The sequence below is a fragment of the Kitasatospora sp. NPDC059577 genome, assembly GCF_042735475.1.
Classification (GTDB): domain Bacteria; phylum Actinomycetota; class Actinomycetes; order Streptomycetales; family Streptomycetaceae; genus Kitasatospora.
Map to the genome: position 1 here is coordinate 92,632 of NZ_JBHWBZ010000011.1, position 41,452 is coordinate 134,083.

The window sequence follows — 41,452 nt, forward strand, 5'->3', positions numbered from 1 at the left end:
GGTGTGCGCCTGGCAGCAGGCACAGCGGATCGCCTGCTCGGGCTGACACCGCCCCGGTCGAGCCGCCCCTGGTCGAGTCGCCCCTGGTCGAGCCACGCGCGTTACGCGTCCTCCCGCCCGGCCAGGGCCAGCGTCGAGCCGCGCCGCCCCTTGCGGACCAGCAGTTGGGCCGGGATGCGGCTGCGCAGATCGGCGACGTGACTGACGATGCCGACCGCGCGGTCCCGTTCGCGCAGGCCGTCGAGGACGTCCATCACCTCCTCCAGCGACTGCTCGTCGAGCGTGCCGAAGCCCTCGTCGATGAACAGGGTGTCCAGCGGCATGCCGCCCGCCTCGTCGGTCACCACGTCGGCCAGGCCCAGGGCGAGGGAGAGCGAGGCGAAGAAGCTCTCGCCGCCGGACAGGGTCGCGGTGTCCCGCTCGGTGCCCGTCCAGGCGTCCACCACCCGCAGGGCCAGGCCCGAGCGCCTGGTGCCGGTGCCCCGGTCGTCACTGTGGACCAGGGTGTAGCGCCCGCCGGACATCCGGACCAGCCGGTCGCTGGCCGCCGCCGCGACCTGCTCCAGCCGGGCCGCCAGCACGTACGACTCCAGGCGCATCCGCAGCCGGTTCTCGGCGGAGGTGCCGGCGGCCAGCGTGGCGAGCCGGTTGATCCGCCCGTACCGGTCCAGCGCCGGGGCCAGCTCGGCGGCGAGCCCGGCCAGCTGCCGCCCGATCTCGGCCAGTGCGCCGCAGCGTTCGCGGGCCGCGGCCTGAGCGGCGTGCGCCTGCCCGAGCCGGTCGGTCGCGGCGCGGAGCGCGGCCCCGGCGGCGGGCAGGTCGACCGGCGGACGGGTCGCGGCCTCGGCCAGCTCCGGGAGGTCCAGTTCGTGCCGGACGGCGGCGGTCTCGGCGCGGTGCCGCTCCAGCCGGTCCTCCAGCCGGTCGCGTTCCTCGCGCGGCAGCAGCACCGCCAGCGCGGCCGCGGCGTCCGGGAAACCCGCTGCGGCGGCGGTCTTGCCCAGTTCGCCCTCGGCTTCGTCGAGTCGGCCCGCCGCCTCGGTGTGGGCCCGTGCGGCCGTTGCCGCGGCGGCGACCTGCTCGGCGAGCCGGGTGAGGGCCGCAGCCCGGTCGGCGACCGAGGCCGCCTCCCCCCGGGCGGCCGCCACCCGGGCGGTCAGTGCCTCCTGTTCGGTGCCGAGCTTCAGCAGCCGGTCGGTGAGGACGGCGGCGCGCTCCCTGGCCTCGTGCAGTTCGTCGCCCCGGCGGGTGCGGTCCCGCGACAGCCGGGCGATCTCCTGCTCCACCCGGCCGAGCGCCTCCGCCGTGTGCCTGGCCCCGCGGTGCTCGTGCTCCAGCTCGGTGAGGGCCCGAGCGAGCGCCTCGGCGCCGTCCGGCCCGGCCGCGCCGGCGGCCGCGGCCTCGCGCACCCGCAGGGCGGTGAGCGCCTGGTCGGCCTCCGTCCAGGCCTGGTCGGCGACGGCCTGGGCGCGACGGGCCCGCTCCTCGTCCTCGGCGCCGACCCGGCTGCCGGGCGCCGCTTCGGCGGGGGCCGGGTGCTCGGGCGAGCCGCAGACCCGGCAGGCCTCGCCGGTCAGCAGCTGTTCGGCCAGTTCGGCGGCCATGCCCGCCAGTCGCCGGTCCCGCAGGTCCAGACCGTGCTCGCGGGCGTCCAGCGCGGCGGCACGCAGCCCGACGACCCGCGGTTCGGCCGCCGCGATCTCGGCGCGCAGGCCGTCGCGCTCCCGCGCCGCGTCCAGGCGGGTGGTCAACTCGGCACGCTGCCCGTCCAGTTGCTCGACCCTGGCGGTCGCGGCCCGGGCCCGGGAGTGTTCCTCCTCCAGGCGGTGCAGCTCGCCCTCGAACTCGGCCAGCCAGTCCTCGGCCTCCTCGGCCAGCGCCTCGGCGGAACTCCGGTCCACCGTCAGGGAGCGCTGCTCCCGGGCGAGTTCGGCGCAGCGCCGCTCCTCCGTGCGGGCCGCCTCCAGCCGGACCACCTCGGCCCGCAGCCGCAGCTCGGCCTCGGCCAGCTCGGCCGCGCCGGCCCCGTGGAGCCGCCGGCCCTCCTCGCCGGGCGCGGCGGCCAACGCCTCGCGGTGTCGCTGCTCCGCCGTCCGCGCGCGCCGGAGCGCCTCGGTCGCGCCGTCCCGCAGCCGCAGTGCGGACTCCACCCCGACGGCCCCCTGTGCGGCGGCCAGCCGCTGCCGGTCCCGCGCCGCGGCGGGCTCGAAACCGGCGAGCCGCTCGGCCTCGGCCAGCGCCGCGCGGTACCGGCGCTGCCGCCCGGCCAGCTCCTCGGCCTCCTCGCGGCGCCGCTGGGACGCACCGTGCGCGTCCCCGGCGCCCGCGAGCGCCGACTCCGCCACGGCGAGCTGCTCGGCCGCGCCGCTGCGCAGGACCGCGGCCCAGCCGAGCACCCCGGCGGTCAGCCCGGCGGAGGCGTCCTCGGCCGGGACCCAGCCCTCGGCGGGCTCGGCGTCCGGGCCGGCCGCCTGCTCGGCCTTGCTGGCGAGATCGCGCAGTCGGCGCCGACCCGCCTGGACCGCTGCCTCCTGGGTGCGCCGCTGCTCGGCCAGCCAGTCCTCGACGAGCCGGTACCGCTCGGTGTCGAACAGTCGCCGCAGCAGCTTGCCGCGCTCCTCCGAGTCGGCCTTGAGGAAGTGGGCGAAGTCGCCCTGCGGCAGCAGCACCACCTGGCAGAACTGCTCCCGGTTCATGCCGATCAGCCGGAGGACCTCCTCCCCGACCTCCTGGTGCGACTTGCTGAGCCCCCGCCAGCCCGGCGAGCCGTCGCCGGAGTCGGCGACCCATTCGCGCAGCAGGGTCTGCGCCCGCTCGACCGTCGTCCCGCTGCCCACCTTCTTCGGCCGGCGCTGCTCCGGCAGGCGGGTGATCTGCAGCCGCCGTCCGCCGAGGGTCAGCTCCAGCCGGACCTCGGTCAGCCGTGCCGGGTCGGCGTGGTCGCTGCGCAGCCGCACGGCCCGGCGGGCGCCCGGCGTCTCCCCGTACAGGGCGAAGCAGACCGCGTCCAGCACGCTGCTCTTGCCGGCACCCGTCGGGCCGCGCAGCAGGAACAGCCCGCCGGAGGCGAGCGCGTCGAAGTCGACCGTCTCGGAGCCCGCGAACGGGCCGAAGGCGGTGACGGTGAGCCGGTGCAGCCTCATCGGGGCAGGTCCGCCTTCCGGTCGGTGGTCTCCCGGACGCGCTCGAAGCCCTCGCGCAGCCAGCCGAGCTCGTCTGGCTCCGGCTCGGCGCCGGGGCGGACGTGCCGCAGGAAGCCCTCGGCGATCTCCAGGTCGTCCCGGCCGCTCACCCGCGCGGCGTACGACGAGGAGGGCTCGGTGTCCGACTCCTCGGGGTCGAAGAGCAGCTGCAGGGTGTGCGGGAAGCGGCGGCGCAGCTTCTCCATCGGCTCGCCCGGCCGGGCGGCGTCGGTGAGCGTGGCCTGCACCCAGGACTGCTCGTGCTCGGTGTACGCCTCGTCGGTGAGCAGGGCCTGGAGGGTGTCGCGCAGGGTGGCCAGGGGGCGCGGCTCGGGGCAGGGGACGCGCTCGGCGGTCACCGATCCGTCGGCCGCGAGGTCGACCAGCCACATGCTCTTGCGCTGGCGCACTTCGGAGAAGGAGTAGGCGAGCGGGGAGCCGCTGTAGCGCAGGTGCGGGGCGAGCGTCTGGCAGCCGTGCAGGTGGCCGAGCGCGACGTAGTGCACCCCGTCGAAGACCGAGGCGGGCACGGCGGCGACGCCGCCGACCGCGATGTCCCGCTCGCTGTCGCTCGGTGCTCCGCCGGTGACGAAGGCGTGCGCCAGCACCACCGCGCGGGTGCCGGCCGGGCGCGCCGCCAGGTCGGCCCGGACCTCCGCCATGGCGGCCCCGAGCACCGCGGCGTGCCCGCCCTTCGACAGCCCGAACCGCTCGCGCACCAGCGTCGGCTCCAGGTACGGCAGGCCGTACACCGCGACCGGCCCGTGCTCGTCCGCCAGCACCACCGGGCTGGCGCACTCGCCGGGATCCGTCCGCAGGTGGATCCCCGCGCGGCCGATCAGGCCCGCCCCGACCCCGAGGCGGCGGGCCGAGTCGTGGTTGCCGCTGATGAACACCGTCGGCACGCCGAGGTCCGCCAGCCGGTGCAGGACGTCGTCGAACATCGCGACCGCCTCCAGCCCCGGCAGGGCCCGGTCGTACACGTCCCCGGCGACGAGCACGGCGTCCACGCGCTCGGCCCGGACCACGTCCACCAGGTGGTCCAGGAAGGCCCGTTGGGCGTCGTGCAGGCTCTCCCGGTGGAACGAACGCCCGAGGTGCCAGTCGGAGGTATGCAGCAGTCGCATGGTCCCCGACCCTAACGCGCGGCACTGACAATCCCGCCCGGATCCGCGGAGGCATGCGTCTCACCCGTACCGGGGTCGGCGGTCCGCCGACCGGTCCGCCGTCGTGCCGGGGACCCGTCCGACCGGCCGCCCGGGGGGCGTTCCCGACCCGGCGTTCGATTACCAGGGGTGCATTGTCAGTGGCTCTGTGTATGTTCCTCGACGTCGGCGGCCCGTCGTCCGGGGCGGTCGGCGCCGTCGGGTGTCGGACGAGCGAGAAGCAGGAGGAGCCATGGCTGCGGTGCGGGAGCTGGTGTGCGGGGTGGTGCGCGAGGTGGTGTGCGCTGCGGGCGCGCGGACGTCGCGGGGGCGCCGACGGGTGTTGGTGCTGGCCGGCGGCAAGCGGGGGAGCGGGGTCGGCGGGGCGCCGGGCGGCGGGCCCGGCGGGGCCGCGCCGCCCGGGGGCGGGCGGCCGCCCGGCGGGCACACGGGAGGGGGTGGTGCGCGGGCACGGCGCGGCGGGCCGGCCCGGGGCGCGCCGCCGCAGCCGGTCGCGGTGGCGCTGGCCGTCGCGGCCGGGGACTTCGCCGGGCTCGCGCGGTACGGGCTGTTCGGCGGGCTCGGCCACCAGGAGTACCTGCGGCGGGCGGAGGAGCAGCTGACGGCCCTGCACCGGCAGGGCCTGGAGGTGCACCTGCGGGTCCTGGAGGCGAACGACTTCGAGGACTACTGCGAGGCGCTCGGCCTCGACCCGCGGATGCCCGCGGCCCGGGTCGCCTACGCCGGTGATCCCGAGTTGGCCGGGGAGCCGTTCGTCTACGCGGGGGAGCGGCTGGTCGAGCTGCTGCCCGTGCTGATGGACGACCACCGGGCGCGGGTGCGGATGTCCGTGGCCTGCGCGGCCCTGCTGGACGCGGTCGGGGACGACCCGGCCGGGCAGCGCCGGATGGCGGCGGTGATGCGGTACGTGACGTCGGTCTACCTGGCCCTGGCCGAGGGGGCCGGGGAGGGCTGCCACCTGCTGACGTTGCGCTGCCACGGTCCCGAGGACGGCGAGGAGCTCACCTCGGCGGTGGACGTGTACGTGGAGGAGGGGCAGCTGTACCCCGCGGGGCGGGACACCGAGGCGTTCTGCGTCACGCTGGCGGCGGGCGTGGCCTCCGGCGGGGCAGGGGCGCTGCTGCTGCACGGCGATCCGTCGTCGGGCGGCCGGGCCGGCGCGCAGCTCGGTGGGCCGGAGGGCGGTCCGGACGGTGACGCGCCGGTCCGGCCGCCGGTGCGCGGGTGGGCGTTGGTCGACGGGCGGTTGCGGCCGATGACCGCGCACGAGGTGTTCGACGAACTCGCCGACGATGCCGCGCGCGGGCTGCCGTTCCCGCCGGGCGTCGACCCGCGGCCCGGGTTTCCGCTGCCCCCCTTCCCGGGGCCCCGGGAAGGGGGTGGGCCGCTGGGATGATCGCGGCGTCCACCGCCTCCGCATCCACCATGCGGCGCTGGGGACTGTTCATCGACCGCCTGTTCGGGGAAGATTCGGAGAAGATCAACAGCAGGAGCGCGCGGTACCCCACGCCGCCGCTCCGGCCGCTCAGCTCCGTACCGCGCCCCGCAGGTCCCCTCCGCGCACCGCCGGTCCGGCGAGCCCGACAGCGAGAGGGGGACGCATGAGCGAGCGGAGCGAGCCCGGTGCCGGGGGGTGCGCGCAGGCGGACGCCACGGTCGAGGCCTGCGCGGGCTTCTCCGCCGATGCCCCCGCCGGACCGACCGGCGCCTTCACGTGGGCGACCGGCGGTTCCTCCCGGTCGACCGGCGCCTCCTCCCTGCCGACCGGCGGTTCCACCGGCCCGGTCGAGGGCCCCGCCGAGCGCCGCGAGGCGAGAGCATGAGTCCGATCGAGTACAGCGCGGAGATCGCCGACCTGCTCGGGAAGGTACGGCGGCGTCCGACGGCGGGCTGGCCGTGGCGGCCGGGCGAGCAGGTGCCGGACGGGCTGCCGGTCAAGCAGTCCTGGGGGTGGCTGTTCGCCCCCGACGGGCGGGTGCTGACCCTGGTGAACCCCAGGGACGGGATCTGCTCGCTGCCCGGCGGCTCGCTGGAGCCGGAGGACGCCGGCGACCCTGCGGCGGCCCTGGCCAGGGAGGCCGCCGAGGAGGCGCAGGCGGCGATCGGCCGGCCGTACTACCTCGGCTACCTCTACGACCGGGTCGGTTCGGCGAACGGCGGGCACGAGTGCGCGCGCGTCCGGATGGCGGCGGTGCTGCGGGCGGTCGGGCCGAGCGCGGCCGACCCGGCCTCGGGCCGGCACTACCGGCGGCTGCTGGTCGCGCCGGGGCTCGCCGTCGAGCTGCTGGGCTGGGGCGCGCCAGGGCTGCGCCAGGCCCGGGCGGCGGTCGCCACCGCCGTCCGCTGGCTCGGCGTGCCCGCCGCCGCGAACGAGGCGATCGAGGAACTGCCTGTCGAGGGCTGCACGGTCTCGCCGGGCACCGTGTACCCGGGCGGCGGTCACTCGGGCGCGCGGGGCTGACCGGACCGGGTCCGGGAGGCGACCGGCCGTTCCCGAGTCCTCGGTGATGCCGATGTCCTGACGGTTCGTGTCCTCCGCGTGCTCCGCGCGTTCAGTGTTCCGTGCGTTCCGTGCCTTCCGCTGGTTCGGGGCATTTCGCGCGTTCGGCGCCGGGGGAGGCTCGCGCCGGCGCCCGGCCGTGTCCGGTCGCACCTGTGCGCGCTCGCGGCGGCCCTTTCGCGCCCGCCGCGGTCTCCTCGTGCCCGTCGCCGCGCCCTCGCCTCGACGGCCGACCGCTGTCGAAACTGACTCAACGATGGTCGGACAACGACTCCAGGTTTACCCCTGCCTTAACGGACGCAAGTTGCCGGTCTACGCGCGCAGTACTACGCGCGTCAAAGCGCACCCCCATTGACCAGTGTGAACTCACTTACCGTCGGCGGCAGTTCACCTCTCTGCTATCAGACGATCCGTCAATTGCCTTGGCATGAGCGCTTCCGGGTTCCCCTACCGCCTGGTATCACTTCTGTGACCCACGCCACGACCCCCCACTCCCCCCCACCCTGGAGGTGTCATGCTCCGCCCCGCCCGTGCCCTGTCCATCGCCGCGATTGCGGCAGGCCTCACCATGACGACGCTCTTCGCCGCCTCGTCCGCCAATGCGGCCGGCGTCAACTACGTGGCCCTCGGCGACTCGTACTCCGCCGGTGTCGGCGCCGGCAGCTACCTGAGCGACAGCGGCAGCTGCAAGCGCAGCACCAACGCGTACGCGTACCTGTGGAAGAACGCGCACTCGCCGTCCTCCTTCAAGTTCGTCGCCTGTTCGGGCGCCCGCACCGGCGACATCCTGAACAGCCAGATCTCCGCCCTGGACTCCGGCACCACGCTGGTCAGCATCTCGGTCGGCGGCAACGACGCCGGTTTCGCCGACACCATGCAGACCTGTGTCCTGGGCTCCGACAGCGCGTGCCTCAACGCCGTCAACACGGCCAAGAACTACGCGCTCAACACCCTGCCCGCCCAGCTGGACCAGGTGTACTCCGCCATCAAGTCCAAGTCGCCGAACGCCCACGTCGTGGTCATGGGCTACCCGCACATCTACAAGGTCGGCGGTGACTGCGTCTTCGGCATCGGCGACACCAAGCGCGCCGCCATCAACGGTGCCGCCGACACCCTGGACGGCGTCCTCGCCAAGCGCGCCGCCAACGCCGGCTTCACCTTCGGCGACGTCCGCAGCATCTTCACCGGCCACGAGATCTGCGGCAGCCTCACCACCTGGCTGAACAGCACCACCCTGCCGATCGACGAGAGCTACCACCCGAAGGCCTCCGGCCAGGCGGGCGGCTACCTCCCGGTCTTCTCGCAGTCCTGACGGGTCGCGTCGGTCTCCGACGCCGTCCTGCCGCGGGTGCCGCCGCCCCCTCCAGAGGCACGGGGAGGGGACGGCGGCAACGCCGTTTCCGGCAACCGGTCGGGCGGGCCCGGTCGTCCCCGGCCGCCCAGGCCGGCCTACGCCCTGTCCGGCCGATCCTGCTGGGCCCGCGACGCCAAGATCGGCCGGACAGGACCTGGCTCCGCCCGGTCGGCGGGAAGGGGATGCCGGCGAGGACCGGCAACAACTCCGCCTCCTCCAGATCGAGGTGCGCCTCCAGTTCGGCCGACATCATCCGGTTCGGCTCCGCGTGGAGCCGCTCGGGTTCGGTGACCTCGATGCCGGCGAGCAGGGCCACCAGCTCCTCCTTGATCCGTCCGATGGCCCGATGCTGTTCGTCGAGCCGGGCGAGCACGTCGCCCAGGTCGGGGTGGTTGCGTGCGAGGGCCGGGAAGGTGGCGGTGTCCTCGCCGGTGTGGTGGTGGGTCGGCCCGTCGCAGAACGCCAGGCAGTGGTGCCGAAGCTGCGGTCCGAGCCCGGCCGGTCGGCCGGGGAGGTGGGCGTGCGCCTGCTCCCGGATGTGGCGCAGCTGCGCGCGCAGCCAGGTGTGCGCCTCCGGCAGCTTGTCGGCGAGGGTGCGCACCGCCGGTGCTCCGCCGTGGGGCGTTGCCGGAGGTGCCCCGGGATGTTTTCCCTCCAGGACGACGACCGGCAACTCGCGTTCGGTGTGCGCCTGGTAGTCGCCGTACCCCGGGGCCTTCCGGGCGACGGCGGCGAACGGCCGTTGTCGGCGCTCGCCCTCGGCGGGTACGGCGATCGCGTCGAAGGTGTCGGTGCCGAGTTCGCCCCGGACCACCGGGTGGGTCGGCAGGTTGCGGTACCACTGCGGGTGCGCCGGCGCCCCGGCGGTCGAGGCGACGAGCAGGAGCAGCCCATTCGCCCGGACGTAGCCGAGCGGCACGGTGTGCGGCCGCCCGGACCGGGCGCCGGTGGTGGTCAGCAGCAGGTCGCCGCCCTCGAACGGGCCGCCGACCCGTCCGCTGTTGGTGCGGAACTCCTCGATGACGTTCAGGTCGAAGGACGGGGCATGGGTGTGTGGTGGGTCTCCGTAGGCAGGGGGAGGCGCGGCCACACGCGGTGACGTTCGGGGTCGGCGCGTCGTGCTCGCGGACACCGCGGGTGACCGCCCGGCGTCAGATCAGGGCGGCGAGAGGGTGCTCATCGCGCATCGTCCCTTCGGAAGGGTGTTCGCTCGGCCACCGGCCGGCCCACTTCTCTGTGGCCGGCGCCGCGCTGCACCGCCTCATGAGAGCGATGCGGCGGGCGGACCGTCAACGAGCGGGATCGCTCAGGACGATGCCGAGTGACTGCCCGAGCGGGACGGTCGAGTGAGGGCCCGCCGGGGACGGCCGGGCGACCGCCCGGCAGGGGCGGTCGCGGACGGGCGTGCGAGGGCCTCAACGCAGGTAGTCGACCAGGCCGGCGGGCCTGAGGCCGGCGGCGTCGGCGGCGGCCAGGGCGCGCTGCAGGTCGGTGGCCAGGGTGTCGGTCCAGTGCATGATGATGACGTCGCCCGGCTGCAGCGGGCCCGGGTGCCAGATGTCGGCGGCGCCCCAGCTGAAGTCGGCGTCGGCGGTGAGCACGGTGCGGATGCCGCAGTTGGCGGCGGCCTGCAGGGTGTCGGCGTTCGAGGCGAAGTACGGCGGGCGGACGACCGCCGGTGTGGTGCCGAAGAGGCGGGTCATGGCGTCGCGGGCGTCGCAGATCTCGACCTGCTGCTGGTCCAGGGGGAGCTTGCTGAGGTCGGAGTGGGAGACCGTGTGGTCCTGGACGGAGGAGCCGGGCACGGCGGTGACCCGCCGGAAGAAGGCCGGGTCGGTGCCCGCCGGCATCGGCAGCGGGAAGGCGGTGACGGGCAGGTGGTGGTCGGCGATGAACTGTTCCGCCTCCGGGGTGCGCTGCCAGCCGTCGTCCACGGTGAAGAAGACGACCTTGTCGGTGGTGGGGATCGAGCCCGTCGCCACTGCCGGGGCGGGCGCGGGGCCGTCGACCCGGACGTCGTCGACCGAGAACGGGCCCTGCTGGTACCAGCCGTGCACGTACAGCCGGATGGTGCGCGCGGTGGGGCCGGTGGTGAAGCGGGTGGTCAGCCGTTGCCAGCCGCCGCCGGTGCTTTCCGTCCAGGCGGGCGGGAGGTCGTTGCCGGTGCCGGTGGCGCCCAGGTGGACGAAGGCGCCGCGGACCCAGGCGGAGGCGGTGTAGGTGGTGCCGGGCTGGACGGCGACGGTCTGGGTGCACTCGCCGGTGGAGTCGGCGGTCGCGGGGGTGACGGTCAGGGCGGAGGTGCCGGAGTGCGGGGCGGTGGTGGTGAGGGCGGCCTCGGCCGGACCGCCGGTGCAGGTCCAACCGGGGATGCTGCCCCAGTCGGCGAGGCTCGGCGCGGGCACCTCGAACCCGGGGTTGGTCGCCAGGTTGACGGTCGCGGCAGGGGTCGTGGCCGCCGGGGCGGGCGCGGCGGCGGACGTGCTCACGGCGGACGTGCTCGCGGCTGACGGTGCCGTGCGGGCGGAGGCCGCCGGGACGGCGAAGGCGGTGAGCAGTGCGACGGAGGCGGCCAGTGCGGACAGGCGCGTGGACATCGACACGTGAGGACTCCAGCGTGTGGGGGTGACGCCCGTGGGGAGGGCGTGAGCGGAATCGGGTGACAGGGTCGGAACCGTGGTGGCCCGGGCGGTCCCGGAGGGACGGGAGGGCGGAGGGCGGGGGTGAAGGAGGCGTGTGAGCAGAGGGGGTGGCGGTGCGCCGCACGCGGACCGAAGAGAAACAATGGACTGGACCAATCGGCCCGTCAAGGGAACGGCAGGTGAACCGGACGGCGGTCGAGCCCGCGCCGCACCGAACGGGACGATCCGTCAGAACGCCTGCGGTGCATGCCGATCAGGTGAGGTACAGCTCCTCGATGTCCTCCGCGTAGTACTCCGCGATGGCCGTTCGGCGCAGCTTGAGCGAGGGCGTCAGCAGTCCCTGCTCCTGGCTGAACTCCCGCGGCAGCAGCCGGAACGCGCGGATCGACTCGGCCCGGGAGACCGCCGTGTTCGCCGCCGCCACGGCGCGCTGGATCTCGGTGTGCAGGTCCTCGTCCGCGAGCACCGCCCAGGCGTCCAGCTGCTCCCGTCCGCGGGTCTTCAGCCAGTGCGACAGCGCCGGTTGGTCGAGCGTGATCAGTGCGGCCACGTACGGGCGGTCGTCGCCCACCACCAGGCACTGGGAGACCAGCGGGTGCGCCGCGACCCGGTCCTCCAGGCCCGACGGCGCGAGGTTCTTGCCGCTGCTGGTGACGATCAGGTCCTTCTTGCGGCCGGTGATGGTGAGGTAGCCGTCCTCGTCCAGCCGGCCCAGGTCGCCCGTCGCGAACCAGCCGTCGACCAGCGACTCGGCGGTGCACCGCGGGTGGTTGAGGTAGCCGCCGAAGACCGAGCCGCCGCACACCCACACCTCGCCGTCGTCGGCGATCGCCACCGACGCGCCCGGCACCGGCTGCCCGACCGTGCCGAGCTTCTGCCGCCCGGTCGGGTTGGCCGTGATCGCCGCGGAGGTCTCGGTGAGCCCGTACCCCTCGAACAGCTGCAGCCCGGCGCCGGTGAAGAACTGGCCCAGTTCGCGCCGGAGCGAGGAGCCCCCGCACATCACGCTGCGGACCCGGCCGCCGAGCACCGCGCGCAGCTTCGGGTAGACGGTCCGCTCGTACGCGAGGTGGCGCAGCCGGAGCGCGGCGCCCGGTCCGGGGCCGCGCCCGAAGGCCTTCTGTTCCCGGGCGGCGGCCCAGTCGACCGCCACCTGCCGGGCCTGCTCGAAGAGTTCGCCGCGTCCGGAGTCCTCGGCGGCGCGCCGGGCCTGCTGGAAGATCTTCTCGAAGACGTACGGGACGGCGTGCAGGAAGGTCGGCCGGAAGGTCTCCAGGGCGGGCAGCAGCGCGTCGGTGGAGACCTCGGGGACGTGGCCGATCCGGAAGCCGGCGCGGATCGCCGCGATCTGCACCGCCCGCCCGTAGACGTGGGCGAGCGGCAGGAACAGCAGGGTGCCGGGCTGGCTGCCGCCGGTGTCGCGCAGGACGTCGCCCCAGCCGGCGAGCAGTGAGTCGGCCTCGGAGGCCAGGTTGGCGTGGGTGAGGAGGCAGCCCTTGGGGCGGCCGGTGGTGCCCGAGGTGTAGACGACGGTGGCGATGTTCTCGGCGGCGACGCCGAGGCGCTGGCGGTGCACCAGGGAGTCGGGTACGCCCCGACCGTCCTCGGTGATCGCGGCGACGCAGTCGCGGTCCAGCTGCCAGATGCCGGTGAGGTCGGGCAGCGCGTCGCAGACCGCGCCGACGGTCATCGCGGCGTCCTCGTCCTCGACCAGGCAGGCCACCGCCTGGGTCTCGGCGAGGATCCAGCGCACCTGCTCGGCGGCGGCCGTGGGGTAGACCGGGACGGTGATCGCGCCGATGGACCAGAGCGCGTAGTCGAAGAGCGTCCACTCGTAGCGGGTCCGGGACATCAGGGCGACCCGGTCGCCGTAGCGGACGCCGTGGGTGAGCAGGCCCTTCGCGAGGGCGAGCACCTGGTCCCGGAACTCCCGGGCGGTGACGTCCTGCCACCGGCCGTCGGCGGTCCGCCAGGACAGCTGGACCAGGTCGGGGGCGCGCTCGGCGGTGTCGTAGAGGGAGTCGGCGAGTCCTCCGGTGGCCTCCGGAACGGCCGGCGCGGGGGTGGTGAACTCGCGCACGTTCCTCCCCAGTTCGCGTCTCCCCGGCGCTTCCGCCGGCCCGGCCCGCCGTCCGGCCGCCGGGGCGGCGGCGCCCGGTTGTGCGGGTGGAGCGAAACTATCGGATCGCCCGGTCACTTCCCAGGGTTGTGACGGTGACGCGACGAGATCGGCACGGGTCCGGTCGGAGGGTGTCGCGATCGGGGAGGCGCGGGGGAGGCGGGGGGAGGCGGGGGGAGGCGGGACGGCGTCGGCGAGGGGCGGAAGGGAAGCGGGGGAGCGACGGGGGAGCGACGGTGGCGGGTCGGGGTCGGGGTCGGGGTCGGGGTGTGCCGCGAGGGGAGGCGGAGGCCGACTCGGGGTAGACCCGGGAAGAGCCGGGAAAGGGTACGGCGAGGGTGTCGGGCGAGGGCCGGAGCGCGGAGCGGGCGAAAAACCGGACGTCTGCGGATGATCCGGGCGCGAAGTGGAGGAGATCGCGACCGGTTTCTGACGTGTGCGGGGCAAGCCGGAGATGTGGATCGATTCGACCCTCGAACGAGTGGTCAGGGCGTAGTAGAGTCGCGCAGACCCGTGGCCGGGAGCCCCCTCCGTATCCCTCCTTACCGTCCCCGCCGTGCCCCACCCCTCCCGGCGCGCCACCGCTTCCACGACCCCCACCCTCCCCGTCCGCGCCTGGCACTTCCCGACCGAGGACTCCATGCGTCTGCGCAGCAGCTCGATCCGCGCGAAGATCATCGCGCTGCTCCTGGTGCCCATCGTCGCGCTCACCGCCCTGTGGGTGTACGCGACCATCGCCACCACCGGGGACGTCTGGAACCAGTTGAGGATCAGCCGTACGTACAAGGAGTTCGCGGGCCCGGTCGACCAGTACGCCACCGACCTGCAGAACGAGCGCCGTGCCGCCGTCCAGCGCCTGGCCGACCCGCGCTCGCCCGTGGCCAGGGACGCCTACGAGCACGCCAAGACCGTCACCGACCACAGCCTCGCCGTGCTGCGGCAGATGAAGGACGGCTCGGCCGCCAAGCTCTCCACCTCCCAGCGCGGCCGCTTCGTGCAGATCATCGCTGCCGCCGACCAGATCGGCCCGCTGCGGTCCCAGGTCGGCCGGACCGCGCTGAACTGGGAGTTCGCGCTGGGCCAGTACAGCGACCTGGTCAAGCCGGTGTTCGGCTTCCGGTCCGCCTACGTCGCCCGGCAGACCGGCCAACTTCCGCGCCAGGGAACCATCCTGATCGAGCTGGCGCGCGCCCGCGAGTACCTGTCGCAGGAGGACGCGGCCATGGAGGGCCTGCGCTCGGGCGCCGCCAAGCCCACCGCCGAGCAGTACCAGGTCGCGCTGGACGCCCTGCACAACCAGCAGGCGCTGTACACCGTCTACGTCGCCGAGCTCGAACCCGCCGACCAGTCCGACTACATCGCGCTGCGCAGCGGTGAGGCCTGGGGCGCGCTGGCCCGCGCCGAGGCGGACTTCGTCGGCGCCGGCGGCCCCGACCGGGTCGTCCAGGCGCTCAACGGCGACTCCTGGCGGGAGACCGCCGACCGGGCGCTCGGCGACCTCGCCTCGATCAACAGCCGGATCGCCGCCGGGCTCGACGACCGCACGCGGTCCGCGGCGATCGGGATGCTCTGGCGCGGCGGCATCGCCGGTGCGATCGGCCTGGTCGCGGTCGTGCTGTCGATCCTGATCTCGTTCCGGATCGGGCGTGGCCTGGCCCGCGAGCTGATCGGCCTGCGCAACGCGGCCAACGAGCTGGCCGGCTCCCGGCTGCCCTCCGTCATGCTGCGGCTGCGCCGCGGCGAGCCGGTGGACGTGGCCACCGAGGCGCCCGAACTGCACTTCGGTGACGCCGAGATCGGCCAGGTCGGCCAGGCCTTCAACGCGGTCCAGCGGGCCGCCGTCGAGGCCGCCGTCGAACAGGCCGAACTGCGGCGCGGCGTCTCGGCCGTGTTCGTCAACCTGGCCCGGCGCAGCCAGGTGCTGCTGCACCGTCAGCTCACCCTGCTCGACACCATGGAGCGCCGCACCGAGGACCCGACGGAGCTGGCGGACCTCTTCAAGGTCGACCACCTCACCACCCGCATGCGCCGGCACGCCGAGGGTCTGATCATCCTCGCGGGCGGCTCGCCCGGGCGCGCCTGGCGCAAGCCGGTCCGGATGGTGGACGTGGTCCGGGCGGCGGTCGGCGAGGTCGAGGACTACGCCCGGGTGGCCGTCCGACCGTTCCCCGGCACCGGCCTGCTCGGCAGCGCCGTCGCGGACGTCACCCACCTGATCGCCGAGCTCGTCGAGAACGCCGCGGTGTTCTCCCCGCCGACCACCCAGGTCACCGTCCAGGGTGAGGTGGTGGCGCACGGCTTCGCGCTGGAGATCGACGACCGCGGGCTCGGGCTGAGCGAGCAACTGCTCGCCGAGATCAACGAACGCCTCTCCGTGGAGCAGGAGTTCGACCTCGCCGACACCGACCGGCTGGGCCTGTTCGTGGTCAGCCGGCTGGCCCGGCGGCACGGCATCCGGGTGCACCTGCGGCCGTCCCCGTACGGCGGGACGACGGCGGTGGTGCTGATTCCGCGCGAGCTGCTGGCGGAGGCACCGGACGGGCTGCCGGAGCCGACCGCGGCCGGCCGCCGGCCGGTGGGCTCCGACCGGCGCGGGCAGCGGGACCTGGTCGCGGTGCCGGGGACGGGAGCGGGAGCGGGTGTCCGGGGCGGCGTCGGGTCCGTGGCGTCGGTCGGATCCTCGTCCGGAGGGCCGTCCCTGTCCTCCTCCGGTTCCTCGTCCGTAGCCGGCGACGGAGTCGGCGGCCGGCACCGGGGGACGGGCGGGCCCCGGCCCTCCGTGCCCGAGGTGGGGCGCACGGCGGGCGGTCTGCCGCGTCGGGCCTCGCGGACCAAGGGCGGGCCGGTCCTGGTCCCCGCGCCCGGCGCGGACGCCGGGGAGACGCCGGGGACGGGGCGGCACCGGCGGGAGGACGTGGTGCTGGCCGCAGCCGCGGAGGCCTTCGAGGCCGCGGCGGCCACCGGGTCCGGTGCGGCCGCTGAGACCACCGCGACCGCAGCTGAGACCGCCGCGACCGCCGAGGCCACTGCTGCGACCGTCGAGGCCGCCGAGGCGCCACCGGTGGCCGCCGCGCCCCGGACGGCGGGCGGACTGCCGCGCCGGGTCCGGCAGGCGAACCTGGCGCCGCAGCTCAGGGAGCAGCGCGCGGACCAGCTGAAGGAACGATTCCGCAGCGCGGGCGGCCCGGAAGGGCCGGACCGGGGCGCGGGCACCGACCCGGACGCCCGGGAGGTGCGGGAGCGCTCGCCCGAGGAGGCCCGGGCGACCTTCACCTCGTTCCAGCGCGGCTACACCCGGGGACGCGGTGCCACCACTCCGGCGGACCGCACCGGCGCCGTCGAGGGCCGTGACGGATCGACGAAGGGGCGCGACGGCAAGCCGGAGGCCCGCGAGGGCGCGCCGCGCGGTCGCGTCACCGTCGTCCCGGTCTGGCAGCCGCCGGACATGTCCCGCCGGGCGATCGCCCCGGCACCCGCCCCGGCGGCGTTGCCCGCGCCCTCGGACACCGGACGGGCACCGCTCGCGCGCCGGCAGCAGCCCGGTCCGCCGGTCCGCCGCACACCGGGCCCCGGATCACCAGTACCGTCAGCATCACCCGTCGTACCCGCACCACCCACACGACCGGAACCACCCGTACGACCCGCATCACCTGCACCACCCGCTCCAGCGGAAGGAACTGATTCATGACCACTTCGACGCAGCCGTCCGGGGACCTCACCTGGCTCCTGGACGACCTCGTGGGGCGCGTCGCGGCCCTGCGGCACGCGGTGATCCTCTCCAGCGACGGCCTGGCCACCGGCGCCTCCCGCGACCTCGACCGCGAGGACGCCGAGCACCTGGCTGCCGTCGCGGCCGGGTTCCACAGCCTGGCCAAGGGGGCCGGCGCGCACTTCAAGGTCGGCGGCGTCCGGCAGACCATGATCGAGCTGGACGAGGCGTTCCTGTTCATCACGGCCGCCGGTGACGGCAGCTGCCTGGCCGTGCTGAGCGACGCCGAGGCCGACATCGGCCAGATCGCCTACGAGATGGCCCTGCTGGTCAAGCGGGTCGGCGAGCACATGGCCGCCGAGCCGCGCACCGAAATCGCCCCGCCGGGGAGATGAGCGGTCCGATGGCGGATCCCAAGGCGGACGTGCCGGACGGCCCGGAGGTGCCGGTGGGCACGGACGGGCCGGCCGGTGCGACCGCGCCTGCCGATGCGAACGCGTCGACAGAGACCGGCGCGCCGGCCGGCGTGGCCGCGTCCCAGGGCGCGGACGGTCCCGCGGACGCCCCGGCGGCCGGTCCCGCGGGCGCGCCTGCGGACGCTCGGGTGGACCCGGAGTCGGTGGGCACGGAGCCGGTGGACCCGGACGGGCCTGACGTCGACCTGTTCCGGCCCCGCACCCCGGTCGACGACCGCTGGTTCGACGACGAGGCCGGTCCGGTGGTGCGCCTCTACTCGATGACCCGAGGCCGCACCCGGCCGGTCGAGGAGGGTCTGTTCGACCTGATCTCGCTGGTCACCGCCGTCGAGCCCGGGCCGGACGCGGGGGCCGTGCCCGCGCACGTCCTCGACCCGGAGCACCAGACGCTGCTGTCCCTGTGCCGCAGCGAGCCGCTCTCCGTCGCCGAACTCGGCTCCTTCACCGACCTGCCGGTCAGCGTGGTGCGGGTGCTGCTCGGCGACCTCTACGACGCCGACCTGATCAGCGTCACCCGACCCGTTCCGCTCGCCGAGCTGCCGGACGAGCGCCTGCTGCGAGACGTGATCAATGGACTCCGTGCGCTCTGACCACCACCTCCGCCCGGACGGTGCCTCGTCCCACCCGGCGAACGCCAACGACCCGCAGTGGCGCGGCGGTCCGGCAGTCGCGGTGAAGATCCTGGTCGCGGGCGGTTTCGGTGCGGGCAAGACCACCCTGGTCGGCTCGGTCAGCGAGATCCGACCGCTGCGCACCGAGGAGGAGCTCAGCGAGCTGGGCCGCCCGGTGGACGACACCTCGGGCGTGGAGGCGAAACGCACCACCACGGTCGCAATGGACTTCGGCCGGATCGACCTGCGGACCGGCCTCGCGCTCTACCTGTTCGGCACGCCCGGGCAGGACCGGTTCTGGTTCGTCTGGGACGAGTTGGCGCGCGGCGCGCTCGGCGCCGTGGTGATCGCCGACACCCGGCGGCTGGCCGACTGCTTCCCGTCGGTCGACTTCTTCGAGCAGCGCGGCATGCCGTTCGTGGTCGCGGTGAACTGCTTCGAGGGCACCGAGCGGTTCTCCCCGGACGAGGTGCGGGACGCACTCGACCTCGACCCGGGCATCCCGGTCCTGCTCTGCGACGCGCGGCTGCGGGAGGACGGCAAGGACCTGCTCGTCGCCCTCGTCGAGCACGCCGCGGCGCGACGCCACCGCGCCCCCGCCCGGGCCTGACGGGGCGTCCGCCCGGGCGCCCGGCCTCGCGGGATCTCCGGGTTTCCCCGCGCCCCGCCGGGGCCTGAGGGAGTCTCGGGTGAGGGCTGCGGCGGTGTCCCGCCCGGACCGCCGTCTCATCCGGCCGTCCGCATCCCGGACGATCGGTGGGCGGAAGGTTGCCTAGACCGGCCCGGCCGTGGAAGGCTCTGTGGACGAGGGCCGCCCGGCCGTGCCGTCGGGGGAGCCGGAAACGCTCCGTTCACACGGGCGTTGCCGACCGGCGGACGGCCTTCGACGATCCGGCGGGCACCGCCGGCGCGTGCCGACGACGGCGCGACGCCACACGCAGAACGAGGGGGAGGGCAGCAGATGACCGTCGGCCGACGACTCGCCGTCACCACCGTGCCCGGACCCCTCGCACCCGGCTCCGCCCGCTCGGGCGCCGCCGTTCCGGTGCTCACCGTCCGCCGCTACATCGACCACGCGCTGGTCTGTAGCGCGTGTTGTCGCTGACCGGCCCGTCCCGTCCCGGTACGTCCCCGGCGCTCCCGGCCCACCGGCCGCCGCCCGACGCACCGCAGATCCCGTCGACCAGGCCGTAGCGGACCGCCGTCCGGCGTGCTGCGGCCGACCAACCGGACCCGCCCAGCGGAGAGAACACCAGTGAACATCGTCTGCCTCAGACCTTCCCCCGCCGTCGTCGGCCGTACTCGAACGACCGTTGCGTCCCCCGGGGCGTGCGCGGGTGACGGCCGGACCGGACGGTGGAACGGGCGCGCGGGCCGCGCCGTGGACAGCCGGCGGGGCCGCCACGACCTCGAACCGTTCTGGCCGTCCCGGCAGCCGCACCTGTTCGATCAGACGTGTCCGGGCTCGCCCAGCGCGTCCCGGCCCTCCGCCCGCTGACCCGGTTCCGTCCGGTCCAGCCCCGGTAATACGCCCGGTCGACGCGCAGACGACCCACCCCGTCCGTCACGCGCGAAATGAGCGGCACACCATGTCTTCTTCCTCCACGGCCACCCTGCCCCTGCCCACCGCGACCCCGCACCTGCGCGCGGTCCGCTCGGTGCCGTCCGTCCCCACCGTTGCGCCCGTCCCCGCCGCCGTGCCCGGTGCCCCCGGCCCGGCCGGGGTCGCGGGCCCCTCCGTCCGGTCGTCCGTCGGCCCGTCCGTCGCCCCGGCTTCGGTGGCCGACCGGTGGCCCGGAGCGGCCGTCCGTCCGCCGCACGCCGGACCGGCCCGCCCGGTGGTCGCCCCGGCCGCCGCGGCGGCCCCCGCGCCGCAGCCGGGTGCGGTCGCCCCGCCGGCCCCGCTCGCGCTGCTCGCCGCGCTGCCGGAAGGGGCGGCCGTCGTCGCCGCCCTGCCGCAGGGCGTGCTGCCGCAGGGGCTGCTCGCCCAGTACGGCACGCAGTTCGGTGCGAACGGGAGCCCGCTGGTCGGGTACCTGGTGCTGGTGCCCGCCGAGAGCTCGGCGGCGGGGGACCCGGGCCTGCCCGGTGTGCCCGTCACCCCGACCCCGCCCGGGTCCGGCGTCCAGGCCCAGGCGGGTGTCCGCCCGGTGCGTCCCGCGGGCCGCGGAATCAGCGTCGATACCGAGCGGCGCAACGCCTACGTCGACGGGCGGCTGCTCGACCTCACCTACCTGGAGTTCGAGCTGCTGGCCCACCTCACCGAGCACCCGCAGCGGGTGCACACCCGGGATCACCTGGTCTCCGCGGTCTGGGGTTACGGCCACGTCGGGGACGGCCGGACGGTCGACGTGCACGTGGCCCGGCTGCGCCGCAAGCTCGGATCCGTCTACCGCGACACGATCGTGACGGTCCGCCGGGTCGGCTACAAGTACACCCCGGCCGTCGTCTGATCGCTGCCGCCGACTCCAGTGGCCGGTCGCCCGTGCCCCCTGAAGGGGCGGGCGGCCGGTCGCTGTGCATTGTGTGACGAGTGACGAGTCGTCAGGCCCGCTGGCCGGGTGGCAGCAGAAGTACGGAGAGGGCGTCGGCGCAGGTGCGGGCGTGGCCCAGGAACCAGTCCAGCCGGTCGTCGGTGAGGTGCGCCGGGGTCGAGCGGACCGCGAGCGCGAAGCGGGCCTGCCCGGCGCCGTCCAGGACGGGGATGGCCACCGTCCGCACCCCGTCGGCTGACTCGCCGTCGTTGAGGGCGTACCCGGCCACCCGGACCCTCGCCAACTCCTCTTCCAGGACGGCTGGTTCGGTGATCGTCCGGTCGGTGAAGGGGCGTAGCGGGCCGAGTGCCGAGGTCGCCGCCCGGCCCGGGCGCGGCCAGGCCAGCAGGACCTTGCCGAGCGCCGTGGAGTGCAGCGGGCGGCGCAGGCCCAGCCCGGTGTCGGGGCGGACCGATCCGCCGACCAGGATCACCGCGTGCGGGCCGCTGCGGATCGCGAGGTCCGCCGTCGCCTTGGTGCGCCGGGAGAGCAGCTCCAGCTCGGGCGCGGCCAGGTGCAGTCCGCGCTGGTGGAAGGTGAGTTGGCCGAGTTCGGCGACGGCCGGGCCGAGCCGGTAGCGGGCGTTCTGCCCGTCCTGCTCCAGGAACCCGGCGCTGACCAGCGTGCGGGCCAGCCGGTGCGCGGTGGAGACCGAGAGGCCCATCCGGCGGGCCAGGTCGGAGGCGCTCAGGTCGGGGCCGTTGTCGTGGAAGCAGTGCAGCAACCCCAGCGCGCGCTGGACCGCCTGCGCACCGGCCGGCGGATTCTGGACGGCGGTGGCGGCCTCGGCCATGACACCTCGCGTTTCGGTTCGGTTCCGGTCGGACCGCCGGAGGGAGTCTCAGCGTAGGGCAGCCGGTGCTGCGGGAATGTGTCGATGACGTTGCAATGGAATGGCATTGATGAACAACTGATCCCACCATGTGGCGAGGGCTTGATTCCGGATCGACGGCCGTGGAACGCTCCTCGCAACGCGCCGAACGGCACCAAGGACCGGGCGGCGCGGATGGCCCGACTCGCGGGAAGGAGCAGTGCCGTGACGTTCCGCCGGTGTCTCCCCTCCCGTGCGTGTTGTCGCTGATCCGCTGACCGGCTGATCTGTCGACCCGGTGATCCTCTGACCGGCTGATCCGCTGACCGGTTGATCTGCTGGCCGGTTGATCGGCCGACTCTGCGTCGCGCGACCACCGTTCCCGCGGTGCGCGATCCTTCCGCCTCCCGGCGGCGCGCTCGCCGGGGGCGTGCCCGGATCCGCTCCCTTTCGACGGCCGTCGGAGTCTGCCGATCGCTTCCGTTCGCTTCCGTTCGCTGCCGTGCCTGCCGTGCCTGCCTCGCTCTCCTCGCCTCCATGACCTTCGTAGAGGACCAAGCCCCGTGTCCAGTCGTTCCACCGGCCCCTCCACCGGGCCCTCCACCCTTCCCGACACCCTGTGGTTCACCCGCTGCCCGGTGCCCACCGCGACCGGGATCGCCGCCGACCGGGGGTGGCTCGCCTGTGAGTTCGCCGCCGACGGGATCGCCGTCCGCTCGCTCCAGGACGCCCCGCCCGAGGAGGCCGCCGACCACCACTACACGCACGCGCTCACCGGCCTCTTCCGGGAGGGCGGCAACGTGCCCGCGCTGTGGGCCCGTTCACGGGGTGCGGCGACCCGGCTGATCGGCCTCACCTGGATCGAGGAGCGCCAGGTGGTCCTGGTCCGGGCCGGCAGCGGCATCACCGGGCCCGGACAGTTGCGCGGGCTGCGGCTGGCTCTCCCACATCATGGAATAGGCATCGACTTCTGGCGGGCCATGGCCCTGGCCGGCTTCCGCGGCGCCCTCGCGCTCGCCGGACTCACCCTCGACGACGCCGTACCCGTCGACGTCCCGGCCGTGCCCGGCGGTGGACAGTGGTCGGCCGAACTGGCCGCGCTGCGGGACGGCACGGTCGACGCGGTGTACGTGAAGGGGGCGCTCGCCGTCGAGGCGGCCCGCCGGATCGGCGCGGAGGTGGCCGTGGAGTTGGATGCGGCGCCGGACCGTCGGGCCAGGGGCAACAACGGGACGCCCCGGCCGGTCACCGTCCACCAGCGTCTGCTCGACGAACACCCCGAGCTGGTCGCTCGCTTCCTCGCCGTCCTGCTGGAGGCCGCCGACTGGGCGGCCGAGCGGCCGGCGGAGGTGGCCCGGATCCTCCGGGCCGAGACCGGGGCCGGCGCCGAGGGCGTCGCGGGGGCCTACGCGGCGGGCAGCCACCGCACCCTGCACCTGGACCTGTCGGCGGAACGGCTGGAGCTGTTGGCACTGCAGGAACGCTTCCTGCGGGAACGGGGCTTCCTCGTCGCGCCGGTGGACGTCCAGGCGTGGGCGGACCCGGAACCGCTGCGCGCGGCCCGTGAGCTGCTCGACCGGCGGCGGCGGGCGGGCGTGGCGGCGGGCCTCCGCGGTCCCCTCGACGTCCCCGCCCGCGCCGCCGGCCTTCAGTGAACGGCCCTCAGTGAACGGCTTTCAGTGAACGGCTTTCAGTGAACCGCCCTCGGCGAACGACTTTCAGATGTCGACTTTCAGCTTTCAGATAACAGCTTTCAGATAACAGATTTCGAAAGTTGTCAGTTGTCATCCGGTACCCCATTGGAGATCCCCGTGAAGACCCACCGCCTGGCCCTCGCCGCCACCGCGCTGCTCGCCTCCACCACCCTGGCCGCCTGCGGCTCGTCCGCCGGCGGCACCGAGGCCTCCGCCGGTGGAGGGGCCGACGGCAAGGCCGATGTGGTGCTCCGCCTGCCCGACCCGGGGAACAACGGGTTCCTCGCCCTGGGCAAGAAGGACGGCTCGCTGGACCGGGCCCTGGCCGCCGTCCACGCCAAGGTCGCCTGGACCGGCAGCGCCGGTCCCTTCGCTCCTGCCGCCCAGGCCCTCTCCGCCGACCAACTGGACGTCGCCCAGGGCTCGATCACCTCGGCCGTGGCCGCGCTCGCCCAGAAGCCCGGCTTCAAGCTGTTCGCCCAGACCGCGCCCGACGGCGTCGGCGAGGGGATCCTGGTGAAGAACGGCTCGCCCGTCGCGTCCGTCCGGGACCTGGTGGGCCGGAAGGTCGCCGTCTCCCAGGGCGGAACCAGTGAGTACCTGCTGCTCAAGGCGTTGGCCGAGAACGGCGTCCCCGCGGACAAGGTGGAGCGGGTCTACCTGCGGGCCGACCAGACCTCCGGCGTGTTCAACTCCGGCCAGGTGGACGCCTGGGCGACCTGGAACACCTTCTCGACGCCCGCCGTCGCGAACGCCGGCGCGCACTTCCTGGTCAACGGCCGGGAGGTGGGCTCCGACAACTACGCCGTCTGGGCCGTGCGCAACGGCTTCGCCGACAAGCACCCCGGGGTGGTCAGGGCCTTCTACGCCTACCTGCGCGAGAACGGCCGGAAGGAGAAGGCCGATCCGGCCGCCTACCTCAACGTCTTCACCGACTCCGGCCCCACCGCCGTCACCCCCGCGGAGAAGGACGTCGCGGTGAACGTCGGCAAGCAGAGCGCCCCGGCCGGCGCCATCTCCGACGCGGACACCGTCCGCTTCGGCACGGTCGCCCGGTTCTTCGCCGAGCAGAAGGTTACCAAGCAACTCGTGGACGTCAAGCCGTACCTGATCGACATCGACACGCTCGGGGACGGTGCCAAGTGACCACCGCAGCATCGGACGTGGCCGCCGGCCGCGCAGGCGGACCCGAGGCCGGGCCCGCAACCGGGTCCCCAGCCTCGCCCGCAACCGGGTCCCCAGCCTCGCCCGCAGCCGGACCCGCATCCGGCGGTGCGCCGGGAAACGTGCCCGGCGACACCCGGGCCGCACTGGACGCCGGCCTGGTCGCCCCGCGCGGCAGACGGCACCGGCCCCGCCCGCGGGCGCTCGCCGTCACCCTGCGCACGCTCGGTCCGCTGGCCCTGCTCGGAGGCTGGGCACTCGCCTCCGCCACCGGCGCGCTGACCCAGGACGTGCTCGCCTCGCCGGCCCAGGTCGCGGAAGCGGTGGGGGAGTTGTGGAGCAACGGCCAGTTGGCCGACGCCCTGGCGGTCTCCCTCACCCGGGCCGGACTCGGCCTGCTCTTCGGGGCGTCCGCCGGTCTGGTGCTCGGGGTGATCACCGGATTCACCCGACTCGGAGAGGAGTTGCTCGACTCAGCCGTCCAAGTCCTGCGCACCGTACCGTTTCTGGCGCTCGTCCCGTTGTTCATGGTGTGGTTCGGCATCACCGAGACCGCGAAGGTCGCCCTGATCGCCGTCGCCACCAGCTTTCCGATGTACGTGTCCGCCTCCGGTGGGGTCCGCAGTACGGATCGCAAACTGGTCGAGGCGATGCGCAGTTTCGGCCTCGGCCGCTGGGCGATCGTCCGGACGGTCGTGCTGCCCGGCGCGCTGCCGTCCCTGCTCTCCGGGCTGCGCCTGTCCATGACGCTCAGCGTGATCGCCCTGATCGCCGCAGAGGAGATCAACTCCACCGAGGGGATCGGGTACTTGATGGCCCAGGCCCAGAACTACTCCCGCACCGACGTCCTCGCCGTCTGCATCCTGGTCTACGGGGTGCTCGGCCTCACCGCGGACGGCATCGTCCGGGTCCTGGAGCGGGTGCTGATGCCGTGGCGCCAGGCCGTCCAGGGGGCAGCCCGATGACCGTGACCGCAGCCCGTACGACGTCCGCCGCCACGGCCGACGGCGCACCCGTCTCCACGGCCGACGGCGCACCCGTCTCCACGGCCGACGGCGCACCCGTCTCCACAGCCGCCGCCACGCCCGACGGCGCACCCGCAGGCGGCGCGTCCGGGGAGGCCGTCCCGGCGGTCCATCTGCGCGGCCTGCGCCGGGTGTTCGGCACCCGGGCGGTCCTCGACGGAGTCGACCTCTCCATCGCCCGCGGCGAGTTCGTCGCACTTCTGGGCGCCAGCGGCACCGGGAAGACCACGCTGCTGCGCATCCTCGGCGCGCTCGACCAGGCCGACGAGGGCACGGTGCTCGTCCCTCCGGCCCGTACGGTGGTGTTCCAGGAGCCCCGACTCGTCCCGTCCAAGCGGGTGTTGGCCAACGTCACGGTCGGTCTGCCGCGCGGCGCCGAGACCCGGGGCACCGGGCTGAAGGCGCTCGCAGAGGTCGGTCTGGACGGGCACGCCGACGCCTGGCCGGCCACCCTCTCGGGCGGCGAGGCGCAGCGCGTCGCGCTCGCCAGGGCGCTCGTCCGTGAGCCCCGACTCCTGCTGCTGGACGAGCCGTTCGCCGCCCTGGACGCGCTCACCCGGCTGCGCATGCAGGACCTCGTCGGCGACCTGGTCCGCCGCCACCGCCCGGCCGTGCTCCTGGTCACCCATGACGTGGACGAGGCCGTCCGGCTCGCCGACCGTGTCGTGGTCCTGCGCGACGGTCTGGTGGCCCGGGACGAGGCGGTGGCCGTCGACCGCCCGCGCGACCCCGCCGACCCGGCCTTCGCCGAACTGCGCCGACGGCTGCTGGCCGACCTCGGCGTCCACTGACCACCCGACCTCCCCGCTCCCGTCACCCGACCTCCCCGCTCCCGTCACCCGACCTCCCCGCTCCCGTCGACCTCCCCGGCCGAACCGAGCCCGTACCACCGGAGTTGAACAGATGACCGTCACCCTCGGCGTCCACGCAAGCAACCCCTCGCTCTACTACCTCGCCCGGCTCCCCTACCTGGACGAGGAACTGGCGCCGCTCGGCGAGACCGGTGCCTTCCACCACTACGCCGACGGCACCCGCACCGGCGCACTGCTCGCCGACGGCACCATCGACTTCGGAGGCACCGGCTCCACCCCGCCGATCACCGCACAGGCGGCCGGCCACGACCTGGTCTACGCGGCGGTGTCCGCGCCGCGCCCGGACCACGGTGCCCTGCTGGTGTCGGCCGCGGGCCCGGTCCGGACGGTCGCGGACCTCAGGGGCGGCACCGTCGTCCTCGGCGTCGGCTCCTGGCAGACCCACCTGCTCGCCAAGGCCCTGCACGGGCAGGGGCTGACGTACGGCGGGGACGTCACCGCGGTGCGCCCGGCGGCGGGTGAGGACCAGGCCCGGAGGTTGCGCGAGGGCGAGATCGCCGGCTGGATCGCGCAGGGTGCCGAACTCGCCGCCGCCCGGCGCAGCGGGGACCTCCGCGAGCTGATCCGCACCGGTGACGTCATCACCGACCGCTCGGTGTTCTTCACCCGGCGCGAGTTCGCGACCGGGCGTCCCGAGGTGGTCGCCGCGATCACAGGCGCGCTGCGCCGCGCGGACGCCTGGGCGGCCGCGCACCCGGCCGAGGCCGCCGCGATCGCGGCCGGGGAACTGGGCGGCACGGTCGCCGACTGGCGGACGGCGCTGGCCGCACTGCCGTGGCGACTGGAGCCCGCCACCGCCGGGTTCGTCGCCGAGCAGCAGGAGGCCGCGGATATCTTCCGCACGGTGGGCTTCATCGACCGCGCGCTGACCGTAGCCGACGCCCACCTGCCCGCCCTGGAGGCCCCGGTGGCCGCCGCGCTCGCGAAGGCGGTCTGACGCGTGCCCTCCGAAGTCCTCTGGTACATCATCCCGCGCGAGGGTCACTACCCCTGGGAGCCGGCCGGCCGCCGCCCGGTGGACCTGCGTTACCTGCAGCAACTCGCCGACAGTGTGGAGCGGTTGGGCTACACGGGTGCCCTGCTGGCGACCGACCTCCACGACGTCTGGACGCTCGGCAGCGCGCTCGCGGCGGCCACCACCCCGGCCTTCAAGCCGCTGCTGGCCGTTCACCCCGGGCTGATCTCGCCCACCCTGCTGGCCAAGATGGCGCTCAGCTTCGACCGGCTGCACGGCGGCCGGCTGCGCTTCAACGTGGTCAACGGCTCGACCGCGCAGCTGCGCGAGTACGGCCTGGACGTCGAGCACGACGACCGGTACCGGCTCAGCGGTGAGTACTGGTCGATCGTCAAGCGCCTCACGGCCGGTGAGGTCTTCGACCACAAGGGCGAGTTCTACGACCTGAAGAACGCCGGCGCGAGCCTGCGCGAGCTGATCCCGGAGCAGCCCGGTGGCATCCCGCTCTGGTTCGGCGGCAGTTCGGCGGCCGGGATCGAGATGGCCGCCGAGCACGTGGACGTGTACCTGACCTGGGGCGAGCCGCCGCACCTGCTGAAGGAGAGGCTGGACCTCGTGCGCGAGCGTGCCGCCGCGCACGGCCGGACCCTGCGGATCGGGCTGCGGCTGCACCTGATCGTGCGGGACACCGAGGACGAGGCCTGGGCGGCGGCCGACCGGCTGCTGAACGTCACGAGCGAGGCGACGTACGCGCGCCGACTGGGCGACGCGACGGGGGAGGACGGGGTCGGCTGGCAGCGGCAGTTCCGCCAGCACGGTGGCAGGGTGCCGGCCCGGGCGCGGGAGCTGGAGGCCCACCCCAACCTGTGGCCGGGGATGAGCCTGTTCCGGCCCGGTCCCGGAACGGCGGTGGTGGGCTCGACCGCCCAGGTGATCGAGCGGCTGCAGGAGTTCGAGGCGCTGGGCGTCGACACCTTCATCCTCTCGGGGAACCCGCTGCTGGAGGAGGCCCACCGGGTTGCAGAAACGGTTCTGCCCGGCTTGGGCATCGGCCGGAGCTGATGGGTCGACGGATGTCGGCCGACAGCTGACGGATCACAGCCGACAGCCGACAGCCGACAGCTGACAGCTGACAGACGACAGATGACAGACGACAGATGACAGCTGACAGATTTCGAAATCTGTCAGCTGTCATCTGTCACGTCGACACAGCCTGGTGAATCAGCAGCTCACCGGCTCAGTCGGTCGATCTCCGCCAGCTGCTCCGCCGTCAGCGGCCCGCCGGCCAGTGCGTCGAGGTTCTGGTCCAGCTGGGCCACACTGCTCGCACCGATGATCACCGACACCACCCGCGGGTCCCGGAGTACCCAGCTCAGCGCCAGCTGCGCCAGCGTCTGCCCGCGCTCCTCGGCGATCTTGTTCAGTGCCCGCAGCTGCTCCAGCTTCGGCCCGGTGAGCGCCTCCTCGGTCAGGAACTTCCCGACCGACATCCGGGAGCCCGCCGGCACGTCGCCGGAGAGGTAGCGGTCCGTCAACAGTCCCTGGGCGAGCGGCGAGTAGGCGATCAGGCTGGTCTGGGTGTCGCCCACCGCGTCCAGCACGCCGGCCTCCTCGACGTGCCGGTCGAGGATCGAGTACGCCGACTGGTTCATCAGCACCGGCGTCCCCAGCTCGCGCAGGATCCCCACCGCCTCCCGGTGCTGCTCCGCCGGGTAGTTGGAGATCGCGGCGTACAGCGCCCGGCCCGAGCGCACCGCGGTGTCCAGCGCCCCCATCGTCTCCTCGACCGGGGTGTCCGGGTCGTAGCGGTGCGAGTAGAAGACGTCGACGTAGTCCAGCCCCATCCGGTCGAGCGACTGGTCGAGGCTCGCCAGCAGGTACTTGCGGCTGCCGCCGTCGCCGTACGGGCCGGGCCACATGTCCCAGCCGGCCTTGGTGGCGATGAACAGCTCGTCCCGGTACGGCCGGAAGTCCTGGGCGAACAGGTAGCCGAAGTTGCGCTCGGCGCTGCCGTACGGGGGGCCGTAGTTGTTCGCCAGGTCGAAGTGCGTGACGCCCCGGTCGAAGGCGCGGCGCAGCACCGCCCGCTGCACCTCCAGCGGCTGGGCGTCACCGAAGTTGTGCCAGAGCCCGAGCGAGACGGCGGGCAGCTGGACGCCACTGCGGCCGGCCTTCCGGTAGGTCATCGAGGCATAGCGGTCATCCGCGGCGAGGTAGCTCATGCCGGACATCCTGCCAGTCGGCACCGGCGGATCAAGCCCTTGCCCCGTTCCTTGGCCGGTGCCTACGCTTGCGGAGGATCGTGTGTGTGCGGGGTGGGGGGAGGCGTGATGGCAGTCCGGGGCGTGTCCGCCGGGTCCGCCGTGCCCGTTGCTCCCGGCTCGCCCGCGGTGCAGTCGGGGCTGCCGGCGCAGTCCGGGCCACCGACACGTGCCGTCCGTGTATCGCACGCCGTGCCCGTGGCGCACGCCGTGCCCGTGGCGCGCGCCGTACCCCGCTGTTGTTGTCGCCCCCGCAGCAGCACCCGGCGCTGACGCCACGCCCGAGCGGTCCGCGGGCCCCGGGTTCCCGGTCCCGACCCCCGTCAGCGATTCCGTCGGTGCCGCCCGTGCGAGCGCAGCCCGGCCACCGCCTCACGCCCCTGCGCTCCGCGCGGCTCACCGGCCTCCTCCCCGCGAGCCCCGGGCCCTCCGGCCCGCCCCGAGCGCCCCAAGGAGATCACCGTGCGGTTCACCGTGTCGTCCCTCGTCGCCAACGCCCCCGACCCCGTCACCGGGGTCCGGCGCACCCCGCAGCAGAAGCTGCGCAACGTGATCGACCAGGCGGTCCTCGCCGAGCAGCTCGGCTACGACGGCTACGGAGTGGGGGAGCGACATGGCGAGCCCTTCCTCTCCCCGGCGCCGCCCGTCCTGCTGAGCGCCGTCGCCGCCCGCACCTCCACCATCCGGCTGTTCACCACGGTGACGGTGCTCAGCATCCTCGACCCGGTCCGGGTCGCCGAGGACTACGCCATGCTCGACCAACTCTCGGGCGGCCGCGTCGAATTGATCATCGGCAAGGGCAACGACCCGCGCCACTTCGGCCTGTTCGGCCTCCCCGAGGAGCGTCAGTGGCAGGCACTGGCGGAGAACTACGAACTCCTGCGCCGCCTCTGGCGCGAGGAGAAGGTGACCTGGAAGGGCTCGACCCGCCCGCCGCTCGACGATGCCACCGTGTCACCCCGCCCGCTGCAGAACCCGATCCCGGTCTGGCACGGCAGCGCGACCAGCCGGCAGTCCACCGACCTCGCGGCCCGTCACGGCGACCCGCTCTTCTCCGCGAACTCCTTCCACCCGCTGGAGAAGTACCGTTCGCTGGTCGAGCACTACCGCGAGCGCTGGGCGCACTACGGGCACGATCCGGAGCGGGCCCGGGTCGGCGCGGGCTTCGGCGGACTGTACGTCGCCAAGCGCTCGCAGGACGCCGTCGAGGGCTACCGCCCCTACTGGAACGCCCTGTTCGTCTCGGCAGCCGGTCGTCACAACAACTCCCCGTTCGGCTCGCTGGAGGACGCGCTGGACCGCGGATCGGCGCTGGTCGGCAGCCCGCAGCAGGTGATCGAGAAGATCCACCGCTACCACGAGGCCTTCGGCAACGAGGTGGTCGGTATCGGCGTGGACGCGCTCACCGAGGGGGCGCAGCGCGAGCAACTGGAGCTGTTCGCGGGTGAGGTGGCTCCCGTGATCCGGCGCGAACTCCGGTGACGGCCGGTCAGTCGCCCGCCCGCGCAGCGCGCCGTGCACCCCCTACACGGTGTGACGCCGACAACCGTGCGTGACGTGACGCGCGCCACCGATCGCGCCGGAATGCCGCTCGGCGGCGCGGGGGATGACGAACCGTCGAGGGGCCGTGGCCGCCGGGGGGCGGCGCACGGCCCTCAGTCGGCCGGGCGACCGTCGAACGCCCCGGCCCCCGGCCCAGCTGACCGCCTGCTCACCTGCCCGCCTGCTCACCTGCCTAACTGCTCCCGGGCTCGTGTCCGCGTCGGCCGCCAGGCGCGTCTCAAGGCAACGGGATCCGGAAGACCACTGGCCTTCTGTACCTACTGGTATGTACAGTGATCTGCATGAGCACCCAGGACCGCCTCATCGAGAGCACCCAGGCCCTCCTCTGGGAACGCGGCTACGTCGGCACCAGCCCCAAGGCCATCCAGCAGCGCTCCGGGGTCGGCCAGGGCAGCATGTACCACCACTTCGCCGGCAAGCCCGACCTCGCAGCCGCCGCCCTGCGCCGCAGCGCCGAGCAGATGCGGGGCATCGCCGAGGCCGACCTCGCCGCCCCGGGCAGCGCCTACGACCGCATCGCCGCGTACCTGCTCCGCGACCGTGACGTCCTGCGCGGCTGCCGGATCGGCCGGATGGCCCAGGACCCGGACGTGGTCGCCGACCCCCAGCTGCGCGCCCCCGTCGAGGAGACCTTCGACTGGCTGCGCGGCCGGATCGCCGAACTGGTCGCCGAAGGCCGGGCCGACGGCGAGTTCGCCCCCGGCCTCGACCCGGACGACACCGCCGCCGCCGTGGTCGCCGTCGTCCAGGGCGGCTACGTCCTCGCCCGCGCCGCCGACAGCACCGAGCCCTTCGAACGCGCCGTCCGTGGCGCCCTCGGCCTGCTCGCGGCACACCGGGCGGCCTGACGAACAGGACGGACCGGACGCGCAGGTCGGACCGGACGCGCAGGTCGGCCAGGCCGTGGGTGCGGACCGCACCGGACCCCACCCACGGCCCCCGCCGCCGGCACAGCCCGACGCCGCCCGGCACAGCCCGACGCCGCCCAGCACAGCCCGGCACAGCCCCACCGATCCCGAGGAGCCCCGCCGTGCACGCCATGCAGTACGAGATCACCCTCCCCGCCGACTACGACATGGGCATCATCCGCAAGCGCGTCGCCGACAAGGGCCACCTGCTCGACGCCCACCCGGGCCTCGGCCTCAAGGCGTACCTGATCAGGGAGCACGGCCACCAGGGTTCGCCGGTCAACCAGTACGCGCCGTTCTACCTCTGGCGCACCGCCGAAGGCATGAACGGCTTCCTCTGGGGCCCGGGCTTCCGGAGCCTGAGCGCCGACTTCGGCCGTCCCGTCGTCCGCCACTGGCTCGGAGCGGGCCTCGTCGGCGGCACCGTGACCGGAACGGCGGGGACCGCCCCGACCACCGCCACCCGCCACACCGTACGGCTGCCGGAGACCGCCGATCCGGCCGAGGCCGTCGAGCGGGCGCTCGCCGAACTCCCCGTGCACCCGGCCCTGCACACCGCCGCCGTGGCCGTCGATCCGAGCCGGTGGGAACTGCTCACCATCGCCCTCTGGCACGGCCGGGCACCGGAGGAGGCGGCCGGCACCCGCTACCGGGTGCTCCACCTCTCCCGCCCCGAACTCGACCGGCTGCCGGCCGGCCGCCACTGGTGAAAGGACCAGCCGTCCCGATGACCTCCTCCCCGCCGCCCGACCTCACCCCGGCCCCGCTCGACCGCGAAACCGGGTACGCCCTGCTCGGCGACCTCGCAGGCCCGGCCGCCGCGACCGCCCTCGGCGGCCTGGACGCCCTCGCCCCCGGGTTCCCGGACTGGATCGTCACCAGCCTCTTCGGCGGCACCTACCAGCGCCCCGGCCTCGCCCTGCGCGACCGCCAGATCGCCAACCTGGCCGCCCTCACCGCCCTCGGCGGCGTGGAACCGCAGCTCGCCGACCACGTCCGCTACAGCCTGCGGATCGGGATGACCAGGGAGGAGATCACCGAGGTCATGGTGCACCTCGCCCCGTACGTCGGCGTCCCCAAGGCCCTGGCCGGTCTGCGCGTCGCGACCGCCACCATCGCCGATGCCACCGCAGCGACCGCAGCCACCGCCACCGGCGTCACCGAGGAGCAGGCATGAGCCGCACCATCCGCACCGTCCTCGGCGACCTCGACCCCGCCGAACTGGGCGTCACCGACTCCCACGACCACCTCTTCATCCGCAGCCCGCTGCTCCCCGGGCAGGAGCTGGACGACCCGGCCGCCGCCGAGGACGTCCTGCGCGCCTACGCGGCCGCGGGCGGCAGCGCCCTCGTCCAGTGGACCCCGTTCGGGATGGGCCGGGGCGCGGACTCCCTGGCCGCCCTCTCCCGCGCGACCGGCGTCCACGTCGTCGCCGCCACCGGCACGCACCAGGCGGTGCACTACGGACCGGGCACCGATCCCGCCCCCGACGACCTCGCCGAACGCTTCGTCACCGAGCTCACCACGGGTCTGCCGGGAACGGCGCACCTGCCGGGTGCCACGGGCCTGCCGGGTGCCCACGGCACACCCCGGGCCGTACGGGCCGGGCTGATCAAGGTCGCGGACGACGCGGGCCGCACCACCCCGCACACCCGCCGGACGATGGCCGCGGCCGCCGAGGCGCACCACGCCACCGGTGCCCCGATCGCGGTCCACCTCGAACCCGACGGCGATCCGTACGAGGTCCTGGGCCGGCTCAGCGGCCGCAACGGCGTCCGGCCGGACCGGATCATCCTCGGGCACCTCACCCGCTTCCCCGACCGCTCCGTGTACCGCGGCCTCGCCGCCGAGGGCGTCCGCCTCGCGCTGGACAGCCCCTCCCGGGCCGGTCACCCGGCCGACCTCCAGGCCTTCGAGGTCATCGCCGACCTGGTCGAAGCGGGCCATGCCACCCAGGTACTCCTGGGCGCCGACACCACCACGCGCACCGCCCGGCAGGCCGGCGGCCCGACCCGGCTGCTCACCGACCTCGCCCCGCGACTGGCCCGGGCCTTCGGCCCCGAGCTGCCCGAACTCCTCCTCACCACCAACCCGGCGGCCGCCTTCGCCGCGGACTGGCGCTCCCCGTGAGCCCCGAAGGTCCGGCCTCCGCGCGGGCCGCGTCCACCCGAAGCGCCACCGCCTGAAGCGCCACCGCCCGAACCGATCCCGCTCCTGTGGCCGACTGCTCCCACCCGGGTTTGAATCCGAGTAGCCCTCCTGCCGGATGAGGGGCTCCCCCAGAGAGGCGGACCCGTCGATGCCCGCACCCCCGGCCCACCCGTGGCTCGCCCCCGCCCGGCTCGCGGTCGCGGCCTTCGTCGCCGTCGCCCTCTGCTTCTCCGGTTACCGCGCGGCGAGCGGCCCCACCGGGGTGGTGAACTACTTCAGCTACTTCACCGTCCTCAGCGACCTCGCCGGTGTCGCGGTCCTGGGCTACGGCGGCTGGGCGGGCCTGACCGGCCGCCGCCCGGTGCCGGACGAGGTGCGCGGGGCGGTCGTGCTCTACCTGGTGATCACCGGGCTGTTCTACGGCACGTACCTCGCGAGCTACCCGGACCAACTGGTGATCCCGTGGGTGGACGACGTCCTGCACCGCGTGATGCCGCTCCTGGTGCTCGCCGACTGGCTGGTCGACCCGCCCGCCCGGCGCGTGCGCCCGGCCGTGGTGCTCGGCTGGCTGGCCTTCCCGCTGCTGTACCTGGTGTACGCACTGCTGCGCGGCCACGCCGTCGACTGGTACCCGTACACCTTCCTCGATCCCGGGCGGCACGGCGGCTACCGCCGGGTGGCCGGGGCCGGCTTCCTGATGACGGTGACCGTCATCCTGGTGGGGGCGGCCGTCGCCGCGGTGGGCAACGCCCTCGCCACCCGTCGGGACGTGCGCAGCGGTGCGGTCCCGAGGGGGCGCCACGCCCGGGCCGGAACGGGCTGACAGCCGACGGCGGCCCTGCGGCGCGTCCTACGGTGGGGTCATGCCCACGCTCCGAACCCTGACGTCCGCCGAGTGGCCGCTCTGGCGCGACCTGCGCCTCGCCGCCCTGACCGAGGCGCCGCACGCCTTCACGCACGGGCTCGCCGAATGGCACCGGGGTGGTGAGCAGCGCTGGCGCGACCGCCTCCACCTCCCGGGTGCCCATCACGTCGCCGCCTTCCTGGACGAGGACCCCGTCGGCCTCGTCGGCGGCCTGCGCGGATCTCCCGACGGCGTACGGGAGTTGCGCTCGCTGTGGGTCGCCCCGAAGGCGCGCGGCCGGGGTGTCGCGGACCGCCTGATCGAGGAGGTCGAGCGCTGGGCCCGCGTCACCGGCGGCACCGCCCTCCGTCTCGCCGTGCTCCCCGGCAACACCCCCGCGTTCGCCCTGTACCGCCGCCACGGCTTCGCCCCGGTCGTGTCCGCGGGGGAAGCCGCACGGGAGGTCGTCCTGTCCAAGCCCCTCCGCTGAGCGACGCGGCCGGGACCGTGCCGTACGCGGCCCGTGCCCTACGGGGCCCTTGCCGTACGCGGCCCGTGCCCTACGGGACCCTTGCCGTACCGGGGCCTGTGCCGTAACGGGGGACGGCACGGGCCCCGGCGTTGCGGGCCGCGACGGGCGGTCACATGTGGGTGCCGCCGTCGATGCGCAGCTCGGTGCCGGTGACGAAGGCGCCGTCGTCGGAGGCGAGCATGGCGATCACGCCGGCCACCGTCTCCGGGCCCGCGAAGCCCTGGCCGAGGGCGGGGGAGAGCTTGGCGAGCAGGCCGAGGTCGGCGTCGGCGGGGAGGCCGGGATCGTTGGTCATGCCGCTGTCGATGCTGCCCGGCGCCACGCAGACCGCGCGCAGGCCCTGCCGGGAGTACTCCGAGGCGATGGCGTGGGTGAAGGACTGGATGCCGCCCTTGGTCGCGGCGTACGCGGCCATGTAGGGGTGGGCGAAGCTCGCGGAGGTGGAGCTGAAGTTGACGACCACGCCGTTGCCGCCGGCGAGGAGCGCGGGGAGCGCCTCGCGGGTCATCAGGAAGGTGCCGGTCAGGTTCACTGCGAGGAGCTTGTTCCAGAACTCCAGGGTGGTCCCGTGGGTGTGCGAGGACCGCAGGATGCCGGCCGCGTTGACCAGGACGTCGAGTCCGCCCAGGTCGGCGATCGCACCGGCGACGCCCGCGACGACGGCGGCCTCGTCGGAGATGTCCAGGACCCGGACGGTCAGGCGCTCCGCGGTGCCGTCGGCGGTTGCGCGGTCGAGGGTCTCCTTCAGGCCGTCCTCGTTGACGTCGACGGCGACGACCTTCCCGCCCTCGGCGAGGATCCGGTGCACGGTGGCCCGGCCGATGCCCGAGCCGCCGCCGGTGATCAGGACGTTCCGCCCGCTGAAGCGCTCCATGGTGGTACTCCGTTCGTTCGTGCGTGGTCTCTCGACCTCGGGAGGCACGGTACGCCTATGTGGCACGTTGTGCCAATAAGTCTTGTCGTGCCACTCATGCGCAGCGTGCCACTGTGGCACCACCCCGCGTAGGCTGACCCCGTGACCGGACGCCCGACCCTGAACCAGCGCCGCCGTGACGCCACCCGGCTGGAGATCGCCCGCACCGCCGCCGCGCTCTTCGCCGAGAAGGGCGCGGAGGCCACCACCGCCGAGGAGATCGCCCTCGCCGCAGGCATCTCGCTGCGGACCTTCTACCGGTACTTCTCCGTCAAGGAGGACGCCGTCGCCCCGCTGCTCGCGGCGGGCGGGCGGCAGTGGGTCGAGCGGCTCGCCGACAGTCCGGCCGACCTGCCGCTGCGCGAGGCGCTGGAGAGCGCGGCGGTCGCATCACTGACGCCGGCCGACGAGGCGGGGGCCGAGATGATGCGGTGGACCCGCAGCCTGCTGCGAGACCCGCAGCTGGAAGGAACCTGGCAGCGTGTCCACGCCGACTCGGAGGTGCGGCTGCGCGCCGTCCTCGCCGAGCGGTGCCCCGCGGGCGCGGATCCGCTGGAGATCCGGCTGGCCGCCGCCGCCGCGACCGCGGCGATCCGGGTCGCCCTGGAACAGTGGGCCGCCTCCGGCGCCCCCGCCACCGGACCGGGCTCCCCGCGCGACCTGGGCGCCCGCTGCATGCGTGAACTCACGGCGGGGCTACGGCTCTGGGAGCGCCTGTCCTGAGCCCGGCGGGTGGCGGTCGACGGTCGGCGGCTCGTCCGCCCTCGGGTCGCCGGTGGGCGGGGACGGGTCCTGGGGCGGAGGAGTTCGGTGTGCGTGCTTCAGCCGGCGGATGACAGATGACAGATGTCGAAATCTGTCAGCTGAAATCTGTCGGTTGAACTCTGTCGCCCGAAACCGGGCATCCGCTCCCCGTGACCTCCCAGCTGTCATCAGCGGGCTCCCAGCTGGCGTTAGGGTTGATCTTCGCGCCCCGGTGGGGGGAACCGGGGTCGACTCCTCGGATGTCCCCAGCGGAGGGGGCTGGAGTTCGAGGCGTGGGAGCAAGTAGGACATGGGTCTGACGAGCCACAAGGTGCTGGCGCTGACCGTATTGATCGCCGTAGTGGTGATGGGGGGAACGGTCTGGCTTTGGCCGAGACTGGCGGGGAAGACCTGGCAGGCGGTGTTGGGCCGGATCGGTGCGCTGCTCGCCTCCCAGCTCGCCGTCCTCGCGGCGCTCGGGCTGGTGGCGAACAGCTACTTCGCCTTCTACAGCAGTTGGGACGACCTGCTGGGCACCGGGGACACCGGCCCGGTGGTGATCCACAACAAGGCGGACGCCTCCGGGCGGCTCCTGGTGGAGACGATCGGCCACGCCTCGGTCAAGGGCGGCGGCGCGATGGGCCGCGAGCCCGGCCAGTCGGGCGAGATCCGCAAGGTCCGGATCGACGGCGCGGTCAGCCGGCTCTCCACCGAGGGCTACGTCTACCTGCCCCCGCAGTACTTCCAGCCGGAGTACGCGCAGAAGCAGTTCCCCGCCGTGATCGTCAGCACCGGCTTCCCCGGGATCGCCGAGAACCTGATCACCCGGTTCAACTACCCGGGTGCGGCGCTCAAGCTGCTGCAGGAGGGCCGGATGCAGCCGACCGTCATGGTCCTGGTGCGCCCCTCGCCCGCTCTGCCGCAGGACACCGAGTGCGAGGACGTCCCGAACGGACCGCAGTCCGACACGTACTTCACCAAGGACGTGCCCTCGGCGATCCAGGCCAGCTTCCGGGTCTCCTCCGACCCGCAGGCCTGGGCCTTCATGGGCAACTCGACCGGCGGCTACTGCGCGCTCAAGCTGGCCATGCGCCACCCGGACGTCTTCCCGACGGCCGTCGCACTCTCCGCCTACTACGACGCCGCCGACGACCCGACCACCGGTGACCTGTTCGGCGGCAGCAAGCAGCGCCGCGACGAGGCCAACCTGATGTGGCGGCTGAAGAACCTGCCGCAGCCGAACGTGTCCGTGCTGCTGGCCGGCACCAAGCGGGGCGACGGCGACTACCGGCGGGAGACCGAGGCCTTCGTCGAGTCGGTGCGGAGCCCGATGAAGGTCTCCTACAGCATGCTCGAGAACGGCGGCCACAACTTCGAGACCTGGAGCGCGCTGCTGCCGTCCTCGCTGGAGTGGCTGTCCCAGCACCTCAGGGTGCCGAACCCGACCGCCTGACGGCCGGACTACCGAACGGCCGAACCACCGAACCCCCGGAGCCACGGCCCCGGGGGTTCTGTCGTCGCGCGGTCGTCGCGCGGCTCAGGCCACCCGCTCCAGCGTCCCGGTGTGCAACTGCCCGACCCGGCCGCCCTCGCCCTCGAAGGTCCAGAAGGCCCGCACCGTCAGCTTGTTGAGGTCCATCACGTGGCTGACGGTGATCCCGCTCTGCTCCGTCCAGCTGACGAAGTAGATCTCCGGTGCGACCTCGGCGACGTGCAGCCGCACGTCCTCCCACTGGCCCGCGGACTCGCCGAGACCCTCCCAGCGCAGCCGCGTGCCGTCGGCCGAGTAGGTGTTGCGGAAGGCCGCGCCGGTGTCGGCCCGGAAGACGTAGGTACGGCCGGCGAAGGCGGGCGGGGACGCGGTCATGGTGGGGCGGCTCCTCGTTTCGTGGTGGAGGCGGTCTTGTGCACGGCGGAACATCTCGGAACTCCAATTTATCCGACCGGGTGCACTCGGTCAGATCTTTGCCGCGGTCGGGATCACCGACGCGCCGCCGGCCGGGGCCCGGGGTCCGGGGTCCGGGGGCCGGGGCTCGGAGCTCACCCGGGCGCCGGGCGCCACACCCGAGTCGGCGCCCAGCTCGCCCGACCGGCCCGTCCGAGCCGCCCTGTCCGAGCCGCCCCGCCCCCGGCGTCGGGCCGGGCGCCCCGCAGGTCATCTGCGGATCATCCCGCCGGGCAGGAATATTGATCAACTCGGCCGCCACGCAGCGTCGTTGATCGACACCGCTGTGACCTGCGCGACAACCGGCCCGGGGGAGTTGTCCGTTCACGTACGGCCTGCCTAGCCTGCAACGGTCGTCCGCCGTCGCGGACCCCGCCGCCGGGACGCCGAGTCCCGTCCACCCGCCGGCGGGTCACCGAGCACCACAGCGGACGGGAGCGGGGGAACCAAGGTCGGCGCCCGGCCCGTGCGCTCGCGCACACAGGTCGAGGCTAGGGGTGAAGCCGCGCCACAGGCGGCCGGGCAACTGCAGCCCGAACCCGACAGCTCACCTCGCAGGCGTCGCAGAGGTCGCCCATGCCCCAGCCTGCCGCCCGGCGCAGCGCGCCGCGCCACGCCCGTCCCTCCCGCCGCGGTCGCAACGCCGCCTTCGCCGCCACCGGGGCGCTCGCGATCAGCGGCGCCGGCCTGCTCGGACTGCCGTCCGTCGCCGGTGCCCAGGCCGCCACCGCGCCGACCGTCACCCAGGACCGCCTCGCCCCCGCCGCCATGGTCGCGGGCAAGGCCTCCACCGCCTCGCTGAGCCTGCACTCCTCGGCCTGCTTCACCGCGAAGACGGTGGGGGTGGGCGTGCGCGACGCGGGCGGCACCAACCTGGACTTCCCCGGCAACGCCTCCAACGTGCAGATCTGCCCGAGCGGCGTGAACTTCACCAGCGGCGCCCGCACCCTGCCCGCCGGCACGTACAGCCAGTTCGGCTTCTGGCAGGACGTGGCCGGTGCCTGGCACAACCTGCCCGCGCAGCAGCTGGTGGTCTCGGCCACCGGCACCACCGCGCCGACCCCGGCGCCGACGGCCACCCCGAAGCCGACGGCCGCCCCTTCCCCGAGCGCCACCCCCACTCCGAGCGCCACCGCCACCCCGACCGCCCCGGCACCGTCCACCTCGGCCCCGTCGTCCCCGGCCCCGTCGTCCCCGGTCGCCGGCAAGTCGCTGACCTGGTCCGACGAGTTCAACGGCTCGATCTCCTGGGGCCAGCGCTGGGTCGGCGACAAGAGCACCGCCTACAAGTACGGGAACCACAACCCGGACGACAACAAGCTGGACTGGCTGAACAAGAACAACGTCAGCGTCGCCAACGGGGTCGCCACCTTCACCGCCACCCCCGGCGGCCCGGCCCTGGAGAACGGCAAGCAGTCCTGGAACACCGGCTTCCTGACCACCGAGGGCTCCAGCGAGGGCTTCCAGGTCAAGACCGGCGACTACGCCGAGACCCGGGTCAAGCTGCCCGCCGGCACCGGCGCCTGGCCGGCCCTGTGGACCTGGAAGAACGGCAACGGGGAGGTCGACTCCTTCGAGTACCACCCCGACAACCCGAACCTGCTGGAGCTGACCAACCACGTCAACCCCGGCAACGGCACGTACTACACCGACGCGAGCGCGATCGCGAAGGACCAGTGGGTCACCATCGGTACCTACTACGGCGCCAACTCGGTGGACTGGTACGTCAACGGCGTCAAGGTCTTCTCGGACGGCAAGGGCGTCGGCGCCAACTGGTCGGCGTACCTGATCCTCAACCTCTCCCTGAGCGCGGGGCAGTACCACCCCGCGCCGCAGGGCACCGCCCCGATCACCATGGCGGCGGACTACGTCCGCGTCTACCGCTGACGGGTAACCCGTAGGACCGTCCCACCGGGCGCCGGAGGCCGGCAGCCGCTCGCCGGCGCCCGGTGCCCGGTGGGACACCGCGGCTCAGGCGTCGCCGGACGTCTCGACGACCTTGATCTCGTACGGCTGCCGGTGGTTCTTCCCGAACGGGTCGTCCGCGCTGCGCACCGCGACCGACCCGCCCTCCAGGAGCCCGAGCGGCACAGCGGGGGAGAGCCGGACCGGGACGAGGGCCGTCGCGCTGCGCCCCTCCTTCAGGCCGGGACCGAACACGCAGCTGACCTGCCGGCCGAGCGCCACGACCTGGCAGTCCTCGGGGAAGTACGGGCCCTCCGCGGTCACCCCTTCCGGAAGGGTGACGGTGACCGTGAACGGGGACGCGGTGGTGTCCGGGCCGTAGTCGGCGACGAAGGCGTGGATCGTCGTCGTGCCGCCGGGCACCGCCGGATCCGGGTCGAGCCGGACCACCTCCAGGTGGGAGTGGGACGGCGCGGCGACCACGGCCGGCAGGGTGGACGCCTCGGGCGCGCCCGGCGCCGGGACCAGGGCCGGCAGGGTGGACGCCCCGGACGTGCCCGGCGCCGCGACGTCGACTGCGGGCCGCGGCTCCGGCCGCTGCTGCAGCGCCCAGGACGGGCCGGAGCCCAGGACGGCCACCGCGCAGCCCGCCGTCACCGCCGCGACCAGTCCGGCAGTGCCGGACCTCCGCTTCCTCACGCCGCTCCGTGCGCTGCCGCGCACTTCCCGGTGCTCCATGCCGCTCACCCTGCTCCCGTGCTCCGGGGGGCCCCGCCCGCGCGGGGCGCGGCCGCCCCCCGGGGGGCGCGCCCCCCGGGGGCGCGGGGGGGGACCCCCCCCCCGGGCGGCCCCCGCGCGGACCCCCCCCGCGG

Annotated in this window: 37 protein-coding genes and 1 riboswitch (1 of these 38 cut by a window edge); of the genes, 27 read left to right on the forward strand and 10 right to left on the reverse strand. The window is 74.3% G+C overall.

The window, feature by feature from the left end; genetic code table 11:
• Positions 1 to 46, forward strand: partial view of a hypothetical protein gene (locus ACFV0O_RS12600; protein WP_380340121.1) — the 3' end only. It extends 173 nt beyond the left edge of the window; 46 of the gene's 219 nt are visible here — the last part of the coding sequence; its start codon lies off the left edge, out of view; its stop codon occupies positions 44 to 46.
• 55 nt (positions 47 to 101) lie between these two features.
• Here the strand turns inward: ACFV0O_RS12600 and ACFV0O_RS12605 are convergent, their stop codons facing one another.
• Both ACFV0O_RS12605 and ACFV0O_RS12610 read right to left on the reverse strand, forming a co-directional pair.
• The gene (locus ACFV0O_RS12605; RefSeq protein WP_380340123.1) at positions 102 to 3,143 is read right to left on the reverse strand and encodes an AAA family ATPase; all 3,042 of its coding nucleotides are present in this window, start codon (positions 3,141 to 3,143) and stop codon (positions 102 to 104) included.
• Positions 3,140 to 4,309 carry an exonuclease SbcCD subunit D gene (locus ACFV0O_RS12610; protein ID WP_380340126.1) on the reverse strand — a complete coding sequence of 390 codons (1,170 nt, stop codon included), beginning with the start codon at positions 4,307 to 4,309 and terminating at the stop codon, positions 3,140 to 3,142. Before ACFV0O_RS12610 ends, ACFV0O_RS12605 begins: the two co-directional genes overlap by 4 nt.
• Positions 4,310 to 4,580: 271 nt before the next feature.
• On the opposite strand from ACFV0O_RS12610, the gene ACFV0O_RS12615 reads away from it, so the two are divergent.
• The 4 genes from ACFV0O_RS12615 to ACFV0O_RS12630 all read left to right on the forward strand — a co-directional run bounded on the left by ACFV0O_RS12615 (position 4,581) and on the right by ACFV0O_RS12630 (position 8,160).
• Positions 4,581 to 5,744: a hypothetical protein gene (locus tag ACFV0O_RS12615; protein ID WP_380340129.1), complete on the forward strand. Its 1,164-nt coding sequence runs from the start codon at positions 4,581 to 4,583 to the stop codon at positions 5,742 to 5,744.
• A 205-nt stretch (positions 5,745 to 5,949) separates the two neighbouring features.
• A complete protein-coding gene (locus ACFV0O_RS12620) occupies positions 5,950 to 6,171 on the forward strand; it encodes a hypothetical protein (RefSeq protein WP_380340132.1) in 222 nt (73 codons plus the stop codon).
• On the forward strand, positions 6,168 to 6,809 hold the full coding sequence (locus ACFV0O_RS12625; RefSeq protein WP_360250336.1) for a hypothetical protein: 642 nt from the start codon (positions 6,168 to 6,170) through the stop codon (positions 6,807 to 6,809). The genes ACFV0O_RS12620 and ACFV0O_RS12625 overlap by 4 nt, the downstream gene beginning before the upstream one ends.
• A 553-nt stretch (positions 6,810 to 7,362) precedes the next feature.
• Positions 7,363 to 8,160, forward strand: coding sequence for an SGNH/GDSL hydrolase family protein (locus ACFV0O_RS12630; RefSeq protein ID WP_360250333.1), 798 nt, complete (start codon positions 7,363 to 7,365; stop codon positions 8,158 to 8,160).
• Here ACFV0O_RS12630 and ACFV0O_RS12635 read toward each other — a convergent pair.
• From ACFV0O_RS12635 to ACFV0O_RS12645, 3 genes are all read right to left on the reverse strand, one after another.
• Positions 8,057 to 9,292: a nitroreductase/quinone reductase family protein gene (locus ACFV0O_RS12635; protein ID WP_380340136.1), complete on the reverse strand. Its 1,236-nt coding sequence runs from the start codon at positions 9,290 to 9,292 to the stop codon at positions 8,057 to 8,059. The genes ACFV0O_RS12630 and ACFV0O_RS12635 overlap by 104 nt on opposite strands.
• 325 nt (positions 9,293 to 9,617) lie before the next feature.
• A complete protein-coding gene (locus ACFV0O_RS12640; RefSeq protein ID WP_380340289.1) occupies positions 9,618 to 10,799 on the reverse strand; it encodes a polysaccharide deacetylase family protein in 1,182 nt (393 codons plus the stop codon).
• Positions 10,800 to 11,097: 298 nt separating this feature from the next.
• Positions 11,098 to 12,924 (reverse strand): AMP-dependent synthetase/ligase, encoded by a 1,827-nt coding sequence (locus ACFV0O_RS12645; RefSeq protein WP_380340139.1) that lies wholly within the window; start codon positions 12,922 to 12,924, stop codon positions 11,098 to 11,100.
• A 595-nt stretch (positions 12,925 to 13,519) separates the two neighbouring features.
• Here ACFV0O_RS12645 and ACFV0O_RS12650 point away from each other — a divergent pair.
• From ACFV0O_RS12650 to ACFV0O_RS12675, 6 genes are all read left to right on the forward strand, one after another.
• Complete coding sequence (locus ACFV0O_RS12650) at positions 13,520 to 16,651, forward strand: nitrate- and nitrite sensing domain-containing protein (RefSeq protein WP_380340141.1); 3,132 nt, start codon at positions 13,520 to 13,522, stop codon at positions 16,649 to 16,651.
• Positions 16,648 to 17,067 (forward strand): roadblock/LC7 domain-containing protein, encoded by a 420-nt coding sequence (locus ACFV0O_RS12655; RefSeq protein WP_360250324.1) that lies wholly within the window; start codon positions 16,648 to 16,650, stop codon positions 17,065 to 17,067. Before ACFV0O_RS12650 ends, ACFV0O_RS12655 begins: the two co-directional genes overlap by 4 nt.
• A gap of 341 nt (positions 17,068 to 17,408) precedes the next feature.
• A complete protein-coding gene (locus ACFV0O_RS12660) occupies positions 17,409 to 17,738 on the forward strand; it encodes a DUF742 domain-containing protein (RefSeq protein ID WP_380340292.1) in 330 nt (109 codons plus the stop codon).
• Positions 17,719 to 18,369 (forward strand): ATP/GTP-binding protein, encoded by a 651-nt coding sequence (locus ACFV0O_RS12665; RefSeq protein ID WP_380340144.1) that lies wholly within the window; start codon positions 17,719 to 17,721, stop codon positions 18,367 to 18,369. Before ACFV0O_RS12660 ends, ACFV0O_RS12665 begins: the two co-directional genes overlap by 20 nt.
• 351 nt (positions 18,370 to 18,720) lie before the next feature.
• A complete protein-coding gene (locus ACFV0O_RS12670; RefSeq protein WP_380340146.1) occupies positions 18,721 to 18,864 on the forward strand; it encodes a hypothetical protein in 144 nt (47 codons plus the stop codon).
• 673 nt (positions 18,865 to 19,537) lie between these two features.
• Entirely contained in the window at positions 19,538 to 20,212 is a 675-nt protein-coding gene (locus tag ACFV0O_RS12675; protein ID WP_380340295.1) for a winged helix-turn-helix domain-containing protein, read from the forward strand.
• A gap of 91 nt (positions 20,213 to 20,303) precedes the next feature.
• Here ACFV0O_RS12675 and ACFV0O_RS12680 read toward each other — a convergent pair whose 3' ends face one another.
• Positions 20,304 to 21,086, reverse strand: a complete 783-nt coding sequence (locus ACFV0O_RS12680; RefSeq protein WP_380340149.1) for an IclR family transcriptional regulator — start codon at positions 21,084 to 21,086, stop codon at positions 20,304 to 20,306.
• A gap of 581 nt (positions 21,087 to 21,667) precedes the next feature.
• Between ACFV0O_RS12680 and ACFV0O_RS12685 the strand changes: the two genes are divergently transcribed.
• The 6 genes from ACFV0O_RS12685 to ACFV0O_RS12710 all read left to right on the forward strand — a co-directional run bounded on the left by ACFV0O_RS12685 (position 21,668) and on the right by ACFV0O_RS12710 (position 27,876).
• Positions 21,668 to 22,759 carry an ABC transporter substrate-binding protein gene (locus tag ACFV0O_RS12685; RefSeq protein ID WP_380340152.1) on the forward strand — a complete coding sequence of 364 codons (1,092 nt, stop codon included), beginning with the start codon at positions 21,668 to 21,670 and terminating at the stop codon, positions 22,757 to 22,759.
• Between the two features lie 156 nt (positions 22,760 to 22,915).
• On the forward strand, positions 22,916 to 23,944 hold the full coding sequence (locus tag ACFV0O_RS12690; protein ID WP_380340155.1) for an NrtA/SsuA/CpmA family ABC transporter substrate-binding protein: 1,029 nt from the start codon (positions 22,916 to 22,918) through the stop codon (positions 23,942 to 23,944).
• A gap of 140 nt (positions 23,945 to 24,084) precedes the next feature.
• On the forward strand, positions 24,085 to 24,927 hold the full coding sequence (locus tag ACFV0O_RS12695) for an ABC transporter permease (RefSeq protein ID WP_380340158.1): 843 nt from the start codon (positions 24,085 to 24,087) through the stop codon (positions 24,925 to 24,927).
• Positions 24,924 to 25,778: an ABC transporter ATP-binding protein gene (locus ACFV0O_RS12700; RefSeq protein WP_380340160.1), complete on the forward strand. Its 855-nt coding sequence runs from the start codon at positions 24,924 to 24,926 to the stop codon at positions 25,776 to 25,778. The genes ACFV0O_RS12695 and ACFV0O_RS12700 overlap by 4 nt, the downstream gene beginning before the upstream one ends.
• 112 nt (positions 25,779 to 25,890) lie before the next feature.
• Complete coding sequence (locus ACFV0O_RS12705; RefSeq protein WP_380340163.1) at positions 25,891 to 26,796, forward strand: ABC transporter substrate-binding protein; 906 nt, start codon at positions 25,891 to 25,893, stop codon at positions 26,794 to 26,796.
• A 3-nt stretch (positions 26,797 to 26,799) separates the two neighbouring features.
• Complete coding sequence (locus tag ACFV0O_RS12710; protein WP_380340166.1) at positions 26,800 to 27,876, forward strand: LLM class flavin-dependent oxidoreductase; 1,077 nt, start codon at positions 26,800 to 26,802, stop codon at positions 27,874 to 27,876.
• A 167-nt stretch (positions 27,877 to 28,043) separates the two neighbouring features.
• On the opposite strand, the gene ACFV0O_RS12715 is transcribed toward ACFV0O_RS12710, so the two are convergent.
• A complete protein-coding gene (locus ACFV0O_RS12715; protein WP_380340169.1) occupies positions 28,044 to 29,036 on the reverse strand; it encodes an aldo/keto reductase in 993 nt (330 codons plus the stop codon).
• A 501-nt stretch (positions 29,037 to 29,537) separates the two neighbouring features.
• Between ACFV0O_RS12715 and ACFV0O_RS12720 the strand changes: the two genes are divergently transcribed.
• The 7 genes from ACFV0O_RS12720 to ACFV0O_RS12750 all read left to right on the forward strand — a co-directional run bounded on the left by ACFV0O_RS12720 (position 29,538) and on the right by ACFV0O_RS12750 (position 35,031).
• On the forward strand, positions 29,538 to 30,557 hold the full coding sequence (locus ACFV0O_RS12720) for an LLM class flavin-dependent oxidoreductase (RefSeq protein ID WP_380340171.1): 1,020 nt from the start codon (positions 29,538 to 29,540) through the stop codon (positions 30,555 to 30,557).
• Positions 30,558 to 30,919: 362 nt separating this feature from the next.
• A complete protein-coding gene (locus ACFV0O_RS12725; protein ID WP_380340174.1) occupies positions 30,920 to 31,486 on the forward strand; it encodes a TetR/AcrR family transcriptional regulator in 567 nt (188 codons plus the stop codon).
• A 182-nt stretch (positions 31,487 to 31,668) separates the two neighbouring features.
• Positions 31,669 to 32,256, forward strand: coding sequence for a DUF4865 family protein (locus ACFV0O_RS12730; RefSeq protein ID WP_380340176.1), 588 nt, complete (start codon positions 31,669 to 31,671; stop codon positions 32,254 to 32,256).
• A gap of 17 nt (positions 32,257 to 32,273) precedes the next feature.
• Complete coding sequence (locus ACFV0O_RS12735; protein WP_380340179.1) at positions 32,274 to 32,723, forward strand: carboxymuconolactone decarboxylase family protein; 450 nt, start codon at positions 32,274 to 32,276, stop codon at positions 32,721 to 32,723.
• Positions 32,720 to 33,676 carry a phosphotriesterase gene (locus ACFV0O_RS12740; protein ID WP_380340182.1) on the forward strand — a complete coding sequence of 319 codons (957 nt, stop codon included), beginning with the start codon at positions 32,720 to 32,722 and terminating at the stop codon, positions 33,674 to 33,676. The genes ACFV0O_RS12735 and ACFV0O_RS12740 overlap by 4 nt, the downstream gene beginning before the upstream one ends.
• A 169-nt stretch (positions 33,677 to 33,845) precedes the next feature.
• On the forward strand, positions 33,846 to 34,520 hold the full coding sequence (locus tag ACFV0O_RS12745; protein ID WP_380340185.1) for a Pr6Pr family membrane protein: 675 nt from the start codon (positions 33,846 to 33,848) through the stop codon (positions 34,518 to 34,520).
• Positions 34,521 to 34,560: 40 nt separating this feature from the next.
• Entirely contained in the window at positions 34,561 to 35,031 is a 471-nt protein-coding gene (locus ACFV0O_RS12750; RefSeq protein ID WP_380340188.1) for a GNAT family N-acetyltransferase, read from the forward strand.
• 151 nt (positions 35,032 to 35,182) lie between these two features.
• Here the strand turns inward: ACFV0O_RS12750 and ACFV0O_RS12755 are convergent, their stop codons facing one another.
• The gene (locus ACFV0O_RS12755; protein WP_380340191.1) at positions 35,183 to 35,947 is read right to left on the reverse strand and encodes an SDR family NAD(P)-dependent oxidoreductase; all 765 of its coding nucleotides are present in this window, start codon (positions 35,945 to 35,947) and stop codon (positions 35,183 to 35,185) included.
• A gap of 141 nt (positions 35,948 to 36,088) precedes the next feature.
• Between ACFV0O_RS12755 and ACFV0O_RS12760 the strand changes: the two genes are divergently transcribed.
• A complete protein-coding gene (locus ACFV0O_RS12760; protein WP_380340194.1) occupies positions 36,089 to 36,709 on the forward strand; it encodes a TetR family transcriptional regulator in 621 nt (206 codons plus the stop codon).
• Positions 36,710 to 37,040: 331 nt separating this feature from the next.
• Positions 37,041 to 38,183 (forward strand): alpha/beta hydrolase, encoded by a 1,143-nt coding sequence (locus ACFV0O_RS12765; protein WP_380340197.1) that lies wholly within the window; start codon positions 37,041 to 37,043, stop codon positions 38,181 to 38,183.
• A gap of 84 nt (positions 38,184 to 38,267) precedes the next feature.
• On the opposite strand, the gene ACFV0O_RS12770 is transcribed toward ACFV0O_RS12765, so the two are convergent.
• Positions 38,268 to 38,597, reverse strand: coding sequence for a MoaF N-terminal domain-containing protein (locus ACFV0O_RS12770; RefSeq protein ID WP_380340199.1), 330 nt, complete (start codon positions 38,595 to 38,597; stop codon positions 38,268 to 38,270).
• A 488-nt stretch (positions 38,598 to 39,085) separates the two neighbouring features.
• A riboswitch (cyclic di-AMP (ydaO/yuaA leader) is annotated at positions 39,086 to 39,249 on the forward strand.
• 2 nt (positions 39,250 to 39,251) lie between these two features.
• Between ACFV0O_RS12770 and ACFV0O_RS12775 the strand changes: the two genes are divergently transcribed.
• Positions 39,252 to 40,562 carry a hypothetical protein gene (locus ACFV0O_RS12775; protein WP_380340202.1) on the forward strand — a complete coding sequence of 437 codons (1,311 nt, stop codon included), beginning with the start codon at positions 39,252 to 39,254 and terminating at the stop codon, positions 40,560 to 40,562.
• A gap of 84 nt (positions 40,563 to 40,646) precedes the next feature.
• Here ACFV0O_RS12775 and ACFV0O_RS12780 read toward each other — a convergent pair whose 3' ends face one another.
• Entirely contained in the window at positions 40,647 to 41,279 is a 633-nt protein-coding gene (locus tag ACFV0O_RS12780) for a hypothetical protein (protein ID WP_380340205.1), read from the reverse strand.
• Between the last annotated feature and the right edge of the window lie 173 nt (positions 41,280 to 41,452).

Excerpts from the sequence above, each read along its gene's own strand:
- ACFV0O_RS12605 (WP_380340123.1), bottom strand. The coding sequence starts at position 3,143 with ATGAGGCTGCACCGGCTCACCGTCACCGCCTTCGGCCCGTTCGCGGGC.
- ACFV0O_RS12610 (WP_380340126.1), bottom strand. The coding sequence starts at position 4,309 with ATGCGACTGCTGCATACCTCCGACTGGCACCTCGGGCGTTCGTTCCAC.
- ACFV0O_RS12615 (WP_380340129.1), top strand. The coding sequence starts at position 4,581 with ATGGCTGCGGTGCGGGAGCTGGTGTGCGGGGTGGTGCGCGAGGTGGTG.
- ACFV0O_RS12620 (WP_380340132.1), top strand. The coding sequence starts at position 5,950 with ATGAGCGAGCGGAGCGAGCCCGGTGCCGGGGGGTGCGCGCAGGCGGAC.
- ACFV0O_RS12625 (WP_360250336.1), top strand. The coding sequence starts at position 6,168 with ATGAGTCCGATCGAGTACAGCGCGGAGATCGCCGACCTGCTCGGGAAG.
- ACFV0O_RS12630 (WP_360250333.1), top strand. The coding sequence starts at position 7,363 with ATGCTCCGCCCCGCCCGTGCCCTGTCCATCGCCGCGATTGCGGCAGGC.
- ACFV0O_RS12640 (WP_380340289.1), bottom strand. The coding sequence starts at position 10,799 with ATGTCCACGCGCCTGTCCGCACTGGCCGCCTCCGTCGCACTGCTCACC.
- ACFV0O_RS12655 (WP_360250324.1), top strand. The coding sequence starts at position 16,648 with ATGACCACTTCGACGCAGCCGTCCGGGGACCTCACCTGGCTCCTGGAC.
- ACFV0O_RS12660 (WP_380340292.1), top strand. The coding sequence starts at position 17,409 with ATGACCCGAGGCCGCACCCGGCCGGTCGAGGAGGGTCTGTTCGACCTG.
- ACFV0O_RS12665 (WP_380340144.1), top strand. The coding sequence starts at position 17,719 with ATGGACTCCGTGCGCTCTGACCACCACCTCCGCCCGGACGGTGCCTCG.
- ACFV0O_RS12670 (WP_380340146.1), top strand. The coding sequence starts at position 18,721 with ATGACCGTCGGCCGACGACTCGCCGTCACCACCGTGCCCGGACCCCTC.
- ACFV0O_RS12680 (WP_380340149.1), bottom strand. The coding sequence starts at position 21,086 with ATGGCCGAGGCCGCCACCGCCGTCCAGAATCCGCCGGCCGGTGCGCAG.
- ACFV0O_RS12700 (WP_380340160.1), top strand. The coding sequence starts at position 24,924 with ATGACCGTGACCGCAGCCCGTACGACGTCCGCCGCCACGGCCGACGGC.
- ACFV0O_RS12705 (WP_380340163.1), top strand. The coding sequence starts at position 25,891 with ATGACCGTCACCCTCGGCGTCCACGCAAGCAACCCCTCGCTCTACTAC.
- ACFV0O_RS12715 (WP_380340169.1), bottom strand. The coding sequence starts at position 29,036 with ATGAGCTACCTCGCCGCGGATGACCGCTATGCCTCGATGACCTACCGG.
- ACFV0O_RS12725 (WP_380340174.1), top strand. The coding sequence starts at position 30,920 with ATGAGCACCCAGGACCGCCTCATCGAGAGCACCCAGGCCCTCCTCTGG.
- ACFV0O_RS12735 (WP_380340179.1), top strand. The coding sequence starts at position 32,274 with ATGACCTCCTCCCCGCCGCCCGACCTCACCCCGGCCCCGCTCGACCGC.
- ACFV0O_RS12740 (WP_380340182.1), top strand. The coding sequence starts at position 32,720 with ATGAGCCGCACCATCCGCACCGTCCTCGGCGACCTCGACCCCGCCGAA.
- ACFV0O_RS12745 (WP_380340185.1), top strand. The coding sequence starts at position 33,846 with ATGCCCGCACCCCCGGCCCACCCGTGGCTCGCCCCCGCCCGGCTCGCG.
- ACFV0O_RS12750 (WP_380340188.1), top strand. The coding sequence starts at position 34,561 with ATGCCCACGCTCCGAACCCTGACGTCCGCCGAGTGGCCGCTCTGGCGC.
- ACFV0O_RS12755 (WP_380340191.1), bottom strand. The coding sequence starts at position 35,947 with ATGGAGCGCTTCAGCGGGCGGAACGTCCTGATCACCGGCGGCGGCTCG.
- ACFV0O_RS12765 (WP_380340197.1), top strand. The coding sequence starts at position 37,041 with ATGGGTCTGACGAGCCACAAGGTGCTGGCGCTGACCGTATTGATCGCC.
- ACFV0O_RS12770 (WP_380340199.1), bottom strand. The coding sequence starts at position 38,597 with ATGACCGCGTCCCCGCCCGCCTTCGCCGGCCGTACCTACGTCTTCCGG.
- ACFV0O_RS12775 (WP_380340202.1), top strand. The coding sequence starts at position 39,252 with ATGCCCCAGCCTGCCGCCCGGCGCAGCGCGCCGCGCCACGCCCGTCCC.